Origin of the sequence: Streptomyces bluensis (genome assembly GCF_014650715.1) — a bacterium.
Taxonomy (GTDB): Bacteria; Actinomycetota; Actinomycetes; order Streptomycetales; family Streptomycetaceae; genus Streptomyces; species Streptomyces bluensis.
Map to the genome: position 1 here is coordinate 1 of NZ_BMVM01000026.1, position 57671 is coordinate 57671.

General features: G+C 69.8%; 50 protein-coding genes, 4 pseudogenes and 1 riboswitch (1 of these 55 running past the window's edge). Of the genes and pseudogenes, 19 read left to right on the forward strand and 35 right to left on the reverse strand.

Annotation, left to right across the window (positions count from 1 at the left end):
• A pseudogene (locus tag IE262_RS36090) lies at positions 1-282 on the forward strand (2-oxoacid:ferredoxin oxidoreductase subunit beta); the annotation flags it as partial.
• Between the two features lie 59 nt (positions 283-341).
• On the opposite strand, the gene IE262_RS36095 reads toward IE262_RS36090, so the two are convergent.
• The 3 genes from IE262_RS36095 to IE262_RS36105 form a co-directional block, all read right to left on the reverse strand.
• Positions 342-599: a hypothetical protein gene (locus tag IE262_RS36095; RefSeq protein ID WP_131572262.1), complete on the reverse strand. Its 258-nt coding sequence runs from the start codon at positions 597-599 to the stop codon at positions 342-344.
• A gap of 305 nt (positions 600-904) precedes the next feature.
• Entirely contained in the window at positions 905-1534 is a 630-nt protein-coding gene (locus tag IE262_RS39970; protein WP_229877858.1) for a DUF6082 family protein, read from the reverse strand.
• A 301-nt stretch (positions 1535-1835) separates the two neighbouring features.
• Complete coding sequence (locus tag IE262_RS36105) at positions 1836-2237, reverse strand: winged helix-turn-helix transcriptional regulator (RefSeq protein WP_189879706.1); 402 nt, start codon at positions 2235-2237, stop codon at positions 1836-1838.
• A 92-nt stretch (positions 2238-2329) separates the two neighbouring features.
• On the opposite strand from IE262_RS36105, the gene IE262_RS36110 reads away from it, so the two are divergent.
• The 3 genes from IE262_RS36110 to IE262_RS36120 all read left to right on the forward strand — a co-directional run bounded on the left by IE262_RS36110 (position 2330) and on the right by IE262_RS36120 (position 5684).
• Positions 2330-3184: an SDR family oxidoreductase gene (locus tag IE262_RS36110; protein ID WP_189879708.1), complete on the forward strand. Its 855-nt coding sequence runs from the start codon at positions 2330-2332 to the stop codon at positions 3182-3184.
• A 183-nt stretch (positions 3185-3367) separates the two neighbouring features.
• Positions 3368-4495 carry an EamA family transporter RarD gene (rarD, locus tag IE262_RS36115; protein ID WP_229877859.1) on the forward strand — a complete coding sequence of 376 codons (1128 nt, stop codon included), beginning with the start codon at positions 3368-3370 and terminating at the stop codon, positions 4493-4495.
• Positions 4496-4736: 241 nt separating this feature from the next.
• Positions 4737-5684 (forward strand): M28 family metallopeptidase, encoded by a 948-nt coding sequence (locus tag IE262_RS36120; RefSeq protein WP_189879710.1) that lies wholly within the window; start codon positions 4737-4739, stop codon positions 5682-5684.
• A gap of 27 nt (positions 5685-5711) precedes the next feature.
• Here the strand turns inward: IE262_RS36120 and IE262_RS36125 are convergent, their stop codons facing one another.
• A complete protein-coding gene (locus tag IE262_RS36125) occupies positions 5712-6728 on the reverse strand; it encodes a tetratricopeptide repeat protein (protein ID WP_189879712.1) in 1017 nt (338 codons plus the stop codon).
• 378 nt (positions 6729-7106) lie between these two features.
• Between IE262_RS36125 and IE262_RS36130 the strand changes: the two genes are divergently transcribed.
• The gene (locus IE262_RS36130; protein ID WP_229877860.1) at positions 7107-7739 is read left to right on the forward strand and encodes a DUF6668 family protein; all 633 of its coding nucleotides are present in this window, start codon (positions 7107-7109) and stop codon (positions 7737-7739) included.
• Between the two features lie 20 nt (positions 7740-7759).
• On the opposite strand, the gene IE262_RS36135 is transcribed toward IE262_RS36130, so the two are convergent.
• From IE262_RS36135 to IE262_RS36150, 4 genes are all read right to left on the reverse strand, one after another.
• Positions 7760-8749 carry an ABC transporter permease gene (locus IE262_RS36135; RefSeq protein ID WP_229877862.1) on the reverse strand — a complete coding sequence of 330 codons (990 nt, stop codon included), beginning with the start codon at positions 8747-8749 and terminating at the stop codon, positions 7760-7762.
• Positions 8736-9674, reverse strand: a complete 939-nt coding sequence (locus IE262_RS36140; protein WP_134034043.1) for an ABC transporter ATP-binding protein — start codon at positions 9672-9674, stop codon at positions 8736-8738. The genes IE262_RS36135 and IE262_RS36140 overlap by 14 nt, the downstream gene beginning before the upstream one ends.
• Positions 9675-9785: 111 nt before the next feature.
• On the reverse strand, positions 9786-11084 hold the full coding sequence (locus IE262_RS36145) for a LolA family protein (protein ID WP_189879767.1): 1299 nt from the start codon (positions 11082-11084) through the stop codon (positions 9786-9788).
• A 775-nt stretch (positions 11085-11859) separates the two neighbouring features.
• The gene (locus IE262_RS36150) at positions 11860-12870 is read right to left on the reverse strand and encodes a polyprenyl synthetase family protein (RefSeq protein WP_189879715.1); all 1011 of its coding nucleotides are present in this window, start codon (positions 12868-12870) and stop codon (positions 11860-11862) included.
• A gap of 1004 nt (positions 12871-13874) precedes the next feature.
• Positions 13875-14048: riboswitch (cyclic di-AMP (ydaO/yuaA leader) on the forward strand.
• 5 nt (positions 14049-14053) lie between these two features.
• Between IE262_RS36150 and IE262_RS36155 the strand changes: the two genes are divergently transcribed.
• Positions 14054-14926 carry a LysM peptidoglycan-binding domain-containing protein gene (locus tag IE262_RS36155; RefSeq protein ID WP_189879717.1) on the forward strand — a complete coding sequence of 291 codons (873 nt, stop codon included), beginning with the start codon at positions 14054-14056 and terminating at the stop codon, positions 14924-14926.
• Positions 14927-15209: 283 nt separating this feature from the next.
• Here IE262_RS36155 and IE262_RS36160 read toward each other — a convergent pair.
• Positions 15210-16010: pseudogene (locus IE262_RS36160) on the reverse strand (HAD family hydrolase); the annotation flags it as partial.
• A 332-nt stretch (positions 16011-16342) separates the two neighbouring features.
• Here IE262_RS36160 and fahA point away from each other — a divergent pair.
• Positions 16343-17578: a fumarylacetoacetase gene (fahA, locus tag IE262_RS36165; protein ID WP_189879718.1), complete on the forward strand. Its 1236-nt coding sequence runs from the start codon at positions 16343-16345 to the stop codon at positions 17576-17578.
• 52 nt (positions 17579-17630) lie between these two features.
• Here the strand turns inward: fahA and IE262_RS36170 are convergent, their stop codons facing one another.
• The 16 genes from IE262_RS36170 to IE262_RS36245 form a co-directional block, all read right to left on the reverse strand.
• Positions 17631-18089 carry an NUDIX domain-containing protein gene (locus tag IE262_RS36170; RefSeq protein ID WP_189879719.1) on the reverse strand — a complete coding sequence of 153 codons (459 nt, stop codon included), beginning with the start codon at positions 18087-18089 and terminating at the stop codon, positions 17631-17633.
• A complete protein-coding gene (gene recQ / locus IE262_RS36175) occupies positions 18089-20131 on the reverse strand; it encodes a DNA helicase RecQ (protein ID WP_229877863.1) in 2043 nt (680 codons plus the stop codon). The genes IE262_RS36170 and recQ overlap by 1 nt, the downstream gene beginning before the upstream one ends.
• Positions 20132-20321: 190 nt before the next feature.
• Entirely contained in the window at positions 20322-21971 is a 1650-nt protein-coding gene (gene nuoN, locus IE262_RS36180; protein WP_134034025.1) for an NADH-quinone oxidoreductase subunit NuoN, read from the reverse strand.
• Entirely contained in the window at positions 21968-23539 is a 1572-nt protein-coding gene (locus tag IE262_RS36185) for an NADH-quinone oxidoreductase subunit M (RefSeq protein ID WP_134034022.1), read from the reverse strand. Before IE262_RS36185 ends, nuoN begins: the two co-directional genes overlap by 4 nt.
• A 5-nt stretch (positions 23540-23544) precedes the next feature.
• Entirely contained in the window at positions 23545-25515 is a 1971-nt protein-coding gene (gene nuoL, locus IE262_RS36190; protein WP_189879720.1) for an NADH-quinone oxidoreductase subunit L, read from the reverse strand.
• Positions 25516-25530: 15 nt separating this feature from the next.
• Positions 25531-25830 carry an NADH-quinone oxidoreductase subunit NuoK gene (gene nuoK, locus IE262_RS36195; protein WP_067240510.1) on the reverse strand — a complete coding sequence of 100 codons (300 nt, stop codon included), beginning with the start codon at positions 25828-25830 and terminating at the stop codon, positions 25531-25533.
• Positions 25827-26660 (reverse strand): NADH-quinone oxidoreductase subunit J, encoded by an 834-nt coding sequence (locus tag IE262_RS36200; RefSeq protein ID WP_189879721.1) that lies wholly within the window; start codon positions 26658-26660, stop codon positions 25827-25829. Before IE262_RS36200 ends, nuoK begins: the two co-directional genes overlap by 4 nt.
• Entirely contained in the window at positions 26657-27298 is a 642-nt protein-coding gene (gene nuoI, locus IE262_RS36205) for an NADH-quinone oxidoreductase subunit NuoI (protein ID WP_134034013.1), read from the reverse strand. Before nuoI ends, IE262_RS36200 begins: the two co-directional genes overlap by 4 nt.
• Entirely contained in the window at positions 27291-28652 is a 1362-nt protein-coding gene (gene nuoH, locus IE262_RS36210; protein WP_189879722.1) for an NADH-quinone oxidoreductase subunit NuoH, read from the reverse strand. Before nuoH ends, nuoI begins: the two co-directional genes overlap by 8 nt.
• Positions 28649-31153: an NADH-quinone oxidoreductase subunit G gene (locus tag IE262_RS36215; RefSeq protein WP_189879723.1), complete on the reverse strand. Its 2505-nt coding sequence runs from the start codon at positions 31151-31153 to the stop codon at positions 28649-28651. The genes nuoH and IE262_RS36215 overlap by 4 nt, the downstream gene beginning before the upstream one ends.
• Positions 31150-32502 (reverse strand): NADH-quinone oxidoreductase subunit NuoF, encoded by a 1353-nt coding sequence (gene nuoF, locus IE262_RS36220; RefSeq protein ID WP_189879725.1) that lies wholly within the window; start codon positions 32500-32502, stop codon positions 31150-31152. Before nuoF ends, IE262_RS36215 begins: the two co-directional genes overlap by 4 nt.
• Positions 32499-33344, reverse strand: a complete 846-nt coding sequence (nuoE, locus tag IE262_RS36225) for an NADH-quinone oxidoreductase subunit NuoE (RefSeq protein WP_189879771.1) — start codon at positions 33342-33344, stop codon at positions 32499-32501. Before nuoE ends, nuoF begins: the two co-directional genes overlap by 4 nt.
• A 29-nt stretch (positions 33345-33373) precedes the next feature.
• Positions 33374-34711, reverse strand: coding sequence for an NADH-quinone oxidoreductase subunit D (locus tag IE262_RS36230; protein WP_134034000.1), 1338 nt, complete (start codon positions 34709-34711; stop codon positions 33374-33376).
• Positions 34708-35457 (reverse strand): NADH-quinone oxidoreductase subunit C, encoded by a 750-nt coding sequence (locus IE262_RS36235; RefSeq protein ID WP_189879726.1) that lies wholly within the window; start codon positions 35455-35457, stop codon positions 34708-34710. The genes IE262_RS36230 and IE262_RS36235 overlap by 4 nt, the downstream gene beginning before the upstream one ends.
• A complete protein-coding gene (locus tag IE262_RS36240; protein WP_003998928.1) occupies positions 35454-36008 on the reverse strand; it encodes a NuoB/complex I 20 kDa subunit family protein in 555 nt (184 codons plus the stop codon). The genes IE262_RS36235 and IE262_RS36240 overlap by 4 nt, the downstream gene beginning before the upstream one ends.
• A 14-nt stretch (positions 36009-36022) precedes the next feature.
• The gene (locus tag IE262_RS36245; RefSeq protein WP_007383963.1) at positions 36023-36382 is read right to left on the reverse strand and encodes an NADH-quinone oxidoreductase subunit A; all 360 of its coding nucleotides are present in this window, start codon (positions 36380-36382) and stop codon (positions 36023-36025) included.
• Positions 36383-37098: 716 nt separating this feature from the next.
• Between IE262_RS36245 and IE262_RS36250 the strand changes: the two genes are divergently transcribed.
• On the forward strand, positions 37099-37938 hold the full coding sequence (locus tag IE262_RS36250) for a C40 family peptidase (protein WP_134033994.1): 840 nt from the start codon (positions 37099-37101) through the stop codon (positions 37936-37938).
• Between the two features lie 143 nt (positions 37939-38081).
• On the opposite strand, the gene IE262_RS36255 is transcribed toward IE262_RS36250, so the two are convergent.
• Positions 38082-39926, reverse strand: a complete 1845-nt coding sequence (locus tag IE262_RS36255) for a hydroxysqualene dehydroxylase (RefSeq protein ID WP_189879727.1) — start codon at positions 39924-39926, stop codon at positions 38082-38084.
• Positions 39927-40160: 234 nt separating this feature from the next.
• Entirely contained in the window at positions 40161-41471 is a 1311-nt protein-coding gene (locus IE262_RS36260; RefSeq protein WP_189879728.1) for a geranylgeranyl reductase family protein, read from the reverse strand.
• A 163-nt stretch (positions 41472-41634) separates the two neighbouring features.
• On the opposite strand from IE262_RS36260, the gene IE262_RS36265 reads away from it, so the two are divergent.
• Positions 41635-42141, forward strand: coding sequence for a GNAT family N-acetyltransferase (locus IE262_RS36265; protein ID WP_134033985.1), 507 nt, complete (start codon positions 41635-41637; stop codon positions 42139-42141).
• Positions 42142-42273: 132 nt separating this feature from the next.
• Positions 42274-42579 carry a PASTA domain-containing protein gene (locus IE262_RS36270; RefSeq protein ID WP_229877867.1) on the forward strand — a complete coding sequence of 102 codons (306 nt, stop codon included), beginning with the start codon at positions 42274-42276 and terminating at the stop codon, positions 42577-42579.
• 36 nt (positions 42580-42615) lie between these two features.
• On the opposite strand, the gene IE262_RS36275 is transcribed toward IE262_RS36270, so the two are convergent.
• On the reverse strand, positions 42616-43311 hold the full coding sequence (locus IE262_RS36275) for a demethylmenaquinone methyltransferase (RefSeq protein ID WP_134033978.1): 696 nt from the start codon (positions 43309-43311) through the stop codon (positions 42616-42618).
• A gap of 312 nt (positions 43312-43623) precedes the next feature.
• Here IE262_RS36275 and IE262_RS36280 point away from each other — a divergent pair, with 312 nt between their 5' ends.
• Positions 43624-44679 (forward strand): chitinase, encoded by a 1056-nt coding sequence (locus IE262_RS36280; protein ID WP_189879729.1) that lies wholly within the window; start codon positions 43624-43626, stop codon positions 44677-44679.
• Positions 44680-44692: 13 nt separating this feature from the next.
• Here IE262_RS36280 and IE262_RS36285 read toward each other — a convergent pair whose 3' ends face one another.
• The 4 genes from IE262_RS36285 to IE262_RS36300 form a co-directional block, all read right to left on the reverse strand.
• Positions 44693-45142 (reverse strand): imidazolonepropionase-like domain-containing protein, encoded by a 450-nt coding sequence (locus IE262_RS36285; RefSeq protein WP_189879730.1) that lies wholly within the window; start codon positions 45140-45142, stop codon positions 44693-44695.
• Between the two features lie 67 nt (positions 45143-45209).
• Positions 45210-46439, reverse strand: coding sequence for a cyclic dehypoxanthinyl futalosine synthase (gene mqnC, locus IE262_RS36290; RefSeq protein WP_189879731.1), 1230 nt, complete (start codon positions 46437-46439; stop codon positions 45210-45212).
• A gap of 140 nt (positions 46440-46579) precedes the next feature.
• Positions 46580-47431, reverse strand: coding sequence for a prepilin peptidase (locus IE262_RS36295; protein WP_189879773.1), 852 nt, complete (start codon positions 47429-47431; stop codon positions 46580-46582).
• 196 nt (positions 47432-47627) lie between these two features.
• Complete coding sequence (locus IE262_RS36300) at positions 47628-48476, reverse strand: menaquinone biosynthetic enzyme MqnA/MqnD family protein (protein ID WP_134033969.1); 849 nt, start codon at positions 48474-48476, stop codon at positions 47628-47630.
• A 385-nt stretch (positions 48477-48861) separates the two neighbouring features.
• Here IE262_RS36300 and IE262_RS36305 point away from each other — a divergent pair, with 385 nt between their 5' ends.
• The 4 genes from IE262_RS36305 to IE262_RS36320 all read left to right on the forward strand — a co-directional run bounded on the left by IE262_RS36305 (position 48862) and on the right by IE262_RS36320 (position 51928).
• Positions 48862-49065, forward strand: a complete 204-nt coding sequence (locus IE262_RS36305; protein ID WP_067282429.1) for a cold-shock protein — start codon at positions 48862-48864, stop codon at positions 49063-49065.
• Positions 49066-49866: 801 nt separating this feature from the next.
• On the forward strand, positions 49867-50019 hold the full coding sequence (locus tag IE262_RS36310) for a hypothetical protein (RefSeq protein WP_189879733.1): 153 nt from the start codon (positions 49867-49869) through the stop codon (positions 50017-50019).
• A gap of 160 nt (positions 50020-50179) precedes the next feature.
• The gene (locus tag IE262_RS36315) at positions 50180-50611 is read left to right on the forward strand and encodes an SRPBCC family protein (RefSeq protein WP_189879734.1); all 432 of its coding nucleotides are present in this window, start codon (positions 50180-50182) and stop codon (positions 50609-50611) included.
• Between the two features lie 66 nt (positions 50612-50677).
• Positions 50678-51928 (forward strand): T6SS phospholipase effector Tle1-like catalytic domain-containing protein, encoded by a 1251-nt coding sequence (locus IE262_RS36320; RefSeq protein ID WP_189879735.1) that lies wholly within the window; start codon positions 50678-50680, stop codon positions 51926-51928.
• Positions 51929-51938: 10 nt separating this feature from the next.
• Here the strand turns inward: IE262_RS36320 and IE262_RS36325 are convergent, their stop codons facing one another.
• Both IE262_RS36325 and IE262_RS36330 read right to left on the reverse strand, forming a co-directional pair.
• Positions 51939-53618, reverse strand: a complete 1680-nt coding sequence (locus tag IE262_RS36325) for a DUF6055 domain-containing protein (RefSeq protein WP_189879736.1) — start codon at positions 53616-53618, stop codon at positions 51939-51941.
• 253 nt (positions 53619-53871) lie between these two features.
• On the reverse strand, positions 53872-55038 hold the full coding sequence (locus tag IE262_RS36330) for an MFS transporter (RefSeq protein WP_189879737.1): 1167 nt from the start codon (positions 55036-55038) through the stop codon (positions 53872-53874).
• Positions 55039-55150: 112 nt separating this feature from the next.
• Here IE262_RS36330 and IE262_RS36335 point away from each other — a divergent pair, with 112 nt between their 5' ends.
• From IE262_RS36335 to IE262_RS36350, 4 genes and pseudogenes are all read left to right on the forward strand, one after another.
• Positions 55151-56116, forward strand: coding sequence for an ArsR family transcriptional regulator (locus IE262_RS36335; protein ID WP_189879738.1), 966 nt, complete (start codon positions 55151-55153; stop codon positions 56114-56116).
• Between the two features lie 37 nt (positions 56117-56153).
• Positions 56154-56681: a glutathione peroxidase gene (locus IE262_RS36340; RefSeq protein ID WP_189879740.1), complete on the forward strand. Its 528-nt coding sequence runs from the start codon at positions 56154-56156 to the stop codon at positions 56679-56681.
• A gap of 33 nt (positions 56682-56714) precedes the next feature.
• Positions 56715-56921, forward strand: a pseudogene (locus tag IE262_RS39975) (MerR family DNA-binding transcriptional regulator); the annotation flags it as partial.
• A 335-nt stretch (positions 56922-57256) separates the two neighbouring features.
• Positions 57257-57532: pseudogene (locus tag IE262_RS36350) on the forward strand (GyrI-like domain-containing protein); the annotation flags it as partial.
• A 59-nt stretch (positions 57533-57591) separates the two neighbouring features.
• Here IE262_RS36350 and IE262_RS36355 read toward each other — a convergent pair.
• Positions 57592-57671, reverse strand: the 3' portion of a protein-coding gene (locus IE262_RS36355; RefSeq protein WP_189879775.1) for an ADP-ribosylglycohydrolase family protein. It continues 1036 nt past the right edge of the window; 80 of the gene's 1116 nt are visible here — the last part of the coding sequence; its start codon lies beyond the right edge, outside the window; it ends in the stop codon at positions 57592-57594.

Below are 57671 nucleotides of genomic sequence, written 5' to 3' on the forward strand. Positions count from 1 at the left end.
ACCACCGGCGACCTCACCATCACCACCGTGACACCCGACAACGAGCCCCACCTCCTCGTCCACGACGCACACACCACCTCCCCCACCACCGCCTTCGCCCTCTCCCGCCTCGCCGACCCCGACACCCTCCACCACACCCCCATCGGCGTCCTCCGCTCCGTCACCCGACCCGTCTACGACCACCAGATGTCCGACCAACTGGACACCGCGATCGAACAGAACGGCAAGGGAGACCTCACCGCACTGCTGACTGGCGGAGACACCTGGACAGTCGTCGGCTGACGGTCAGAAGCCGTCTTCGAGGGCCTGGGGCGATGTACGGCCCCCAGGCCCTCCGTGCGTCATGCGTCAGGGATGTCCCGCTTGGCTCGGATGAGGGTCTCGCGGGTGATGACGACGATGCGCTCGTAGTCGGCCCTGGCCGCGTCAGAGGGGAGGTGGGGGTCCAGGGCGGCGGTGGCTTCGGTTCCGATGACGGCGAAGTTGCCGTCGGTGAGTTCAAAAAGGTCCGGGCAGGACTCGCCTGTCAGGCTCCCCCGCTGTCGGGGAGAGTCACCGAGTCGGCGGGTGATGCGGGCGGACGAGAGCTCATTGCGCAACGGTGCGGTCCCCTCTCGCTCGGGGCGATGAAACCCCGGGTTTGGGGGTGGCGCCCCATAACGACTGACGCACCCCCGGGGTCACGGTGACCCCGGAAAAATTCATGACCCGACTCGTTCCTCCCCAACCCTTCCCCTCTCCACAACCGCTCCGGGCGGACGGCGTATCGAAGCAGGGTCAGGAGTGGCGCTGGTCCTGGCGCTCGGATGCATGGCCAGGCACGTTCTCGGGCATGGGCGCGGACTCGGACGTGTTCCCGGGCATGGGCGCAGGATCGGACGTGTTCCGGGGCATGGGCGCGGGATCAGGCGCGTTCCGGGGGCATGGGCGCAGGATCAGGCGCATTCCCGGGCATGGGCGCAGGATCAGGCGCGGGGCCGACCACCCACCACTCGTCCGGGTCGTCGGCCAGTTCTTCCATGATGGTGTCGACGGCTTTGCCGACCCGGGCCTCCAGGGAGTCCGCGGGGAGGCTCCTGCGGTGCTCGACCGTGCGCTCCCAGTACTCCGCGAAGACCTCGTTGCGGGACAGCATGCGCAGGTGTCCGAGTAGTTCGTTCCAGTCGACGTAGCCGACGCGGTGGGCGAGCAGGATCGTGCCGTACTCGCGGTTGGCGAACATCATCTGACGGCGTTTGGGGTCGGAGATCCCGTTCAGGGTGGACAGGGCGGCGGCGAGCGAGGGGTCGTCGATCGCGCGGTCCAGCTGTTCCGTGACGAGGCGGTGCTGCTGGATCAGGTTCGTGCGGTGGATCTCCTCCGCCATGTGCTTGATGCCCTCGGCGATGAACGTGAGCTGGGCGAGGAGTTCCAGCGTGAGCTCCTCCTGACGCCGGCGGCGGTTGCCGCGCGCCGTGAACGGCGCCCGCACCAGACCGAGAGCCGCCACCACCGCGGACCCGATCCGCCGCGCAGCCGGAGTCAGTGTGGCCATGTCAAGCGTCTCCCCGGACGGTAGCCGTACTTCCCGGCCGGTGGCATGGGCGGGCCGGCGCACGGTGGGCGAAACCACCCCTCCCCCCAGCGTGCACGGCGGTTCGATCGGACGTGAGAGGCAAGAGGGGGGCGCACGGATGGACATGGCCTGAACATCGACGGGCACCCTGACCCATGTGTGCCCCGCGGGCGCCGTCCACACCCGCTCGCCCCGGAGCCGGGACAGCCGGGCCGGCCCGGCCTTACTCAGCGCCTCACACAGAGCCTTACTCGGCGCCTTCAGCGCCTTCAGCGCTTGCTCAGACCCGCCCCTTCGCCGCGTCGTAGGCCTCCCGCGCCTTCTGCACCTCCCCCATCCGCTCATGCGTCCACAGGGCCAGTGAGCGGACCTGCTCCGCGGCCTCGCGGCCCAGGTCGGTCAGGGAGTAGTCGACTCTCGGCGGGATCACCGGCCTGGCGTCGCGGTGGACCAGGCCGTCGCGTTCGAGGGTCTGGAGCGTCTGGGTCAGCATCTTCTCGCTGACCCTGCCGATCGCCCGGCGCAGCTCACTGAAGCGGTACGGCCGGTCCAGGAGTTCGATGAGGACCAGGACGCCCCAGCGGCTGGTGATGTGTTCCAGGACGAGGCGGTGCGGGCACATCGCCTCGCCCGAGACGTACTTGCCGGCGGGCGGGCTGGCCGTGAAGGCACTTACGGACATGCCAGTACCTTACTTCAAAGTGGGTACTTTCGCAGAGTTAGTGCACCTCCTAGGGTTAGCGACAGAGCCACCCATCTAGGAGTTGTCTGATCATGAGCATCGTCGTCACCGGCGCCAGCGGGAACCTCGGCCGTTTCGTCATCGAGGGCCTGCTGGAGAAGATCCCGGCCGAGCAGATCACCGCCGTCGTGCGCAGCGAGGAGAAGGGCGCCGATTTCGCGGCCCGCGGGGTGAGGATCGCCGTCGCCGACTACAACACCCCCGAAACCTTCGACGGCCTCTTCTCCGCCGGTGACAAGGTGCTCCTCATCTCCGGCAGCGAGGTCGGCAAGGACCGCGTCGGGCAGCACAAGGTCGTCATCGACGCCGCCAAGGCCGCCGGCGTCGCACTCCTCGCCTACACCAGCGCCCCGGGCGCCCTGAAGGCCGCCCTCGCCGACGACCACCGCGGCACCGAGCAGGCGCTCCTGGAGTCGGGTCTGCCGTACGTGCTGCTGCGCAACGGCTGGTACAACGAGGTCTACACCGAGCAGCTCGCCTCGGTGCTGGAACACGGCGCCGTCGTCCAGGCCGCGGGCGAGGGCAGGGTCGCCTCCGCCTCGCGTGCCGACTACGCGGCCGCCGCCGTCGCCGTACTGACCGGTGAGGGACACGAGAACAAGACGTACGAGCTGAGCGGCGACACCGCGTACAGCTTCGCCGAGTACGCGGCTGAGATCGCCAAGCAGTCCGGCAAGGACATCGTCTACAACGCCGTCCCCGCCGACGTCTACGAGGGCATCCTGACCGGCGCCGGGCTGCCGGAGGCGTTCGCCCGGATCCTGGTCGGCGTCGACGCCTCCGTGGAGAAGGGCGAGCTGGCGGGCACCAGTGGTGACCTGTCCCGGCTGACCGGCCGGCCCACGACGCCGATCGCCGACTCGATCGCGGCCGCGCTGAAGAGCTGAGGCCCGGCCCGCCCCTGAGCACCTCCCCAGACCCCTCGGGCCATCGGGCCCCCAGGCCCAAGGCCCCGGGCCCCCGCCCCCGTCCGTCATGACCGTATAGCGATACGGGTATGACAGGCGGGGCGGTCGGCGTTACCTTCGTCGGGGCTGCGCCGATGCGGCCCTACGAGTGAGGAGGGGCCGTTGACCGGGCAGTCAAGGCGTGAGCATCGAATAGGCCTGCTGAACGGGTTCGCCGCGTACGGCATGTGGGGTGTCGTCCCCCTTTTCTGGCCCCTGCTGAAGCCCGCCGGGGCGATCGAGATCCTCGCCCACCGGATGGCCTGGTCCCTCCTCCTCGTCGGTGCCGCGCTGCTGGTTCTGCGGCGCTGGTCCTGGGCCGGTGAGCTGTTGCGCCAGCCCCGCAGGCTGGGGCTCGTCGCCGTGGCCGCGGCAGTCATCACCCTCAACTGGGGCGTCTACATCTGGGCCGTGAACGCCGGCCAGGTGGTCGAGGCGTCCCTCGGCTACTTCATCAACCCGCTGGTCACCATCGCCCTCGGCGTACTCCTGCTGAAGGAGCGGCTGCGGCCGGTGCAGTGGGTGGCGGTCGGCGTCGGCTTCGCCGCCGTCCTCGTCCTCACGATCGGGTACGGCCGACCGCCGTGGGTCTCCCTCTGCCTGGCCTTCTCCTTCGCCACGTACGGCCTGGTGAAGAAGAAGGTCAACCTCGGCGGCGTCGAGTCGCTGGCCGCCGAGACCGCGATCCAGTTCCTGCCCGCGCTGGGCTATCTGCTGTGGCTGGGCTCCCGGGGCGACTCCACGTTCGCGGCCCAGGGCGTGGGGCACGCGGCGCTGCTGGCCTCCACCGGGGTCGTCACCGCGCTGCCGCTGGTCTGCTTCGGCGCGGCGGCGATCCGGGTGCCGTTGTCCACGCTGGGGCTCCTGCAGTACCTGGCGCCCGTGTTCCAGTTCCTGCTCGGCGTCCTCTACTTCCGCGAGGCCATGCCGCCCGAGCGCTGGGCGGGCTTCGCGCTGGTGTGGCTGGCGCTGTCGCTGCTGACCTGGGACGCGCTGCGCACCGCGCGCCGGGCGGCCCGCACGCTCAGGAGCGAGATCAGCGCGCCGAGCGCCACGATGGCGATGGGGACGAGGACGGGGACGGGGACGATGAGCGTGGCGCGGAACGCCGAGGGCTCCGCCGCCGCGTCGGCTACCGTCGGCGAGTCCGTGTCGGGTGCCGTAACCGGTGCCGGATCCGGAACCGGAACCGGTCACGTATCTGGTCCTGCATCCGGTCCTGCATCCGGTCCGGCGGAGGCCAAGCCGTAGCGCGGTGGAAGCAGGCGGAAGCGGCGTGCCGAGTTCCACGGCTGTGCACGGATTTCCGATAACCGGATGGAACCCTCCTCGCTGTTCGGTATACGAACACTCCTGACTGAATAGCACTCTTGACGCTCGGTCAGTCACAGCAGCACCATCCGAGGCACCCATTCACTGTGGATTCACCATGGGTCCGCCATGAACCCCGTGACGGCCCTTGAATCCCTACGGAATTCGGAGCCCCCCACTCATGAAGCTCTCCGTTCCCGGGCGTACCACGGCAGCTGCCGTCGTCGCGGCCGTCACGCTGCTCACCACCGGGTCGATAGCCGGGGCGGCCCCCGCCCCCGAGGCGGCGGCCGCCGCACCCGACCTGCCCGTGGCGAACGTCAAGGCCCATCTCACGCAGTTCCAGTCCATCGCCACCGCGAACGGCGGCAACAGAGCGCACGGGCGCGCCGGCTTCAAGGCGTCCCTCGACTACGTGAAGGCCAAGCTGGACGCGGCCGGGTTCACCACCACCGTCCAGCAGTTCACCTCCGGTGGTCTCACCGGCTACAACCTGATCGCCGACTGGCCGGGCGGTGACACCAACCAGGTGATCATGGCGGGATCCCACCTGGACGGCGTCACCTCGGGCCCCGGCATCAACGACAACGGCTCGGGCTCGGCGGCCGTCCTGGAGGCGGCGCTCACCGTCGCGCGAACCAACTACCAGCCCACGAAGCACCTCCGGTTCGCCTGGTGGGGGGCGGAGGAGCGCGGCCTGGTCGGCTCGAACCACTACGTCAGCAACCTCTCCTCCGCGAACCGCGACCGCATCAGCGGCTACCTGAACTTCGACATGATCGGCTCGCCGAACCCGGGCTACTTCGTGTACGACGACGACCCGACGATCGAGAAGACGTTCAAGGACTACTTCGCGGGCATCGGCGTCGCCACGGAGATCGAGACAGAGGGCGACGGCCGCTCCGACCACGCCCCCTTCAAGAGCGCGGGCGTCCCCGTCGGCGGCCTGTTCACGGGCGCGAGCCGCACCAAGTCCGCCGCGCAGGCCGCCAAGTGGGGCGGTACGGCCGGTCAGTCCTTCGACCGCTGCTACCACTCCTCGTGCGACACGACCTCCAACATCAACGACACGGCGCTGGACCGGAACGGGGACGCGCTGGCGTACGCGGTGTGGGAGCTGTCGTCATAGCACTTGTACGTCCCTGGGGCCCGTCCGTCAGCACTGTGTGCCGGTGGCCGGCTCCGGGGACGGGCTCGCCTGGGCGCGGGCCGCGAGACGGCCCATGCGGGTACGCGCCGACTCAAGTTGTTCGATGTCGTCGGCGGCGGGGCCGGCTTCGGCCGTGAGCTCGGTCCATACGTCGATCAGATCGCGGCCCAGGCGCAGGCCCTGGTGCGGGTCGCGAACGGCGCGCCAGGCGGCGGCCGCGCTCTGGATGTCGCCGTACGCGGCGCGGGCGTCGTGCCGACGGTGGCGGAGCCGGGCGAGGTCCAGGGAGAGCTGGAAGGACCCGTGCATGTCTCCGGCCAAGTAGGCGATGTACGCGGACAGTTCGCGCAGCCACTGGGCCTCCGGGTGCTCCGGGCCCAGGGTCGCGGAGGCCTGGGCGGTGGTAATCCCGGCCAGTTCGGCGGCCTCGTCGATCCGGCCCGACTGCACGGCCTCGTTGATCCGTCGGATGGGCTCCGCGAAGGGCGAGGGCTCCGCCTCGTCGGCCTCCGGGGCACCCATCACGACCTCGGCGATCCCGAACTCCCTTACGGGCGCGGGCCTGGGCGCGGCATCGTCGTCCTCGGGAGCGGTGCGGGGAGTGGAGTCAGGCTCCTGCGGGGGAGCGAACGTGGGGGCCGGGCCGAACTCTCCGGTCGGCGGAGAGACCGTACCGGCGGGAGCGACTGGGGCGTCCGGCGCCGGCTGCCCCTCCCTCATCGGCTCGTCCACGAAGCAACTGGAGCCGTCCACGGAGATCTGGAGGGGAACGGCGAAGCCGATGCGCTCGTCGTGCACGGTAGCGAGGACGGAGTGGCCCGTCGCGAGGGCGATGCGGTGGAGGTAGTCGAGGACGGCGTTCTGGAGGGGCTCGCCGGGGAGGGCTGCCACCGGCATCCCGCCCACCGACGCGCCGTCACCGGACGCCGGCACCCGTACGTCGATCGGGAGCATCCCAGACCTCGGCTCCGGATACTCCGTCCGCTGGAATTCCCGCTTCTGGTCGCGGCTGAGTCGAGACATGGTTCCTCACTCGGGTCAGAAGAAGGGACATCGGAAGAAGGGACATCAGGAGCAGAGACGTCAGGAGCAGAGACGTCAGGAGCAGAGACGTCAGGAGCAGAGACGTCAGGAGCACAGACAACAGGGGCAGAGACAACAGGGGCAGACACATCAAGGGGCAGAGACATCAGCAGGAGAGTCCCGCATCGGTGCGGAGCCGCACCCGGAGAAGCCACGAATGCCGTAGCCCCGCCCCGACGAGTCTCTCCGATCACCCCCACTGACCGCGTCACCGCCGCGTCACAGGCTCGTCCCAGGAACGGACACCCCGCTTCCGGGACCGCCCGTGCACCCACGAAGATCGGTAACGGACGAGGAGGAGCGGACGAGGAGAGGGCAATGCAGGGGCAACGAGAACAGCGGGCACCGAGCGGGCCGGAGATCTGGATACGCGGTCCGGTCGCCGCGCCGGAGCGGTGGCAGCCGGAGCCTGAGCCGAATCCTGAGCCGAAGCGGGAGACGGAAACGGAGACGGAAACCAAGCCGGGGTCGAACGTCCAACTGCCCGTGAACCCTGAGCGTTTCACCGCGAATCCGCAGTATTTCACCGCGAGTCCCCGGCGGTTCGCCTGGGTCGCCACGCACGGCGGAGCGGGCACCACCACGCTGGCGACGGTGTTCGGCGGCCATGACGCCGGGCGCGCCTGGCCCCGCCCCGAGCACGGCGAACCCGAGTCGGTTCTGCTGGTCGCGCGGACGCACTCCACGGGGCTCGACGCCATCTCGTACACCCTCGACACCTTCCGGCGCGGCGACGCACCGCCGGGGCTCGACCTCAACGCCGTCGTCCTGGTCGCCGACGCGCCCGGCCGCCTGCCCCGCCAACTGGCCCAGCACGTCAAGCTGATCAGCTCCGTCATCGACGTCTACCACGTCCCCTGGATGCCCGCCTGGCGCATCGGCGACCTCACCGTCCCGCTGCCACGGGAGAGCGCGGACCTGGCCCGCCTCACCGCGGGAACCGCGAACTGACCGCCACCCCGGCGGAGCACTTACGCGGTGATGTCCTTCGCCGTGAACCGCGCCCACGCCGCCGATCCGAACACGGCCGCGTACAGGCACTGTAGGCCCAGGTTGCGCTGCACATCGTCCCAGTAGACCGGGTCGCGCATCAGGTCGGCGAACGACAGCCAGTAGTGGGAGAAGAAGTAGGGCTGGAGGGCGTCGAGCTGCGGGATCTGGTCGAGGATCTGCACGGTGATCAGCAGGCCGACCGTGGTGGCCATCGCCGCGATGCCGCTGTTCGTCAGAGTCGACACGAACAGGCCCAGGGCGGCCACACCGATCAGGGACGCGGCCACCACCAGGGCGATGAGCAGGGCGCGGCCCAGCCCCTCGGCGAAGCTGATGCGTGTGCCCGAGATGGTCGTCAGCTCGCCGAGCGGGAAGAGCAGGGCGCCCACCGCGAGCGCCGACGCCGCCACCACCAGCGTGGCGACCAGGCAGAACGTCATCGTCGTCGCGTACTTGGTGAGCAGGAGTCGAGTGCGGCCCGCTGGTGCCACGAGCAGATAGCGCAGCGTCCCCGCGTTGGCCTCGCCCGCGATGGCGTCCCCGGCGATCACTCCGATCGCCATCGGGAGGAAGAAGGGAAGGGTCGCGGCCAGCGCCGTGAACACCAGGAACAGACCGTTGTTGGTGATCTGGGTGATGAAGGCCGGGCCCGCGCCGCCCCCGCCACCGGCCGACGAGCCGCCGCTGGTCTCGATCTTCACGGCCACGCCGACCAGGACGGGGACGCCCGCGAGTACGGCGAGCAGCGCGATCGTGCGCCAGCGGCGGAAGGTGGTGACGAGTTCACTGCGGAAGAGCCCGAGCGTCCACAGTGGACCCGGCTTGCGAAGGCCCGTCGCCCCCGGATCCGACCACCCTGCCAACTCAGCCCCCGCCGACTGAGCCCCCGTCGGCTCAGCTCCCGCCCGATCAGATCCCGCCGTATCAGATCCCGTCCGCTCAGCTCCCGTTCCCTCAGCCCGCGACATCGAAGCCCTCCCCCGTCAGCGCCACGAACGCGTCCTCCAGGGAGGCCCGCTCGACGACGAAACCGCGTACGCGGACCCCGGCCGTCACCAGCGCCGCGTTCACCTCGGCGAGGTCACGGTCCGGGGGCTCGGCCGTCACCCGCTCCTCCGTCACCACGACATCGCCGACCCCCTGTTCCTTGAGCACCCGGGCCGCGTCCCCGGCGTCCGGCGTGGTCACGACGAGCCGCCCGCGCGCCCCGGCCGCCAGATCGGCCACCGCGCCCTGGGTGATCAGCCGCCCCTGGGCCATCACGGCCGCATGCGTGCACACCTGCTCGATCTCGTCGAGGAGGTGGGAGGAGAGGAAGACGGTGGTTCCGTCGGACGCCAACTCCCGCACCAGGGAGCGGATCTCCCGCATCCCCTGCGGGTCGAGCCCGTTCGTCGGCTCGTCGAGGACGAGCAGCCTGCGCGGCTGGAGCAGAGCCGACGCCAGCCCCAATCGCTGCTTCATGCCCAGCGAGTACGCCTTCGCCTTCTTGCCCGCGGCCGCCGCCAGCCCCACCCGGTCCAGCGCGGCCGCGACCCGCGTACGCCGGGTACGCGGGTCGGCGGTGGGATCGGCGGCGTCGTACCGCAGCAGGTTGTCCCGCCCGGTGAGGAATCCGTACAGGGCGGGCCCCTCGATGAGGGCGCCCACCTGCGGCAGTACGGTGCGGGCGGCGCCCGGCATGGGCCGGCCGAGCACCCGGGCGGTGCCCGACGTCGGCTCGATCAAGCCCATCAGCATGCGGATGGTGGTGGTCTTACCGGAGCCGTTGGGCCCGAGGAAGCCGAAGACGCTGCCACTGGGAACCGTGAGTTCCAGGTGGTCCACGGCCACCTGGCCGCCGCGGAAGGTTTTGGTCAGCCCCTCGGTATGAATGGCTGCTGCGTCCGTCATGGCTCCCTCGGATACGGCCGACGTGCGGCCGGCGTTCGGCCGGCGTTCGGCCGGCGTTCGGCCGGTGGGCTGGGGCGGTGCGAATGCCGCCCCGGCCCGCCGGCCAGGTTCTCACTTCGCCGCGTTGGCCGCCTTCACCAGCGCGTCCTTGGTGACGGCTCCGGCGTACGCCTTGCCGTCATCCGTGATCAGGACGTTGATCAGCCGGGTCTTGAAGACCGTACCGGAGCCGAACTTGCCGCTGACCTTGTCGCCGAGGGAGTTCAGGAACCCGTCGACGGCGCCGTTACCGGCGTTGTCTGCCGACGGTACGCCCTTGCCGCCCATGTCGAACTCGGCGATGGTGCTCCAGCCCTCGCCGATGGTCTTCGGGCCGCCGCCCTCCAGCCCCTTGCCGCGGTCCTCACCGGACCGTGCCGGCTTCTCCTGCTTCGCGTGCTTCCCCTGGTCCTTCAGCTTGTCCCCTTCGGTGACCTTCGCGCCCTTGGGCGGCGTGAAGTCGAAGGTGGAGGCGCTCGGCTTGGCGAAGTCGACCTGGGTGAAGCCCGCGTCGACGACGGCCGCGCCCCCGCTCGCCGGGGTGAGCGTGAACTTCAGCGGCAGGCCGGTCTTCGCGTCCACCGCGATGGAGACGGCGCCGACCGTGGAGCCGGACTCCTTCGGCTTGATGAGCAGCTTGTACGCGTCCCGGCCGGCGACCTGGGCGGTGCCGTCGACGGTCACGGACGTGGTGTCGTTGACCGCCTTCAGGGCCTCCTCAGCCAGCTTCTGGGGCGTGGCGGGGGCGTCCTCGGGCAGGCCCTTGCCGGACTCCTGGCCCTTCTCCTGGCCCTTCTTCTGGTCCTTCTCCTCGTCGTGCTTCCGCTCCTTGCCGTCCGCGGCCCCGGTCGTGTGGAAGACCTCGTTCGACTTGCTGTCGTACGCCCACATCTCGTCGCCGTTGCGGATGACGCTGTACTCGGAGGTCTTGTCCAGCAGCGAAAGCTTCTGCTTGTCAGGGCCGTCGGCCGCGACGCGCACCGTGTGCGTGCCGGAGGCGAGTTCCAGCAGCTTGGAGGAGGGCTCGGCGGTTGAGCCGCCGTCACTGCCGGAAGGCTTCCCGGCCCCGCCCGATCCGAGGCTGCTCTCCAGCCCGCCCAGGTCCGGCAGCCCCAGATCGGTGCTGATCTTCACGGTGCCGGACACCTGCTGTACGTCCGACGCGGCGATCTTCTCGATGAGTTCCTGTGCGCTGATCTTGGGCAGGTCGGGGTCACCCGAGCCGGCGAACGCCGGGACGAGCCCGATCGTCGCGGCCGCCACCCCCACCACCGTGACCGGGACGACGTACCGTGCCGCCTTGCGGCGCCCGGCGCGCACGTCCTCGGCCTCGCCGGCCTTCGCGCTGTCGTCGGTTTCGTACGGTGCCATGTCTGCCTTACCTCCGTAGTAGGCGGCGGCCTGCTCCTCGTCCTGCGCGCCGAGTCGTGCGCGCAGCGACGTCCTCACGCTTGTCGTCGTCCACCCCGAGCCGCCATTCTCACCCGAATCGGTGAGGAGTGGTGCGTTCCATCTGACCAAATCGGCAATCGAGAAGCGTCAGACCCCGGAATCAACTCTGTGTACTGCTGTGGGATGACACAGGGAGGCGGCGCCTCCCCCGACCCGTAGGGGTCGAGGGGGCGAACGCCGCCTGGCTGGTACCCGTTCATCCGGACTTCACCGCGCAGCAGCCGCGGAATCCCAGCGACACCGGCCCGAGAGGGTGACGCGCGTCATACGACTTCTGGATCACCGCGGAGGACGAGGCTGGTCAGGCCGGTGCGGGGGCTGGGGGAGCCGGGGGGCGGGAGTGGCGGACCGAGGGCTGGGGGCTGCGACCGGGGGCCTGGAGGGCCGGGGGTCGGAGAGCCGGGAGGCCCGGAGAACCGGGAGAACTGGAAGGCCGGAAGGCAAGGAGGTCCAGGGAGCCGGAAGGCCGGAAGGCCAGGGAGCCGGGTGATCCGGAATGCCAGGAGGCCCAGGGCCGCGGAGGCCGGGAGGCACGGAGACCGGGAGACCGGGTCCGGGAGGCACGGAGACCGGGAGACCGGGGGCCTGGAAACCCCGAGGCCTGGAGACCGCGGGCCGCGAAACCGGAGGCCCGGGGGCCTGGGAGGCCCAGGGGCCCGGAGCCCCGGGAGCGGTCGCGCCCGTTCCGGGGGGCCTAACCCGCCCGATGCACCACCGCATCGCACAGCTCGACCAGCGCCGCCTTCGCTTCGCACTCCCGCAACGGGGCCAGCGTCGCCCGCGCCTCCTCCGCGTACCGCACGGTGTCCCGCCTGGCGGTCTCCAGCGCGGGGTGCTCCCGCAGCCGGGCCAGCGCCTCTTCGTACCGCGCGTCATCGCTCAGGTCGGAGTCGAGCAGCTCGCACAGCGCGATGTCCTCGGCGAGCCCGAGCCGCTCGGCCCGCTCCCGCAGCCGCAGCACCGGCATCGTGGGGATGCCCTCACGCAGATCGGTGCCCGGCGTCTTGCCGGACTCGTGCGAGTCGGAGGCGATGTCCAGCACGTCGTCGGCCAGCTGGAACGCCACGCCCAGCCGCTCCCCGTACTGGGTCAGCACGTCCACGACCGTCTCGTCGGCGCCGGACATCATCGCACCGAACCGTCCGGACACGGCCACCAGCGACCCCGTCTTGCCGCCGAGGACGTCGAGGTAGTGCGCGATCGGGTCCCGTCCGTCCCGCGGCCCGGCGGTCTCCAGGATCTGCCCGGTGACCAGCCGTTCGAAGGCCTCGGCCTGGATGCGGACCGCCTCGGGCCCGAGGTCGGCCAGGATGTGGGAGGCGCGCGCGAACAGGAAGTCGCCGGTCAGGACCGCGATGGAGTTCCCCCAGCGGGCGTTCGCGCTGGGCACGCTCCGGCGTACGTCGGCCTCGTCCATCACGTCGTCGTGGTACAGGGTGGCCAGGTGCGTCAGCTCGACCACCACCGCCGACGGGACGACCCCCGGGGCGTACGGGTCCCCGAACTGCGCGGCGAGCATCACGAGCAATGGCCGGAAACGCTTGCCGCCCGCCCGCAGCAGATGCTGGGCGGCCTCCTGGATAAAGGGGACCTCGCTCTTGGTGGCTTCGAGCAGCCCTTCCTCGACAGCCGCCAATCCGGCCTGGACATCGGCTTCCAGAGCCTGGTCCCGCACGCTCAGCCCGAACGGTCCGACGACGGTCACGAGGGGTCTCCTGTCTGCTGACGTCTGCTGACGGTCACACGGTCGGTCTCATGGTCAATGAACAGTTTGTCGATCTGTCGCTGCCATCACTCGTGTCAGCGTATCCGGTCACCTTTCGATCACCACGGGCGCCCACCGGCCCCCGGTCCCGACTTCGCTCGACCGGGAGGCGCCCCTTTTGTCCGGGCCGCTTCGGCACATCCGGTATGCCCCCCATCAGCAGGTGCGTACCGATCCATCCCGGCGGCCGACAGCTACCGCCACCCGAGACCACCGACGGCACCGGACCGGCGAGACTCCGAGATCACCCCGATGAGCCCGCCGGACTTGATCACCGCACCCCCACACCGCCACCCCCACCCCCACTGCCCTCAACCCACTCCCCACCCCTCACCCCGCGGACTCCGCAGCCACACCTCCACACGAGCCGACAGCCGACACCGCTCTCACGCCGGAGCGACTCGGGACGGCCACCACGCCCCGCACGCCGGGCGACCACTACGACAACGAAGCACACCGCACGCAAGGTTCCGGCCACTCGGCCGAGGCCGACCCCTCGCGCACTCCACGCAGTACTCCCCGTACTCCACGCCCGAAACACGGAGTTGATCCGCGAAATCCCGAACACCGAGCACACGGCCAGCACTTCACACCCGTCACGGAACGACAGACCCCGAACCAAGAACTGAACCAACACCCCGACCGACGAGCCAACCAACGGCCAACTTGTCCGAATTGCTTCCTTATCGGCGCTTCACCCGGTCCGTTCCGTGAATTGAGTCACGTCGGCTCGATATCACCCCTCGTCCGCCGCTCACTCGACTTCTCCTTTGCAGAAAGCAAGTTGAGCGTTACCTTCCGGAAATTTTGAGGCCAGTCTCCTCACAAATAGCCGATCAAGGGCGCTTCCATCACGCTTCCGGCCTTGTTCTCGACATGTGCTCTCGCATACGTTCACGGTCAATCCGGACGGAACGCCGAATCCTGCCACCGCCCGGATCCCCACTGACCAACCACTCACGCAGGCAGGAGCGGGGGACCCACGAAAGTCGCCGGTCCTCACGACGGACCGGCTTGGGGTGAAGCCGCGCACGGCACGCACGACGCGTCGCCGTGCCCGGCCGGGCACCTTTCCGCCCGAACCCGACAGCTCACCTCGCAGGCGCCGGAGAGGAACAGCGTCATGGCCTCACGAGGCAAGCACCGTCGCCGCCGAACCAACACGTTCACCCGAGGAGCCGTCGTCGCCGGCACCGGCACCGCGGCCCTCGCCCTCCCGCTCCTGAGCGCGACCATCGCGAGCGCCGCACAGCCGGCCGAGGCTCCCGCCGCCGCGCAGGCCGCCGCCCAGGCCGCCCCCCGGTCCGCGCAGTCCGCACCCCAGGTCAAGTCCCTCACGTACACCGTGGCCAAGGGCGACACGCTCTTCCGCATCGCGGACAAGCACAAGACCCAGGGCGGCTGGCGGAAGATCTACGACGAGAACCGCAAGACCATCGGCGACAACCCGGACCTGATCCACCCGGGCCTCGGCCTGAAGCTCACGACGAAGAACGCGAGCACGGAGAGCAAGCAGAGCAAGCCAAGCGCAGAGAGCAAGCAGAGCGAGCCGAGCACTACGAGCGGGCCGGCCGACCAGACGTCCACGACCGCCGAGAACTCCACCGGGCCCTCCGGATCCGCCGGGTCCACCGGATCCGCCAACGACGTCACTCCGGCCTCCGACACGACGTACACGAACGACCTCGACGGGTGGATCCGCGAGGCGCTGGACGTCATGGCCAAGAACGGGATACCCGGGTCGTACGACGGCATTCACCGCAACATCATGCGGGAGTCCTCCGGCAACCCCCAGGCCATCAACAACTGGGACTCCAACGCCGCGAAGGGCACCCCCTCCAAGGGTCTCCTCCAGGTCATCGACCCGACCTTCGCCGCGTACCACGTGGCCGGCACGCCGAACGACCCGTACGACCCGGTCGCGAACATCGTGGCAGCGTGCAACTACGCCGCCGATCGCTACGGCTCGATCGACAACGTCAACGGACCGTACTGACCCGCACCGGTCCGTACCGGTCCATACCGGTCCGTACCGACCCGCACTGATCCGTACCGATCCATACTGTTTCGCCGGACACCTACCGGCCGGGCCGAGCGGGCGATGAGCCCCGCCGGCCCGGCCCGCCCGGCACCGGTACAGACACCGTTCCGGGCACCGTTCCCGGCACCGTTCCCGGCATCGCTCCGGGCACCGTTCCCGGCATCGCTCCGGACGCCGCTCCGGACGCCGCTCCGGGCACCGTTCCGGGCGCCGGATACGCCGCGGCCCCGTCGCGCGGAAACAGCCGCTCCAGCACCACCGCGATCCCGTCCTCCTCGTTGGACAACGTCACCTCGTCGGCGACGGCCTTGAGCTCGGGGTGGGCGTTGGCCATGGCGACCCCGTGCGCGGCCCAGTCGAACATGGGGATGTCGTTCGGCATGTCCCCGAACGCGATGGTGTCGGCCGGGCCCAGCCCGAGGTGCCGGGCGGCCAGGGCGAGGCCGGTCGCCTTGGTGATCCCGCATGGCTGGAGTTCGACGGTGCCGGGCCCCGACATGGTGACGGTCGCGAGGGACCCGACAGCTCCGCGGGCCACCGCCGCCAACTCGTCGTCGGACAGGGACGAATGACGCAGCAGCACCTTGCTGATGGGCTCGCACCACAGGTCGTCGCGCCGCTGGACCCGTACGGCGGGAAGGGTCGGATGCGGCATCAGGTACCCCGGCTCGATGAGGGTGAGCCCGTCCACGCCGTCCTGGTCGACGGCCGCGTACACCTGCCCCACCTCGGCCTCGATCTTGCCGAGCGCGGTCGCGGCCAGCTCCCGGTCCAGGGTCACCGACCACAGCAGCCGGTCCGCGCCGGCGTCGTACAACTGCGCGCCCTGCCCGCACACCGCGAGCCCCTCGCTCCCGAGGTCCTCCAGCAGGGAGCGCACGCGGGGCGCGGGGCGTCCCGTCACCACCAGATGTCGCGCGCCCGCGGCCACGGCTCTGGCCAGCGCCGCACGCGACCTGTCGGAGAGCGTGTCGTCGCCACGGAGCAGGGTTCCGTCCAGGTCAGTGGCGATCAGGGCATATGCGGTGCGCGGGTTCATGATCAGAGAATACGGATCGCCGAGGCCGCCCTGTCCGGCGTGAACCGGACGACATGCGTGGACCGTTCGGCCATCACGGGGTCCCCCTCCGCCCGCACGGCGTCGCACCCTCGCCCGTGGGCGGCCGCCAGATGCCTGACCAGCCGTGGCGACGCGCACAAGCGTCCCGCCCCGAGGAAGCCAGGCCGGATTTTCCAGCTCCGACCTCCCCGCATCCGGACATTACCAACTCTTTAGACATTGGCGACCACTGCCCGCTCAGGTCACTCCCCCGTAACGTGTGCCGCAACGAAACGGCCGGACGTAGCGCACGGAAAGCGAGGCACACCCCCATGCCCCCCTTCGACGTCCCCGAGGGCGACCCCTTCGGCCCGCACAACCTTCCGTACGGCGTTTTCTCCCGGCCCGGCTCCGAGTCCCGAACCGTCGGCGTCCGCCTGGGCGACCACGTCCTCGACGCGGGAGCCGCGGCACGAGCCCTTTCCTCCCCCTACGCCGCCGTCCTCTCCCAACCCACCCTCAACCCGCTCCTCGCAGCGGGCCGCACCACGTGGTCGGATGTCCGCCGAGCCCTCACCGCCTGGCTGACCGTCCCGTCCCACCAGGAGACGATCGCCCCCCACCTCCATCCCCTCACCTCTGTCACCCTCCACCTTCCCTTCGAGGTCGCGGACTACGTCGACTTCTACGCCTCCGAGAACCACGCCCGGAACGTCGGCCAGATCTTCCGCCCCGACGCCGTGGACTCGCTGACCCCCAACTGGAAGCACATGCCGATCGGTTACCACGGCCGGTCCGGCACCGTCGTCGTCTCGGGCACCGAGGTGGTGCGCCCCGCGGGCCAGCGCAAGCCCCCCACCGACCCCGCCCCCGTCTTCGGCCCCTCCACCCGCCTGGACATCGAGGCCGAGGTCGGCTTCCTGGTGGGAACGCCCTCGCCCATGGGCACCGCGGTCCCCCTCTCCTCCTTCCGGGACCACGTCTTCGGCCTGTGTCTCCTGAACGACTGGTCGGCGCGGGATGTCCAGGCCTGGGAGTACGTGCCCCTCGGCCCGTTCCTCGGCAAGTCCTTCGCCACGTCCGTCTCGGCATGGATCACCCCGCTCGACGCCCTGGAGGAGGCCCGCGTGGCTCCGCCCGAGCGGACGCACAACCTGCTGCCCTACCTGGACGACACCGCCGAGGAACCCAGCGGCTACGACCTCCGCGTCTCCGTGGCGATCAACGGCCACGTCGTCTCCGAGCCGCCGTTCTCGACCATGTACTGGACGGCCGCGCAGCAGTTGACCCACATGACGGTGAACGGCGCGTCCCTGCGCACGGGCGACCTGTACGGCTCCGGAACGGTCAGCGGCCCCTCGGAACGCGAGCGCGGCTCCCTCCTGGAACTCACCTGGAACGGCCGCGACCCCCTCGAACTCCCCGACGGCAAGCGCACCTTCCTGGAGGACGGCGACGAGGTCACCCTCACGGCCTGGGCCCCGGGACCCGATGGCACGCGCGTGGGACTGGGCGAGGTGAGGGGCCGGGTCGTACCGAATCCCTCCGGGGGTGTGTCCGGTCGGTAGCGTCTGCCGGGTGCTGCCCGTGGCCAAGACCTGTGGCCGAGAGCCGTCGAGATCACCGTGGCCTTCGGAGGTGACGCTGAGCCGAACCGGGCGGCGGTTTCCCGGGCAGCACCCGCTCGAAGAACTCCCGGTCCTCCGCGAAGGTCGGCTCCAGTGCCAGGAACTCCTCCACCGTGACCCACCGCGCGTCGCTCACCTCGCCCGGTTGCATGACGACCTCCCCCTCCGCCTCTCCCACGTCCGCTGTCCACCAGTGCAGCCGGAACTGCCGGTCGTCCGTCTCCGACTCCCACACCTTCGCCAGCGGGGTCACTTCCAGTCCCACCTCCTCGCGGACCTCCCGGACCACTGCCTCCGCCTGGCTCTCCCTCGGCTCGACCTTCCCGCTGAGCGGCGCCCAGTAGCCCGACCGCCGGGCCCGCGGTCCGCGCTCTATGACGAGCACGCGATCCCCGCGCCGCAGCACGGCGACGATGGCGTCCCGCTGCCCCGGCTCGTCCCGCAGGTCCATCACGAGTCCTCTACGCCCAGCGAGCCCTCGGAGGACGAAGGCTCGTTCGGGGCCTCGCCCAGGGCGGCGAGCACCGCCAGCACCCCTTCCCCGTACGTCGCCAGCTTCTTCTCGCCGACCCCGCCGATACCGCCCAGCTGGTCCACCGACGTCGGCCGCACCGTGGCGATCTCGCGGAGCGTGGCGTCGTGGAAGATGACGTAGGCCGGGACGCCCTGCTCGCGCGCCTGCTCGGCACGCCAGGCGCGCAGCGCCTCGAAGACCGGGAGCAGTTCCTCGGGCAGCTCGGCCACCGCGGCCTTCGCCTTGCGCTCGCCCCGGCCGGAGGACGACGAGCCCCCCGAGGCAGCCCCGGAGGCCACCGTCTTCTTCGGCTCCTTCCGCAGCGGCACCTCCCGCTCCCGCCGCAGCACGGACCCGCTGCCCTCGGTCAGCACCAGCGTCCCGTACTCGCCCTCCACCGCGAGCAGCCCCTGCGCGAGCAACTGCCGTACCACACCCCGCCATTCGCCCTCGCTCAGCTCCTCGCCGATCCCGAAGACGGACAGCTGGTCGTGGTCGAACTGGATGACCTTGGCCGTCCTGCGCCCCAGCAGGATGTCGATGATCTGCACGGCCCCGAACTTCTGCCCGCGCTCCCGCTGCAACCGCACCACCGTGGACAGCAGCTTCTGCGCGGCGACGGTGCCGTCCCAGGTCTCCGGAGGGCTCAGACACGTGTCGCAGTTGCCGCAGCCTCCAGAGGCCGGCTCCTGCCCGAAGTAGGCGAGCAACTGCCCCCGCCGGCACTGGACCGTCTCGCACAGCGCCAGCATGGAGTCCAGGTGGGCGGCGGCCCGGCGGCGGAACGCCTCGTCGCCCTCGCCGGTCTGGATCAGCTTCCGCTGCTGGACGACGTCCTGGAGCCCGTACGCCATCCATGCCGTGGACGGCAGCCCGTCACGGCCCGCACGGCCCGTCTCCTGGTAGTAGCCCTCCACGGACTTCGGCAGGTCGAGGTGCGCGACGAACCGTACGTCCGGCTTGTCGATGCCCATGCCGAAGGCGATGGTCGCCACGACGACCAGGCCCTCCTCACGCAGGAACCGTGCCTGGTGGGCCGCGCGCGTGCCGGCGTCGAGACCGGCGTGGTACGGCACGGCCTCGATGCCGTTCCGGCTCAGGAACTCGGCCGTCTTCTCCACCGAGTTCCGCGACAGGCAGTACACGATGCCCGCGTCGCCCGCGTGCTCCTGTGTGAGGAAGGACAGCAGCTGCTTCTTGGGGTCGGCCTTGGGGACGATCCGGTACTGGATGTTGGGCCGGTCGAAGCTGGCCTCGAAGTGGCGGGCCCTCGGCATGACCAGCCGCTCGGTGATCTCCCGGTGCGTGGCGCGTGTGGCCGTCGCGGTCAGCGCGATACGGGGGACGTCCGGCCAGCGCTCGCCCAGCAGCGACAGCGCCAGGTAGTCGGGCCGGAAGTCGTGGCCCCACTGCGACACGCAGTGCGCCTCGTCGATCGCGAACACCGAGATCTTGCCCCGCGACAGCAGGTCCCCCGTCGTGTCGAGCCGCAGTCGCTCCGGAGCCAGATACAGCAGGTCCAGCTCGCCGGCCAGGAACTCCGCCTCGACCGTGCGCCGCTCGTCGAAGTCCTGCGTGGAGTTGATGAACCCGGCGCGCACGCCCAGCGCCCGCAGCGCGTCCACCTGGTCCTGCATCAGGGCGATCAGCGGGGAGACGACCACGCCCGTGCCTGGCCTGACCAGCGCCGGAATCTGGTAGCAGAGTGACTTGCCGCCGCCGGTCGGCATGAGCACGACGGCGTCGCCACCCGCCACCACGTGCTCGATGACGGCTTCCTGCTCACCGCGGAAGGCCTCGTATCCGAAGACCCGGTCCAGCACGGCCAGCGCCTCGCTGTGGGCCGGCCGCCCCGTCCCCGCAGCGGGCCGCGCCGCTCCACCGGCTGCCGGCCCGGGCACCCCGCCGACCGCCGGTCCCACTGCCTCCGTCGGCCCGTCCACGTCCGCCATCACTCCCGTCCCACCCATCCCAGTCATCACCCATCCCCCGTGTATCGTCCGCGCCGTCCGCGAAGCCCGCGCCACCCGCGTCGTCTGTGTTTCCTCCAGCACTTGCCACGATAGGGGCCCGCACCGACAGCCTCAGAGTTATCCACAGGGCAAACGACGGGACCCGGCCCCCCTGAGGAGACCGGGTCCCACCCGTGCCGCGTCGCTCAGTGGAGCGTCACCGCACGAACACTCCCGCCTGTCCCGCCAGGTCCAGGAAGTACTGCGGCGCCACACCGAGCACAAGCGTGACCGCCACGCCCACCCCGATCGCTGTCATGGTCAGCGGCGACGGCACGGCGACCGTCGGCCCTTCGGGGCGCGGCTGGCTGAAGAACATCAGCACGATCACGCGGATGTAGAAGAACGCCGCGATGGCCGACGAGATCACACCGATCACGACGATCGCTCCCGCCCCGCTCTCGGCCGCCGCCTTGAACACGGCGAACTTCCCGGCGAACCCGGAGGTCAGCGGGATGCCCGCGAAGGCCAGCAGGAACACCGCGAACACGGCCGCCACCAGCGGAGACCTGCGTCCGAGCCCGGCCCACTTGGACAGGTGGGTGGCCTCGCCGCCCGCGTCCCGTACGAGGGTGACCACCGCAAAGGCGCCGATCGTCACGAACGAGTACGCGCCCAGGTAGAACAGCACCGATGAGACGCCGTCTGGCGAGGTCGCGATGACACCCGCGAGGATGAATCCGGCGTGCGCGATCGACGAGTACGCCAGCAGCCGCTTGATGTCGGTCTGGGTGATCGCGACGATGGCACCGCCCAGCATGGTGACGATCGCGACGGCCCACATGACCGGCCGCCAGTCCCAGCGCAGACCGGGCAGGACGACGTACAGGAGCCTGAGCAGGGCGCCGAAGGCCGCCACCTTCGTCGCCGCCGCCATGAAGCCCGTCACCGGGGTCGGCGCGCCCTGGTAGACGTCCGGCGTCCACATGTGGAACGGCACCGCGCCCACCTTGAACAGCAGGCCCATGACCAGCATCGCGCCACCGACGAGCAGCAGCGCGTCGTTGCCCATGGTGGCGGCGAGCGCCGGGCTGACGTTCTGGACGGTGCCGTCGACGACCTGGGCGATCGTCGCGTACGACACCGAGCCCGCGTATCCGTACAGCAGCGCGATACCGAACAGGGTGAACGCGGAGGCGAAGGCGCCCAGCAGGAAGTACTTGACGGCGGCTTCCTGCGACATGAGCCGCTTGCGGCGGGCCACGGCGCACAGCAGGTACAGCGGCAGCGAGAAGACTTCGAGGGCGATGAACAGGGTCAGCAGGTCGTTCGCCGCCGGGAAGATCAGCATGCCGCCGATCGCGAAGAGCAGCAGCGGGAACACCTCGGTGGTGGCGAACCCGGCCTTCACCGCGGCCTTCTCGCTGTCGCTGCCCGGCACGGACGCGGCCTGTGCGGCGAACGAGTCGACGCGTTTGCCGTGCGCCGCCGGGTCCAGCCGCCGCTCGGCGAAGGTGAACACGCCGAGCAGTCCGGCCAGCAGGATCGTGCCCTGCAGGAACAGGGCCGGTCCGTCGACGGCGATGGCGCCCATCGCCGCGATGCCGGCCTTCGTGGTGGCGTATCCGCCCGCGGCGAGCCCGACGACCGCCGCGAAGGAGGCCGCGAGTGCGACGATCGCCACGAACACCTGGGCGTAGTAGCGGGACCTGCGCGGCACGAAGGCCTCGATCAGCACCCCGAGGATCGCCGCCCCGATGACGATCAGGGTGGGCGACAACTGCCCGTACTCGATCTTCGGCGCCTGGATCTTCTCGATCGGATCGGCTGCCATTGTCCACAGGCTGTGGACGGCTGATGCGCTCACTTGGCCGCCTCCACCTCGGGCTGGGGGTCCTTCTTATGGACGTCGGACATGGTCTGCTTCACCGCCGGGTTGACGATGTCGGTGACCGGCTTCGGGTAGACGCCCAGGAAGATCAGCAGCACGACCAGCGGGGCGACCACCACGAGTTCCCGCACCCTGAGGTCGGGCATGTGTTTGACCTCGGCCTTCACCGGGCCCGTCATCGTCCTCTGGTAGAGGACGAGGGTGTAGAGGGCGGCGAGGACGATGCCGAAGGTGGCGATGATCCCGACCACCGGGTAGCGCGAGAACGTGCCGACCAGGACCAGGAACTCGCTGACGAACGGTGCGAGCCCGGGCAGGGAGAGGGTCGCGAGGCCGCCGATCAGGAAGGTGCCGGCGAGCACCGGAGCGACCTTCTGCACGCCGCCGTAGTCGGCGATGAGCCGCGACCCGCGCCGCGAGATCAGGAAGCCCGCCACGAGCATGAGCGCGGCGGTCGAGATCCCGTGGTTGACCATGTAGAGCGTGGCGCCCGACTGCCCCTGGCTGGTCATCGCGAAGATGCCCATGATGATGAAGCCGAAGTGCGAGATCGACGCGTACGCCACCAGGCGCTTGATGTCGCGCTGGCCGACAGCGAGCAGTGCTCCGTAGATGATGCTGATGAGGGCGAGGACGAGGATGGCGGGCGTCGCCCACTTGCTCGCCTCCGGGAACAGCTGGAGGCAGAAGCGCAGCATCGCGAAGGTGCCCACCTTGTCGACGACCGCCGTGATCAGGACGGCGACCGGGGCGGTGGCCTCCCCCATGGCGTTCGGCAGCCAGGTGTGCAGCGGCCACAGGGGCGCCTTCACCGCGAACGCGAAGAAGAAGCCGAGGAACAGCCACCGCTCCGTGCTGGTCGCCATGTTCAGCGAACCGTTGGCGCGGGCCTCGGCGATCTCCGTGAGCGAGAAGTTCCCCGCGACCACGTACAGGCCGATGACCGCGGCCAGCATGATGAGGCCGCCGACCAGGTTGTAGAGGAGGAACTTCACGGCCGCGTACGACCGTTGCGTCGCGGCCGTCTCCTCTCCGTGCTCGTGGGCACGGTCCCCGAAGCCGCCGATGAGGAAGTACATCGGGATGAGCATGGCTTCGAAGAAGATGTAGAAGAGGAAGACGTCGGTGGCCTCGAAGGAGATGATCACCATCGCCTCGACGGCCAGGATCAGGGCGAAGAAGCCCTGTGTCGGCCGCCACCGCTTGCTGCCCGTCTCCAGCGGGTCGGCGTCGTGCCAGCCCGCGAGGATGATGAACGGGATCAGCACGGCCGTGAGCGCGATCAGCGCCACCGCGATGCCGTCCACGCCCAGCTCGTACCGCACCCCGAACTCCGGGATCCAGGCGTGGGACTCAGTGAGTTGGTAGCGGGCGCCGTCCGGGTCGAAGCGCACGAGCACGGTCACGGCGAGCGCGAGTGTGGCCAGCGAGACCACCAGCGCCAGCCATTTGGCGGCGGTGCGCTTGGCGGCCGGTACGGCGGCCGTGGCGATCGCCCCGAGGGCCGGGAGCACCGCCGTCGCTGTCAGCAGAGGAAAGGACATCGGTATCAGACCGCCCTCATCAGCAGGGTCGCGGCGATGAGGACCGCCGCACCGCCGAACATCGAGACCGCGTACGACCGCGCGAAGCCGTTCTGCAGCCTGCGCAGCCGTCCGGAAAGGCCGCCCATCGTGGCTGCCGTGCCGTTGACGACGCCGTCGACCAGCGTGTGGTCGACGTACACCAGGGAGCGCGTGAGGTGTTCGCCGCCGCGGACCAGGACGACGTGGTTGAAGTCGTCCTGGAGGAGGTCGCGCCGGGCGGCCCGGGTGAGCAGCGATCCGCGCGGGGCGACGACCGGGACGGGACGGCGCCCGTACTGGGCGTAGGCGAAGCCGACGCCGACGACCATCACGGCCACGGTGGAGAGCGTGACCGTCAGCGCGCTGACCGGCGGGTGGCCGTGCTCGAAGCCGGTGACCGGCTCCAGCCACTTCACGAACCGCTCGCCGATGCCGAAGAACGCGCCCGCGAAGACCGAGCCGACGGCCAGCACGATCATGGGGATCGTCATGACCTTGGGAGATTCGTGCGGGTGCGGTTCGGCGTGCGCGCCGCGAGTCTCGGCGGCGGGCTCCACGCTGGGCTCGGCCGGGGACGGTGTGGGGGCGTGGCGCCAGCGTTCTTCTCCGAAGAACGTCATCAGCATCACCCGCGTCATGTAGAACGCCGTGATGGCCGCGCCCAGCAGGGCCGCGCCGCCGAGGATCCAGCCCTCGGCGCCGCCCTTGGCGAACGCCGCCTCGATGATCTTGTCCTTGGAGAAGAAGCCGGACAGGCCGGGGAAGCCGATGATCGCGAGGTAGCCGAGGCCGAACGTCACGAAGGTGATCGGCATGTACTTCCGCAGGCCGCCGTACTTGCGCATGTCCACCTCGTCGTTCATGCCGTGCATGACCGATCCGGCGCCGAGGAACAGCCCGGCCTTGAAGAAGCCGTGCGTCACCAGATGCATGATCGCGAAGGCGTAGCCGATGGGGCCGAGGCCCGCGGCCAGCACCATGTAGCCGATCTGCGACATGGTCGACCCGGCGAGAGCCTTCTTGATGTCGTCCTTCGCGCAACCGACGATCGCACCGAAGAGGAGCGTGACCGCGCCGACCACGGTGACGGCCAGCTGTGCGTCGGGCGCCGCGTTGAAGATGTCCCCGGAGCGGACGATCAGATAGACACCCGCGGTCACCATGGTCGCGGCGTGGATGAGGGCCGAGACCGGGGTCGGGCCCTCCATCGCGTCGCCGAGCCAGGACTGCAGCGGCACCTGGGCGGACTTTCCGCAGGCGGCGAGCAGCAGCATCAGGCCGATGGCGGTGAGCTTGCCCTCGCTGCCCGGCGCGTCAGCGCCTGATGTCAGAGCACCGGTGGCCTGAAAGACCGGCCCGAAGGCGAAGGTCCCGAAGGTGGTGAACATCAGCATGATGGCGATGGACAGACCCATGTCGCCGACACGGTTGACCAGGAAGGCCTTCTTCGCGGCGGTCGCGGCGCTGGGCTTGTGCTGCCAGAAGCCGATCAGCAGGTACGAGGCGAGACCCACGCCTTCCCAGCCGACGTACAGCAGCAGGTAGTTGTCGGCGACGACGAGCAGCAGCATCGCCGCGAGGAACAGGTTGAGATAACCGAAGAAGCGGCGTCGGCGCTCGTCGTGCTCCATGTACCCGATCGAGTACAGATGGATGAGGGAGCCGACTCCCGTGATGAGCAGGACGAACGTCATCGACAGCTGGTCGAGTTGGAAGCCGACGTTCGCCTGGAAGCCCTCGACCGGGATCCAGCTGAACAGGTGCTGCATCAGGGTCCGGTTTTCGGGGCTCTTGCCCAGCATGTCGGCGAAGAGGACGACGCCGAGCACAAAGGAGACGGCCGCGAGAGCCGTGCCGATCCAGTGACCGACGGCGTCGAGGCGCCGGCCGCCGCACAACAGGACGGCCGCTCCGAGCAGGGGCGCCGCCACCAGCAGCGCAATCAGGTTCTCCACGATTCTTCCGACCCCTTACAGCTTCATCAGGCTGGCGTCGTCGACCGAGGCCGAGTGGCGGGCACGGAACACCGACACGATGATCGCGAGTCCGACCACGACCTCCGCCGCGGCGACGACCATCGTGAAGAAGGCGATGATCTGGCCGTCGAGGTTGCCGTGCATCCGGGAGAAGGCGACGAACGCGAGGTTGCAGGCGTTGAGCATCAGCTCCACGCACATGAACACCACGATCGCGTTCCGCCTGATGAGCACTCCGGTGGCGCCGATCGTGAACAACAGGGCAGCGAGATACAGGTAGTTGACGGGATTCACTTCGAGGCCTCCCCGCTGTTCGAGCCCCCGCTGTTCGAGCGCTCCAGGCGGTCCTCAGCGCGCTGCTCCAGTGCCTTGAGGTCATTGAGCGCCTCGGTCGACACGTCACGGATCTGACCGCGGTCCCGCAGCGTCTTGCTGACGGTGAGCTCGGACGGGGTGCCGTCCGGGAGGAGGCCCGCGATGTCCACCGCGTTGTGCCGTGCGTACACGCCGGGCGCCGGCAGCGGCGGGACGTGCTTGCCCTCGCGGACGCGCTGCTCGGCCAGCTCGCGCTGGGTCTTGGCGCGCTCGGTGCGCTCGCGGTGGGTGAGCACCATGGCGCCCACCGCGGCCGTGATGAGCAGGGCGCCGGTGAGCTCGAAGGCGAAGACGTACTTCGTGAAGATGAGCGCGGCGAGGCCTTGCACGTTGCCGTTCGCGTTCGCCTGGCCCAGGCCGTTGAACTCCTTCAGCGAGGCGTTGCCGATGCCCGCGGTCAGCAGGATGCCGAAGCCGAGGCCACACAGAAGAGCCAGCCAACGCTGGCCCTTGATGGTCTCTTTCAAGGAGTCCGCCGCGGTGACGCCGACCAGCATCACCACGAACAGGAACAGCATCATGATCGCGCCGGTGTAGACGACGATCTGCACGATGCCCAGGAAGTAGGCGCCGTTGGCGAGGTAGAACACCGCCAGGACGATCATGGTGCCGGCGAGGCAGAGCGCGCTGTGCACGGCCTTCTTCATGAAGACGGTGCACAGGGCGCCGATCACGGCGATCGTGCCGAGCACCCAGAACTGGAACGCCTCACCGGTGGAGGTGGTGTAGGCGGCGAGCTGTGCGGTCATCGGCCGATCACCTTCTTCGACGCCGGCTCGTCCTCACCGAAGGTGGAGGCCCCTTCCTGCGGGACCTCGCCCTTGGAGAGGGCGACCTGACGCTCCGTACCGGGCGCGGCCTCGGTGACGAGTCCCCGGTAGTAGTCCTGCTCGTCCATGCCGGGGTAGATCGCGTGTGGCGTGTCGACCATGTCCTCTTCGAGGCCGGCGAGCAGCTGCTCCTTGGTGTAGATGAGGTTGGCGCGACTGGAGTCGGCCAGCTCGAACTCGTTGGTCATCGTCAGCGCGCGCGTGGGGCATGCCTCGATGCACAGGCCGCAGAGGATGCAGCGGGCGTAGTTGATCTGGTAGACGCGGCCGTACCGCTCGCCCGGCGAGTAGCGCTCCTCGTCCGTGTTGTCCGCGCCCTCCACGTAGATCGCGTCGGCGGGACAGGCCCAGGCGCACAGCTCGCAGCCGATGCACTTCTCCAGGCCGTCCGGATGGCGGTTGAGCTGGTGCCGGCCGTGGAACCGCGGTGCGGTGGTCTTCTGCTGCTCCGGATACTGCTCGGTCAGCCGCTTCTTGAACATGGCCTTGAAGGTCACGCCGAAGCCGGCGACGGGGTTCTGGAAACCCGGCTTGGTCTCCTTCGGCTCATCAGCCATCGGACGCCTCCTTTCCACTCGAAGATCCGTCACTGTCAGTATCGGATCCGCCACTGACAATCAGCTCCCGCTCGCGGCGTGGGCGCCTGCGCGGCACCGGCGGCAGGGTCTGTCCGGGCAGGGGCGGTACGGGGAACCCGCCGGCCATGGGGTCGAACGCGGCGGGTTCGGCCGGCTTGTCCTGCACCTCCTTGCGGTCGCGGAACATGTCCGCGACGAACGAGAGCAGCAGCAGGACGAGGACGGCTCCGCCGACGTACAGCGCGATCTCGGAGAAGTCGTAGTTCTCGTTGCGCAGGGTCCGCACGGTCGCGACCAGCATCAGCCAGACCACGGAGACCGGGATGAGGACCTTCCAGCCCAGTTTCATCAGCTGGTCGTAGCGGACGCGCGGGAGCGTGCCGCGCAGCCAGATGAAGAAGAACAGCAGCAGCTGCACCTTCACCACGAACCAGAGCATCGGCCACCAGCCGTGGTTGGCGCCCTCCCAGAAGGTGCTGATCGGCCACGGTGCCCGCCAGCCGCCGAGGAAGAGCGTCACGGACACGGCCGAGACGGTCACCATGTTCACGTACTCGGCGAGCATGAACATCGCGAACTTGATGGACGAGTACTCGGTGTTGAAGCCGCCGACCAGGTCGCCCTCGGACTCCGGCATGTCGAAGGGGGCGCGGTTGGTCTCGCCGACCATGGTCACGATGTAGATCAGGAACGAGACCGGCAGCAGGATGACGAACCAGCGGTCCTGCTGGGCCTCGACGATCGCCGACGTCGACATCGACCCCGAGTAGAGGAACACGGAGGCGAAGGCGGCGCCCATGGCGATCTCGTACGAGATCATCTGCGCGCACGAGCGCAGACCCCCGAGCAGGGGGTACGTGGAGCCGGAGCTCCAGCCCGCCAGCACGATCCCGTAGATGCCCACCGAGGCGACCGCGAGGATGTAGAGCATCGCGATCGGCAGGTCGGTGAGCTGCATCGTGGTGCGCTGGCCGAAGATCGAGATCTCGTTGCCCGCCGGCCCGAAGGGGATCACCGCGATCGCCATGAAGGCCGGGATGGCCGCGACGATCGGCGCGAGGATGTACACCACCTTGTCCGCGCGTTTGACGATGACGTCTTCCTTGAGCATCAGCTTGATGCCGTCGGCGAGCGACTGGAGCATGCCCCAGGGGCCGTGCCGGTTGGGACCGATGCGCAGCTGCATCCAGGCGACGACCTTGCGCTCCCACACGATGGAGAAGAGCACGGTCACCATCAGGAAGGCGAAGCAGAACACCGCCTTGATGACGACCAGCCACCACGGATCGCGGCCGAACATGGAGAGGTCCTCCACGGCGAGGTACGCCGTCACGCCTCCACCTCCTTCGGGTCCTCGGGGGCGAGGGTCGCCGGGCCGATGCGGACGAGTGCGCCGGGCAGCGCCCCGGTGTCGGAGGCGACGCCTGTTCCGGCGGAGTTCAGCGGGAGCCAGACCACACGGTCGGGCATCTCGGTGATCTGCAACGGGAGTTCGACGGCCCCGGCGGGGCCGCTGACCGCGAGGAGGTCACCGTCCTTGACGCCCGCCTCGGCGGCCGTGGCGGCCGACACGCGCGCGCGTGCGGCGTGCCGGGTTCCGGCGAGGGCCTCGTCGCCGTCCTGGAGGCGGCCCTGGTCGAGCAGCAGCCGGTGTCCGGCCAGGACGGCCTCTCCGGCGGCCGGCCGCGGCAGCTGGCCGCCGATCGCCAGTGGGTCGCCGGCCCGCGGCCCGTCCCACGCCCCGAGGCGGTCGATCTCCGCGCGTGTGGTGCGCAGATCGGGCAGCCCCAGGTGGACGTCCATGGCGTCGGCCAGCATCTGGAGCACACGCCCGTCGGTGGGCGCGAGGCGGCGCGTCATCTGGTCGGGCTTGAGGGCGGCCTCGAAGGGGCGTACCCGGCCCTCCCAGTTGACGAAGGTGCCCGCCTTCTCGGCGACGGCTGCGACGGGGAGGACCACGTCCGCGCGCCCGGTGACCTCACTGGGTCGCAGTTCCAGCGACACCAGGAAGCCCACGGAGGCAAGTGCCTCACGCGCGCGTGCCGGGTCGGGAAGGTCGGCGACCTCCACGCCCGCCACCACCAGTGCGCCCAGCTCGCCGCTCGCGGCGGCCTCGATGATCTGGCCGGTGTCCCGGCCGTGACGAAGCGGGAGTTCGGCGACGCCCCAGGCGGAGGCGACCTCGACCCGCGCGCGTGAGTCGGTGGCCGGGCGCCCGCCCGGCAGCAGCGACGGCACCGCGCCCGCCTCGACAGCGCCGCGCTCCCCGGCCCGGCGCGGGATCCACACCAGCTGGGCACCGGTCGCGGTCGCGGCCCGTACGGCGGCGGTGAACCCGCCGGCCACCGCGGCCAGCCGCTCACCGACGACGATCACCGCGCCCTCGGCGCGCAGCGCCTCGGCGGCCTTCGCCCCGCCCTCCTCCAGGCCGACCTGGCTCGCGAGCGCGTCCAGCCACTCGGTCTCGGTGCCGGGCGCGGCCGGCAGCAGCGTGCCGCCGGCCTTCTCCAGGCCGCGGGTCCCGTGCGTGGCCAGCGAGAACACCTTCTGCCCGTGCCCCCGCCAGGCCTTCCGCAGCCGCAGGAAGACGCCGGGCGCCTCCTCCTCTGCCTCGAACCCGACGAGCAGCACCGCGGGCGCCTTCTCCAGCGAGGTGTACGTGACGCCCGTACCGTCGAGGTCGCGTCCACGTCCCGCCACCCGGGCTGCCAGGAAGTCGGCCTCCTCGCCGCTGTGCACGCGCGCGCGGAAGTCGATGTCGTTCGTGTCGAGCGCCACGCGCGCGAACTTGCTGTACGCGTACGCGTCCTCGACGGTCAGACGGCCGCCGGTCAGGACACCGGCACGGCCTCGCGCGGCCGACAGCCCCTGGGCGGCGGCCGCCAGGGCCTCCGGCCAGGAAGCGGGCTCCAGCTCACCCGAATCGCCGCGCACGAGCGGCGTCGTCAGCCGGTCCGGCCGCTGCGCGTACCGGAACGCGAACCGCCCCTTGTCGCAGATCCACTCCTCGTTGACCTCGGGGTCCTGAGCGGCGAGCCGCCGCATGACCTTGCCGCGCCGGTGGTCCGTACGCGTCGCGCAGCCGCCGGAGCAGTGCTCGCACACGGACGGCGAGGACACCAGGTCGAAGGGGCGGGAGCGGAAGCGGTACGCCGCCGAGGTCAGCGCGCCCACCGGGCAGATCTGGATGGTGTTCCCGGAGAAGTACGACTCGAAGGGGTCGCCCTCACCGGTACCGACCTGCTGGAGCGCGCCGCGCTCGATCAGCTCGATCATCGGGTCGCCCGCGATCTGGTTGGAGAACCGGGTGCAGCGGGCGCACAGCACGCACCGCTCCCGGTCGAGCAGCACCTGTGTGGAGATCGCCACGGGCTTCTCGTAGGTGCGCTTCTTTCCTTCGAAGCGGGACTCGGCGTGGCCGTGCGACATGGCCTGGTTCTGCAGGGGGCACTCGCCGCCCTTGTCGCAGACGGGGCAGTCCAGCGGGTGGTTGATGAGCAGGAGCTCCATCACACCCTTCTGGGCCTTCTCGGCGACGGGCGAGGTGAGGTGGGTCTTGACGACCATCCCGTCGGTGCAGGTGATCGTGCAGGACGCCATGGGCTTGCGCTGGCCCTCGACCTCGACGATGCACTGGCGGCAGGCGCCGGCCGGGTCGAGGAGCGGGTGGTCGCAGAACCGTGGGATCTCGATGCCGAGTTGCTCGGCGGCCCGGATGACCAGGGTGCCCTTGGGCACGCTGATCTCGACGCCGTCGATCGTCAGCGAGACGAGGTCCTCCGGCGGGACCGCCGCTTCTCCGCCCCCGGACGGAGCGTTGGTGGTCACCGTCATGCGTTCACCTCCATGCGCTTGTCGGCCCAGGCCGTGGACTTGGCCGGGTCGAAGGGGCAGCCCCGGCCCGTGATGTGCTCCTCGTACTCCTCGCGGAAGTACTTGAGGGAGGAGAAGATCGGCGAGGCGGCGCCGTCGCCGAGGGCGCAGAAGGACTTGCCGTTGATGTTGTCGGCGATGTCGTTCAGCTTGTCGAGGTCGGACATGACGCCCTTGCCGGCCTCGATGTCGCGCAGCAACTGCACGAGCCAGTACGTCCCTTCGCGGCAGGGCGTGCACTTGCCGCAGGACTCGTGGGCGTAGAACTCGGTCCAGCGGGTGACGGCCCGCACGACGCAGGTGGTCTCGTCGAAGCACTGCAGGGCCTTGGTGCCGAGCATGGACCCGGCGGCGCCGACGCCCTCGTAGTCGAGGGGCACGTCGAGGTGCTCGTCGGTGAACATCGGCGTGGAGGAGCCGCCCGGCGTCCAGAACTTCAGCCGGTGCCCGGGCCGCATGCCGCCGCTCATGTCGAGGAGCTGGCGGAGCGTGATGCCGAGCGGGGCCTCGTACTGACCGGGGCGGGCGACGTGGCCGCTGAGCGAGTAGAGCGTGAAGCCCGGTGACTTCTCGCTGCCCATCGACCTGAACCAGTCCTTGCCGTTTTTCAGAATCGCGGGAACCGACGCGATCGACTCGACGTTGTTCACAACAGTCGGGCACGCGTAGAGGCCCGCGACAGCGGGAAAGGGGGGACGGAGCCGCGGTTGACCACGGCGGCCTTCGAGCGAGTCCAGCAGTGCGGTCTCCTCACCGCAGATGTACGCGCCCGCGCCCGCGTGCACGGTGATGTCGAGGTCGAGTCCGCTGCCCAGGATGTTCTCGCCGAGGTAGCCCGCCGCGTAGGCCTCACGCACGGCCTCGTGCAACCGCCGCAGAACGGGGACGACTTCACCACGCAGATAGATGAAGGCATGCGACGACCTGATGGCATAACAAGCGATGACCATGCCCTCGATGAGGCTATGCGGGTTCGCGAAGAGGAGCGGAATGTCCTTGCACGTTCCCGGCTCCGATTCGTCGGCGTTGACAACTAGATAGTGTGGCTTTCCATCGCCCTGGGGAATGAACTGCCATTTCATTCCCGTCGGGAATCCCGCACCTCCGCGCCCGCGCAGACCGGAGTCCTTGACGTACGCGATCACGTCGTCCGGTGACATGGCGAACGCCTTGCGGAGCCCCTCGTACCCCTCGTGCCTTCGGTAGACATCCAGCGTCCAGGACTTGTCCTCGTCCCAGAAGGCCGACAGCACGGGTGCGAGCAGCTTCTCCGGGCTGTGGTCCTTGATCTCGGCTGCCAACGTCATCACTCCCCCTCCTCGGCGACAGGACCCGCCGGGTGGGCAGGGTCGGAGGCCGATGTGTCCTGTGGCGCGTCGTGCGAGCTGAGGTGCTCGGCGGCCGGCGGCTCGTGGGGCGCCGCGTCCCGAGGTGCCCTGTCCTGCGGCTCGTCGTGGGGTCCGCCGTCCCGCGGATGCACCACGCGCGCGGCGGCCTCGCCCTTGGCCAGGCGCAGGCCGATCAGGGAGGCGGGTCCCGCGCTGCCGCTCGCCTCGACGGCCCCGTCCCGCTCGTCGGGGAACCCCGCCAGGATCCGGGCGGTCTCCTTGAACGTGCACAGGGGGGCGCCTCGGGTGGGCTCGACCCGCGCTCCCGCACGCAGGTCGTCGACGAGTTGCCGCGCGCTGTCCACGGTCTGGTTGTCGAAGAACTCCCAGTTGACCATCACGACCGGCGCGAAGTCGCAGGCCGCGTTGCACTCGATGTGCTCCAGGGTGACCTTGCCGTCGTCGGTGGTCTCGCCGTTGCCGACGCCCAGGTGGTCCTGGAGCGCCTCGAAGATGGCGTCGCCGCCCATCACCGCGCACAGGGTGTTGGTGCAGACGCCCACCTGGTAGTCACCGGAGGGCTTGCGCCGGTACATGGTGTAGAAGGTGGCGACCGCGGTGACCTCGGCCGTGGTCAGGCCGAGCACGTCGGCGCAGAACTGCATGCCGGTGCGGGTGACGTGGCCCTCCTCCGACTGCACGAGGTGCAGCAACGGCAGCAGGGCCGAGCGGGAGTCCGGGTAGCGGGCGACGATCTCCGCCGCGTCCCGCTCCAGCCGGGCCCGGACGTCGTCCGGGTAGTCGGGCGCGGGCAGCTGGGGCATGCCCAGGCTGACGCCCTCGGGGGTGGTGGTCACCGGTCGACGCCTCCCATCACGGGGTCGATGGACGCGACGGCGACGATGACGTCGGCGACCTGGCCGCCCTCGCACATCGCCGCCATGGCCTGCAGGTTGGTGAAGGACGGGTCCCGGAAGTGGACCCGGAAGGGGCGGGTGCCTCCGTCGGACACGACGTGCACCCCGAGCTCTCCCTTGGGTGACTCGACCGCCGCGTACGCCTGTCCCGGCGGGACGCGGAAGCCCTCGGTCACCAGCTTGAAGTGGTGGATCAGGGCCTCCATGGAGCTGCCCATGATCTTCTTGATGTGGTCCAGGGAGTTGCCCAGTCCGTCCGGTCCCAGGGCGAGCTGGGCGGGCCAGGCGATCTTCTTGTCGGAGACCATGACGGGGCCGGGCTCCAGCCGGTCGAGGCACTGCTCGACGATCCGCAGCGACTGGCGCATCTCCTCCAGGCGGATCAGGAAGCGCCCGTAGGAGTCGCAGCTGTCGGCGGTCGGGACGTCGAAGTCGTACGTCTCGTAGCCGCAGTACGGCTGGGTCTTGCGCAGGTCGTGCGGCAGGCCCGCCGAGCGGAGGATCGGGCCGGTGGCGCCGAGGGCCATGCAGCCGGCCAGGTCGAGGTAGCCGACATCCTGCATGCGGGCCTTGAAGATGGGGTTCCCGGTGGCGAGCTTGTCGTACTCGGGAAGGTTCTTCTTCATCTTCTTCACGAACTCGCGGATCTGGTCCACCGCACCCGGCGGCAGGTCCTGGGCGAGTCCTCCGGGCCGGATGTACGCGTGGTTCATGCGCAGGCCGGTGATCAGCTCGTAGATGTCGAGGATGAGTTCACGGTCCCGGAACCCGTAGATCATGATCGTGGTGGCGCCCAGCTCCATGCCGCCGGTGGCGATGCACACCAGGTGGGAGGAGAGGCGGTTCAGCTCCATCAGGAGCACGCGGATGATCGAGGCGCGGTCCGGGACCTGGTCCTCGATGCCAAGGAGCTTCTCGACGGCGAGGCAGTACGCCGTCTCGTTGAAGAACGGCGTGAGGTAGTCCATGCGGGTCACGAAGGTCGTGCCCTGCGTCCACGTCCGGTACTCAAGGTTCTTCTCGATGCCGGTGTGGAGGTAGCCGATGCCGCAGCGGGCCTCGGTGACGGTCTCGCCCTCGATCTCCAGGATGAGCCGGAGCACACCGTGGGTGGACGGGTGCTGTGGGCCCATGTTGACGATCAGGCGCTCGTCGTCGGCCTTGGCCGCGGTCTCGACGACCTCGTCCCAGTCACCGCCGGTGACCGTGTAGACGGTGCCTTCGGTCGTCTCGCGCGCCGAAGCGGCGGAGGCCGATGCGTGCGAGGTGCTCATGAGTACGACCTCCGCTGGTCCGGAGCCGGGATCTGGGCGCCCTTGTACTCGACGGGGATGCCGCCGAGGGGGTAGTCCTTGCGCTGCGGGAAGCCCTGCCAGTCGTCCGGCATCATGATCCGCGTCAGCGCCGGGTGACCGTCGAAGACGATGCCGAAGAAGTCGTACGTCTCGCGCTCGTGCCAGTCGTTGGTCGGGTAGACGGAGACGAGCGACGGGATGTGCGGATCGGCGTCGGGGGCGGAGACTTCCACGCGGATCAGCCGGTTGTGGGTGATCGAGCGCAGGTGGTAGACGGCGTGCAGCTCGCGGCCCTTGTCTCCCGGGTAGTGGACTCCGCTGACCCCGGTGCACAGCTCGAAGCGGAGGGCCGGGTCGTCGCGGAGGGTCTGGGCGACGCGGAGCAGGTACTCGCGTTCGACGTGGAACGTGAGCTCGTCGCGGTCGACGACGGTCTTGTCGATGACGTTCTCGGGGACGAGTCCCTGTTCCTCCAAGGCGCCCTCAAGTTCGTCGGCGACCTCGTCGAACCAGCCGCCGTAGGGGCGGGTGGCCGGGCCGGGCAGCCGGATGGAGCGGACCAGGCCGCCGTAGCCGGAGGTGTCGCCGCCGTTGTTGGCGCCGAACATGCCGCGCTGGACGCGGATCTCCTCACCGCCCTCGCCGCGCTGGCCGGGGAGGTTGGAGGCGCCGAGGTCCTTCTCGGGGTTGACCCCGTTGGCGCTGGTGCCGTTCGCGTCACTCATCGCAGCAGCCCCTTCATCTCGATGGTGGGGAGCGCCTTGAGCGCGGCCTCCTCGGCCTCGCGGGCCGCCTCCTCGGCGTTCACACCGAGCTTGGACGTCTGGATCTTCTGGTGGAGCTTGAGGATCGCGTCCATCAGCATCTCGGGCCGTGGCGGGCAGCCCGGGAGATAGATGTCGACCGGGACGATGTGGTCGACGCCCTGGACGATGGCGTAGTTGTTGAACATGCCGCCCGATGACGCGCAGACCCCCATGGAGATCACCCACTTGGGGTTCGGCATCTGGTCGTAGACCTGCCGCAGCACCGGCGCCATCTTCTGGCTGACCCGGCCGGCGACGATCATGAGGTCTGCCTGGCGGGGTGAGCCGCGGAAGACCTCCATGCCGAAACGGGCCAGGTCGTAGCGTCCCGCGCCCGTGGTCATCATCTCGATGGCGCAGCAGGCGAGGCCGAAGGTGGCGGGGAAGACGGACGCCTTGCGCACCCAGCCCGCGGCCTGCTCGACGGTGGTCAGCAGGAAGCCGCTCGGCAGCTTTTCTTCGAGTCCCATGATTGAAAGGCCCCTCAGTCCCATTCCAGGCCGCCGCGCCGCCATACGTACGCGTAGGCGACGAAGACGGTGAGCACGAAGAGCAGCATCTCCACGAGCCCGAAAACACCCAGGGCGTCGAAGGTGACGGCCCACGGGTAGAGGAAGACGATCTCGATGTCGAAGACGATGAAGAGCATCGCCGTCAGGTAGTACTTGATGGGGAAACGCCCGCCGCCGGCCGGCGTGGGGGTCGGCTCGATACCGCACTCGTAGGCCTCTAGCTTGGCCCGGTTGTAGCGCTTCGGACCGATCAGCGTGGCCATGACCACGGAGAAGATCGCAAAACCTGCCCCGAGGGCTCCCAGTACGAGGATGGGCGCATACGCGTTCACCGCTCCTCGCTCCTCTCAGTCGGCACTGACTGCTGGCGGTTGCGTCGGAGTTATCACGTGCCTCACCAGTCCCCTGAGCCCCGCCTGTCCCGGCGAAGATCGCGAACATGTGAAGCAGGTCACAAGCCCAACTGCCCCGCATCTTATGCCCGCCGGTCTGTGATCTGCGACACGGGGGTAAGCAAGGACTTTGTGATCTTCACCACCTGACGAACGATCATGAAGTCGGATGAGCAGTGATCTTCACACCCGAAGCGTCAGAGCGATCACCAGAAGTGACATTTTCGATCGTAACCCCTGGTCACGCAGTGCGTCTCCATATCAAGAGGCTTCCTTTGCATGCAAATTGGCCCTGGACATCGCAGCTTGATAGAGGGGCGCGTTCACACCCGAGGGACCGGCGGCGAGCGAATGTGGACGCGTGCACGCATTCACGAGCTCCCGCGACCCGAATTCACCTGCACGTGGCGCGGGCGTCACGATCACCACCTCGTGACCTGCGTCACATTCACCAGGGGCGCCAAGGAGCCAGGCTTGGCCACGTGCCGCAACCGGTGGTAGGCGGAGAGCAATTCGGGCGTATCGACGAAAACACGTGATCACAGGCTTGAGCGATGGTGTCCGCATTGCCCGTTACGGCGTCAATAAGGAGCGGCGCCCACCGGATTTCAGGGGCGGATTGAACAACTGTGGCGGACCACACGTTTCTTGAAGGTATGGAGGAGCCCCTGGTACCGCTTGTACCCATGTCCCACACCGCTCACATACGCAGCCACCGGAAGCCCCGCCGCAGCGCCTCGACGATGGCGATGCGTGCCGGAGTCGCCGGCGGCATCCTCGGCAGCGTGGCAGTGGCCGGTGCGTCCGCGTCGGCGTACGCCGCGGAGCCCGTGACCCAGACGATCGAACTGCCCACGCTCACGGCCGACGTGGCCTCTCAGGTCGCGCAGTCCGCGGACGTCATGCAGCAGACCGCCGCGAACTACGAGTTGCAGGCCGAGCGTGACGCTGCCACGGCCAAGGCCGCCAAGCAGGCCGCGGCGGACCTCAAGGAAGCGAAGGCGGAGGCCAAGAAGAAGGCCGAGGCCGAGCGGCGGGCAGCCGCCGAGCGGGCCACGCGCGCCGCCGAGCGGACCGCCCTGACGTCGAAGTCGGCCTCGGCCTCGGCCTCGACGTCGACCTCGGCGTCCACCCCGGCCAGCGGCAGTGTCGCGACGGTCATCAGCTTCCTCAAGGCGCAGCTGGGCGACGCCTACGTCCTGGGCGCCTCGGGCCCCAACGCGTGGGACTGTTCCTCCCTGATGCAGGCCGCGTACAAGCAGGTCGGCGTGGACCTCCCCCGGGTCTCGCAGGACCAGTCGACGGTCGGCACCGAGGTCTCGCTGTCCAACCTTCAGGTCGGCGACATCCTGTACTGGGGTGCGAAGGGCTCGGCGTACCACGTGGGCACCTACATCGGGAACGGCCAGTACCTCGACGCGGCCAACCCCTCCAAGGGCGTCGTGATCCAGGACCTGTCCGGCTACCCGGCGACGGGTGCGGTGCGGGTTCTCTGATCCACCCGTCGTGCGAACACCTCGTAACAGCTCGTAACACCTCGTACAGGGTGAGGGCTGCCGCCTCGGGGGCGGCGGCCCTCGCGCTGTGGGAGTCATGACGTGGGAGCCGTGCCGTGGGCATCGTGCCGCGGCAACGCCCCTCAGCCCAGGTCGAAGGTGTTCGGCAGGCCGAGCCGGTAGCGCAGTTCGTCGGTGCGCTTGAGGGGTTCCATCTCCGGGGGCCGGTACAGCTCCCAGATCTCGCACCGTTCGGCATCCGAGCGGTCCGCGTCCAGCAGCGCGTTGACGGCCCGGCGCGCCGACTCGTTGGCGCCCTCCATGCTGGCCAGGTCGACATCGGTGCGGACGTAGTCGCCGGCGAGGAAGAAGTTCGGTACGGCCGTGCGCGCCGTGGGCCGGTTGTAGAGCGTTCCCGTCGGGTGGATGAGGAGTTGCTCCCGGTTCTGCGGGCCGGGGCCGCCGAGACCGGTCACCGCGGGGTCCATGAACCAGCCGAGGCGGTCGTCGTCGGTGAGCGTGGTCCTGCCGGAGTCGTTCAGGGCGTCCTTCAGCTGTGCCCAGCACTCGGCGACCACTTCCTCCTTCGTACACTCCCGGGCCGTCTTGCCGTACAGGATCCCCGGTTTGTCCCACTCCGAGATGATCGCGGAGAGACAGTCGCGGGTGCGCCCGTCGCCGTAGTCCGCCGGGAAGTCCCGTACGTCCCAGAACTGGGCCTGCCCGATGCCGGTGACCGACCAGGGTGAGTCGAGGCAGTTGATGTGGCCGTGGACGACCGGGGTGGGGGTGCGCAGATAGAACATCACGCCGACCATCCAGTCCGCCTCCAGCGCGTCGCACCGGGCGAGCTGCGGGTCGGCGGCGCGCAGGGCCGGGCCCCAGGTGGTGCGGGCGTGCTCGACGGGCAGGGCGCAGACGTAGTGGTCGGCCGTGATGGTGCGTTCGGTGCCCTCGTCCCGGTCCAGCACGCGTACGCCGGTGACGCGGCCGTCGGCGTACAGCACCTCCCGTACCTGCGTGTTCGTGACGAACTCGACGCCAAGGGAGCGGAGATGGCCGGCCCAGGGATCGATCCAGGCCTCGCTGGTGGGGGCGTTGAGGACGCGGTCGATGTCGGCGTCGCCGTCCATGCCACGGCCGAGCAGGCCCCACAGCAGCAGCGCCTCGATGATGACGCGGCCGACGGTACGTGTGGAGGCCACCTCGGCGCGGGTGGCGACGAGGTTGCGGGTCTGGCCGATGCCGAGGACGGCCCGGTACTCCTCGCTCATCTGTCCCGCGCGGATGAACTCCCACCAGCTGGTCTTCTCCCACTCGTCCTCACGGCGGGCGTCACAGCTGGTGAGATGGACGAGGAGACGGTTCGCGAAGTACGCGGCCTCGTGAGCGGGCAGGCGGGTGCCCAGGTCGAGGACCGACAGGATCTGGTCGCGGATCCAGGACGGGGTGATGTCGCCGGGCGCGGGCGGGGTGGTGGCGCGGCGCAGCGGGAAGTGCAGGTCGGGGCGGCCTCCGGCACGGGCGAAGAGGGCCTCGGTGCCGCTGCGGAGGTTGCCGCGGACGCCGTCGGCGTTGCCGGGGAAGGGGATGCGGCGCATGGTGTCCGGCAGGTTCCGGTAGAAGCCGGGGAAGAAGCGGAAACCGTGCTCGCCGGGAAGGGGCCGGCGGCCGCCCTCGCCGGTTCCCGGCACGTCCATCGAGCGGGCCTTGCCGCCGAGGACGTCGTAGTACTCGTAGACGGTGACGGCGTAGCCGCGTTCCGCGAGTTCATGGGCGGCGCTGAGGCCGGAGACTCCGCCGCCGAGGACGGCGACGCGTTTGGCCGCGGCGCGTTCGGCGGGAGCTGCGGCCGCCGGGCCCGCCTGCCACACGGCGAGGGAGCCCGTGGCAGTGCCGGCGGTGGCCGCGGCTCCGGCGCCTGCGAGGAAGCGCCTACGGGTGGGAGCGGAGGGCTCCGGTGGTCGGTCCGTGCGCTCTGTTGTCATGGATAGGGAAGGTAGGGAGACGCCCGGCCGAACGGAAGGTCACCGCAGCGTCACCCACAGCATCCTCACAGCAGCGAGAACAACCGGCCCCACGCACGGCCACCGGGCGAGCGCCCTCCGGCCGTGCGTAGGGCCGGTGTTCGGAGTCCTGGCGGCGACCGAGGGGGCGCCGCCGCCGTGCTCAGGCCTTCGGGGCCACCTTGGTAAGACCGCGTTGGAGGTGGTCCCGCATGATCAAGCCTTCGGTGCCACCTTGCTCAGGCCGTTGATGATGCGGTCCATCGCGTCGCCGCCCGTCGGGTCGGTGAGGTTGGCCAGCAGCTTCAGCGTGAACTTCATCAGCAGGGGGTGGGTGAGGCCGCGCTCGGTCGCCAGTTTCATGACCTTCGGGTTGCCGATGAGCTTCACGAAGGCACGGCCCAGCGTGTAGTAGCCGCCGTAGGTGTCCTTCAGGATGCGGGGGTAGCTCCGCAGGGCGAGTTCGCGCTGGCCGGGGGTCGACCGGGCGTGGGCCTGGACGATGACGTCCGCGGCGATCTGGCCGGACTCCATGGCGTAGGCGATGCCCTCGCCGTTGAAGGGGTTGACGAGGCCGCCCGCGTCGCCGACCAGCAGCAGGCCCTTGGTGTAGTGGGGCTGGCGGTTGAAGGCCATGGGGAGGGCGGCGCCGCGGATCGGGCCGGTCATGTTGTCCGGGGTGTAGCCCCACTCCTCGGGCATCGACGCGCACCATGCCTTGAGGACCTCGCGCCAGTCCAGTTCCTTGAAGGAGGCCGAGGTGTTCAGGACGCCCAGGCCGACGTTCGACGTGCCGTCGCCCATGCCGAAGATCCAGCCGTAGCCGGGGAGCAGACGGTCCTCTCCGGGACCGCGGCGGTCCCACAGCTCCAGCCAGGACTCCAGGTAGTCGTCGTCGTGGCGCGGCGAGGTGAAGTACGTGCGGACCGCGACACCCATGGGGCGGTCCTCGCGGCGGTGCAGGCCCATCGCGAGGGACAGGCGGGTGGAGTTGCCGTCGGCGGCCACGACCAGCGGCGCGTGGAACGTGACGTCCCGTTTCTCCTTCGAACCCGACTCGGCGTCGCCGAGCTTGGCGTGGACGCCCGTGATGCGGCCCGTGCGGTCGTCGATGACCGGGGCGCCGACGTTGCAGCGCTCGTAGAGTCGCGCGCCCGCCTTCTGGGCCTGCCGGGCCAGTTGCTCGTCGAAATCGTCGCGCTTGCGGACCAGGCCGTAGTCCGGGTACGCGGCGAGATCCGGCCAGTCGAGCTGGAGGCGGACGCCGCCGCCGATGATGCGCAGCCCCTTGTTGCGGAGCCAGCCGGCCTCCTCGGAGATGTCGATGCCCATCGACACCAGTTGCTTCGTCGCACGGGGCGTCAGACCGTCGCCGCACACCTTCTCGCGCGGGAAGGCGGTCTTCTCCAGCAGCAGGACATCCAGTCCGGCCTTGGCCAGGTAGTACGCGGTGGTGGAACCGGCTGGTCCGGCCCCGACGACGATCACATCGGCGGTGTGTTCGGTAAGGGGCTGGGGCTCGGTCACGGCGGTTTCTCCCCGAGTCTCGAAATCAGCGTGCCGCAGTCCGAGGCCGCGAAGACCCGGAACGGGACCGGGACCGCGAAGACTCGAAAACAGGGTGCTGACGGGCACTGGACATGGGCAGTCTATTCAGCGGTACCGATCACCTGGCTGAAGGGCTGCCCCTGTGAACAGAGCTCCCGACGTACGGTTGCGTGTCCCCACGGACGAGGACGCCATCGCCTGGCACCGGATCTTCGACGACCCCGAGGTCATGGAGTTCCACGGGGGCAGGTCCGCCGAGCTGTCCGTCTACGAGGAGCTCACCGCCCGCCAGCGCCGCCACGACGCCGAGTACGGCTTCTGCTTCTGGACCATGCTCGACGCGGACGACCAGGTCATCGGCTTCACGGGCGCCCAGCCGTGGCCGCACGAGAGCTTCGGCCCGGTGGGCGAGATCGAGATCGGCTGGCGGCTCGCACGAACCCACTGGGGCCAGGGATACGTCACCGCGGCCGCCCGGGAGACCCTCGACCGCGTGCGCCGGGCGGGCGTCCCCACCGTCGTCGCCATGGTCCACTCCGAGAACAAGCGCTCCATCGCCGTGACCCAGCGCCTGGGCATGGAGCTGGAGGAGCTCTTCACCACGCCCACGACGAAGGCCGTCGGACACCAATACCGACTCAACCTGTAACTCAAAGTAGCCAACCGCTACGAATTTGGTTACAGATAGACACCAACCGCTTCCGGCGGACACCCCCTCGCGGTTACCCTGCCAGTACCGCTGGGGGTGACATCTGTGCGCATAACGCCCAAGACACCTGAAGTGCGCGTGCCGCGACTCGTCGGCCTGATGGCCGTGGACGCGCGTGAGACAGCCCAGGCACGTGGTGTGCTGCTCGCCGCGCCCGACCGCCCCGACTTCCATCTCGCCGTCGTCGACTACGTCGTACGGCAGTATCCGCAGCCCGGGACGGAGGTTCCTCGCGGGGCCGTGGTCACCGTGTGGTTCGACTTCGGGGAGGGCGAGGGGGGCGGGGGCGTGCGTGAGCCCCGGCGGGGCGGGCCGCCACCCGGTGGCCTGCAGCGGGAGTTGGACGCACCGGGGGATCCGTTCCCGGTGCTCCGGTAGGGCCGCGCAGACTTCGGTAGCGCCACGCGGCCGCTGTCACGCCTGCTTGAATCCCCTGTGCAACGCCACGACCCCACCCGTCAGGTTCCGCCACGCCACCTTCCCCCAGCCCGCCTCGCCCAGGCGCCCGGCGAGCGCCCGCTGGTCCGGCCAGGCGCGGATGGACTCGGCGAGGTACACGTACGCGTCGGGGCTGGACGACACCGCCCGCGCCGCCGGAGGCAGCGCACGCATCAGGTACTCGGTGTAGACGGTGCGGAACGGCGCCCATGTGGGGTGCGAGAACTCGCAGATCACCACCCGGCCGCCGGGCTTGGTCACCCGGTACATCTCGCGCAGCGCGGCGTCCGTGTCCTGGACGTTCCGCAGCCCGAACGAGATCGTCACCGCGTCGAAGGTGTCGTCCTTGAAGGGAAGTTTCGTCGCGTCGCCTGCTGTGAAGGGCAGCCAGGAGTGCCGCTGCTTGCCGACACGGAGCATCCCGAGCGAGAAGTCGCACGGCACGACGTAGGCGCCCGTCCGCGCGAACGGCAGCGACGAGGTGGCGGTGCCGGCGGCGAGGTCCAGCACCTTCTGCGCGGGCCGCGCGTCGACGGCCCTGGCGACCTCCTTGCGCCACAGCCGGGCCTGCCCGAGGGACAGCACGTCGTTGGTCAGGTCGTACCGTTCCGCCACGTCGTCGAACATCGAGGCGACTTCGTGCGGCTGCTTGTCCAGGGATGCGCGGGTCACAGGGCCATTCTGGCAGTACGGGCCGGACGCACCCACGCCCGGCCCACCCGCGGGCTCCCGCGCGCTACGGCGACAGCCGCGGTCTCTTCTTTTCTCGATGGCTTATTCGGATTGCATGTCCCGAGATATCAGGCAGGTTTTATCTACGCCCCATACCTCCTGAACCTCCCTTCTGAACCTCCTGAACTTCCTGAACCGCCTGCACTTCGATGATCTTTATGAAGCACAGCCGCATGTGATTCGTATCCATCGGAAGAGCTTTCTGTTTCCGTCGTGAGACAGAAACCACGAACGACCATGAGAGCGGGTCATATGCCGACACGGAGTTTCCTGAAGCCTGTCGCCGGACTCTTCTGCCTGGTGGCGCTGGCCTGTGCAGGCTGCTCCCCGGGGCCGGGTTCAGACACGGACACGGACGCGGGTGCGGATGCGCATACGGATACGGATACGGATCCGAACCCGAGCAGTACCGGGCCCGCCGGGGAGTCGGCGACGGGGTACGCGCCCTATGTGAGCGCCACGACCGCGTCCGGACTGGACTCGGCGGGGTCGGCGTCGGCGTACAACCTGGCGTTCGTGCTCGCGGACGGCGGTGACTGCACGCCGATGTGGGACGGGGCGAAGTCGATCGGCGACGTGGCGGTCAAGTCCCGCATCGCGGCGCTGACGGACTCGGGGGCGACGGTACGGGTGTCCTTCGGCGGGGCGGCGGGCACGGAGCTGGCCAGGTCCTGCGACAGCGCGTCGGAGCTGGCCAAGGCGTACGGGGAGGCGCTCGACGCGGCCGGGGCGAGTGAGGCCGACTTCGACATCGAGGGGGACGCGTTGAAGGACTCCGGCTCGGTCGACCTGCGCTCCAAGGCGATAGCCCTGCTCCAGAAGGACCGCCCGGACCTGTCCGTGTCCTTCACCCTGCCCGTCATGCCCTCCGGTCTCGGTGACGACAGCGTGGCGCTGCTGGAGTCGGCGAACGACAACTCCGTCGAGGTCTCCACGGTCAACATCATGACCATGAACTACGGCAGTTCGTACGACGGCGACATGGGCGACTACGCGGAGCAGTCCGCCGAGGCGACCCACGACCAGCTCGCCGACATCTTCGGCCTCTCGGACTCCGCGGCGTGGCGGGGTATGGCCCTCACGTCGATGATCGGGCAGAACGACGTCGACGAGGAGACGTTCACGCTCGACGACGGGGCTCAGGTGCGGGAGTTCGCCGAGGAGAAGGGCATCGCCTGGGTGTCCATGTGGGCTGCCTTCCGTGATCGCCAGTGCGCGGGCGACGACTCGTCGTCGGGTGCCGCGCGCAGCGACTGCAGCGGCGTCGAGCAGGAGGAGGGGGCGTTCGCGCAGACGCTCTCGGGCTGAGGCCCGGGGAACGTCAGCGGCGTCTGTGGACCAGGCGGCCCGCGCACACCGTGGCGACGCACGCCCCCTTCCCGTCGAGCACCGCGAGATCCGCACGGGCCCCCGGCACCAGGGCCACGGGACGGACACCCGGCAGCACCACCACGTCGTTCCGCACGGCCGCCGCCCGCAGTTCGGGCGCGTCGGCGTACTCCGCCAGGACCGCGACCGCGCCCGACTTGAGCACCGCGTGGACGCGTTCACGCGGTGTGGGGGCGTCCGGAAGCGGGCCCTCGTGGATGCGGGCGGGACCGAGGGCACCGGGCCAGCGGCGCACGCGGGCGCCCGGGAACCGCTCCTGGACCTCCGCCAGTGTCCCCACGGCGGCGACCCGGTCGCCCTCCACGGCCACGGCACCGTCCTTGACGGGCTCCGGGTCGTCCCAGGCGCGGCGCACCTCGTCCGCGGCGTGAATCGTCAGCACGCGTCCCCCAGTCGGCCCCTCAGCCGACCCCTCAGCCGACCCATCGCTTGCACGCTCGGTTGGACCCTCAGTTGGACGCCAGCAGCTTCAGCTCGGGGTGGGCCGTGCCGCCCTCGATCGCCGTCGACGAGATGTGCGAGGCCACCCGCTCGTCGACCGGGTCGTTCGCCGGGTCGTCGTGGACGACGATGTGCTCGTAGGTGGTGGTGCGCTGGGCGGGGACCCGGTCGGCCTTGCGGATCAGGTCGATGATCTCCTGCCGGTTGGAGCGGTGCTTGGCGCCGGCCGACGACACCACGTTCTCCTCCAGCATGATCGAGCCGAGGTCGTCCGCACCGTAGTGCAGGGAGAGTTGACCGATCTCCTTGCCCGTCGTCAGCCAGGAGCCCTGGATGTGGGCGATGTTGTCCATGAAGATCCGCGCGATGGCGATCATCCGCAGGTACTCGAACAGCGTGGCCTGCGTACGGCCCTTGAGGTGGTTGTTCTCCGGCTGGTACGTGTACGGGATGAAGGCCCGGAAGCCGCCCGTCCGGTCCTGCACGTCACGGATCATCCGCAGGTGCTCGATGCGCTCGGCGTTCGTCTCGCCGGTACCCATGAGCATCGTGGAGGTGGACTCCACGCCGAGGTTGTGCGCGGTCTCCATGATCTCCAGCCAGCGCTCGCCGCTCTCCTTCAGCGGGGCGATGGCCTTGCGGGGCCGGGCGGGCAGCAACTCGGCGCCGGCGCCCGCGAAGGAGTCCAGACCGGCCGCGTGGATGCGCTGGATGGCCTCCTCCACGCTCACCTTCGAGATGCGGGCCATGTGCTCGACCTCGGACGCGCCCAGGGAGTGGATGACCAGCTGCGGGAACTCCTTCTTGATGGCGGCGAAGTGCTTCTCGTAGTACTCGACGCCGTAGTCCGGGTGGTGCCCGCCCTGGAACATGATCTGCGTGCCGCCGAGTTCGACCGTCTCGGCGCAGCGGCGCAGGATGTCGTCCAGGTCCCGGGTCCAGCCCTTGGCCGTGTCCTTCGGCGCGGCGTAGAACGCGCAGAACTTGCACGCCGTCACGCAGACGTTCGTGTAGTTGATGTTCCGCTCGATGATGTACGTCGCGATGTGCTCGACACCCGCGTACTTCCGCCGCCGTACGGCGTCCGCGGCGGCGCCCAGCGCGTGCAGCGGCGCGTCGCGGTAGAGGACGAGCGCCTCCTCGGGAGTGATCCGCCCACCCGCGGCGGCACGGTCGAGGACGGCTGTGACATCACAAGACGTGACATCACACGACGTCAGGTCGGCCTTCTCGGTCACCGGGCGTCCCTTTCGTAGAGCCTCGCAAGGGTGCGGACAGACCGGACCAGCCTACGCCAGGGGCCGGAATCACCCGACGCCAGGCTGTGGACGACCGACCGCGACCGATCACGACCGGCACCCCCGCGCCGGGCCGCCCGTCAGGCCGCGTACGCCTCCAGCAGCACCCCCGCGAACGCCCCCGCGATCATGTACGGTCCCAGCGCGACCGGCGCCCTGCGCTCGGCGCGCCGCAGCAGGACGAGCGCCGTCACATGCACGCTCCCGAAGACGGACCCGGCGAACGTGCCCAGAAACAGCGCCCCCCACCCGTACCAGCCGAGCACCGCCCCGAGCCCGAGCGCCAGCTTCACATCGCCGAAGCCGAGGGCGATCGGCCTGATGAGGAAGAAGAGGAAGTAGAACCCGCCGAGCGCGAGGGCCCCGAACAGCGCCGTGCGCCATTCCCCGGCGTGTTCCGGCAGCAGCGAGGCCGCCCCCAGCAGCACGAGCGCCGTGCCGGCGAGCGGCAGTGTCAGCGGGTCCGGCAGCCGCTGCACACGCAGGTCCACCAGAGTGAGCAGCACGCCCACGGGCGCCAGCAGCAGCCAGACGGCCAGCTCGGGCCGCGTACCGGTGGCCAGCGCGAGGGCCGTGCACACGAGGGCGGTCACCAGCGCGACGACGGGCGTGCTCGGACCGTACGACGCGCCTGCGTCAGCGCTGCCCACAGGCCCCGTCTGTCCCACAGGCCCCGTCTGTCCCGCAGGCCCCGAGTGCCCCACAGGCCCCACATGCCCCGCGTCGGCGGGAACGGCCGCCCCGCACGACCCGCACCGGGCGCGTCCGAGCCAGCCGCGCGCCGGGCCACTGATCGGATGCCCGGCCGGGCAGGCGTCCCGCCATGCGTCCTCCGGTTCGACCGACAGCCGGTACACGGCTCGCGGCACCAGCACACCGACGGCCGCCCCCCATACGGCGGCGGCGACGGCCACCCAGAGGTCGAGATCCACGCGATCCACGCGCTCAGACTATGGGGATCGGAGTGCGTTGAACACGTGGTCCTTGGTGGTCTGCTTCTTGGTGTTCTGCTTCAGCTTCTTGGTGGTCTGCTTCAGCACCGCCGACGCACCGCAATGCGCCCGCCCTCCCCCACCCCGAATTCGCGAAGAATTCAGTTGCCCTTACTGCGAATGCAACGAGACCCCGTTACGGCGTCAGCAGTTCGACCCGCACGTCCGACGGGAAGCCCGTCGTCGGGCCCACGCGTCGCGCGAACTCACTCACCGCCTCCAGTTGCGGGTCGCCGAAACGGAAGTCGAGCGTGGTGAAGTACCGCTCCAGGACCTCCTCGTCGAAGGCCTCCCAGCGGGCCGCGTGTTCCGCGACCTTTCCGACCTCGTCGAGGGAGAGGTCACGCGACGCCAGGAACGCCTCGTGCACTTGCCGGGTGACGACGGGCTCGCGCTCCAGGTAGTCGCGCCGGGCCGCCCAGACCGCGAAGACGAACGGCAGGCCCGTCCACTCCTTCCACAGGGAGCCCAGGTCGTGCACGTCGAGCCCGAACTTCGGCCCCTCGTGCAGGTTGGCCCGCAGGGCCGCGTCGCCGATGAGTACGGCGGCCTCGGCCTCCTGCATCATCAGCGGGAGGTCGGGCGGGCAGGTGTAGTAGGACGGGCGGACCCCGACCTGCTCGGCGAGCAGCAACTGCGCGAGCCGTACGGATGTGCGTGAGGTCGAACCGAGCGCGACCCGGGCGCCGTCCAGCTGGTCCAGGGGCACCTGGGAGACGATCACGCAGGACATCACCGGGCCGTCGCAGCCGACCGCGATGTCGGGGAACGCGATCAGTTCGTCCGTGTGCTTGAGGAACTCGACGAGCGTGATGGGCCCGATGTCGAGATCGCCCCGCACCAGCCTCTCGCTGAGCTTCTCCGGCGTGTCCTTCGTCAGCTCGAAGTCGAGGAGCGTTCCGGTCCGCGCGAGCCCCCAGTACAGGGGCAGGCAGTTCAGGAACTGGATGTGGCCGACGCGCGGCCGGGTGCGAGAATTGTCCACATCGCGAGGCTAGCCCTCATGGGGTACGGTGCAGCCTTCAGGGTGGCGGTTCCCCGGCGTCATACAAGCCACGACAAGCCGCGCACAAGCCATCCACAAGGCCCCCAAGTCGGGCAATACCGGTCTCCCTCGCCACATGGGCACCGTCAACCTCACTTTCGGTGGCCTTCAAACATTCGGGTGACGTGATCTTGCCCTCTATTGCTTTCGGCTGCCTGCGTGCTAGGCTCGCCGCAAGTTGCAGTTTGGTTTCCTTGCAGTACAGAGCCTGCGGAGCATGTGACCGCGGGCTCTCGTCGTTTTCAGACGTATGCAGTTGTGCAGCACTTGTTTTCACACTTGCAGGTTCTGGAGCAGGGCAACCCTTTGGGCCCAAGGAGGGCTTATGGCTACCGGAACCGTGAAGTGGTTCAACGCCGAAAAGGGCTTTGGCTTCATCGCCCAGGAAGGCGGAGGCCCCGACGTCTTCGTCCACTACTCCGCGATCAACGCGTCGGGTTTCCGTTCCCTTGAGGAGAACCAGGCGGTTTCCTTCGACGTGACCCAGGGTCCGAAGGGCCCGCAGGCGGAGAACGTCACCCCCATGTGAGCCTCCCGCTTCACCAGCCCTGCGCCGTGAGCCCAGCGCCATGAACGCAGTGCTGTGAGCCGGGTGCTCTGATCCGGACCTGAGAGCAGTACCCAAGGAGCCCCGCGCCATCCGGCAGCGGGGCTCCTGCCTTTTCCGCCCGCGCCCCGCGGGAGCCTCACACGTACCGCATGACCAGGACGAACGTCGTCCCAGGCACCATCGCCAGGTGCTCCACCCTGCCCGGGAGGCGCGGCTCGGACGCGCGGAGGGGGCCGCCTGCCTGCCCCGAACAGCCCATGGGCGGGGGCAGTGGTGTTCCCGGGTCGGGGAGGGGCCGAACTCGGAGCTGATCCGGTACGCGCCCGGCCGGGTGGCCGCCGGCCGGGTGAAATCGCCGTCCCGCGGCAGAACGCGGGGGCGCTGGTGGTGCGGACCGCGGCGGCGGGCGCCGAGACTCGCCACCAGCCATTCGGCGGTACGGGGCAGACCTGAGCGCGGCAGCCCAGCCGACGTCCGCCGCGCCACACCCTTCAGCTGCTTCTTGTCAGCTGTTTCTTGTCAGCTGCCTCTTGTCAGTTACTTCTTGGCGGCCTCGCAGGCCTGGGGCCGACCACATAGCCCCGCGAAAGTAAGGCCGGGGAGGGCGCAAGCGGCGGGACCGTGTCGAGCCAACCACGTGGCGGACGACGAACTCCCCGGCCCGCGCGGTCGCCCGAGTACCCCACCCGCACGTGGTGGGCGTCCACGACCTGGTCGAGTCCGAGGACCGGCCCCAGTCAGGTCGTCCGGTCCACGACCGGCCGGCAGCGGGTGGCCGGGGTGTCCGTCCAGCGGGGAGACCAGGTCACGAAGCTGACCCCCCGGCCGGCCGGGAGCGGCGCCCTGCACCTGCGGATCAACGACGCCGAGACCTGCGACCACGACAACAGGGGCTCGCTGACCGTGCAGGTGAGCGTCGCCCACCAGCCGTGACGGGCCGCCGCCGTCCGAGGACATGCCTCACCGGAAAGCGCACACTGGAAGGAGACCGGAAGTAGACAACCGGAAGTAGAAGGCCATGCACCATGAAGGCCACGCGCGAAGGCCATGCGCCGCGAAGGCCAAGCGTCATGAGCGACCGCGGAGGTGAGCCATGAGCACCCTCGAAGAACACGTCGACGTCGGAGTTCCACTCGACAAGGCCTGGGACAGCCTTCACCGGACGGAGAACTACCCACGCTTCCTGGAAGGGGTCCGTGACGCCCGTACGGAAGCGGAGGGGCGGGCGCGTCTGGACGTCGAGGCCGGCGGACGGGCCCGCGAGGTCGAGGCCGAGGTGTCCGACCGCGTGCGGGAACGTGTGATGAAGTGGCAGACCAGGGGCGCCCCCGATCTCGCGGGTTCCTTCTCGTTGCAGCCGATCGACCAGAACCACACCCGGGTCCAGGCACGGCTCGAATACGACCCCGGCACGGTCAGGGAGGCCTTCGGGGGACCGAGGGGCTTCGCCCAGGCGAACGCGATCGAGCGGCTCGTCCGCAGCGATCTGGAGCACTTCAAGGAGTACGTGGAACACGGGCGGTGAGCGGCAGCGAGGCCATCTCCGCCTGGGCAATGGCCAGTTGCGGGACGCGATGCGATCATGCATGTCATGGCCAAGCGTCTGATCGTCTGCTGCGACGGAACGTGGAACCTCGCCGACCAGCCCAGCAAGACCAACGTCACCAAAGTCGCCCTCTCCGTGCGTCCACGGTCCGCCGCCGGGGTGGAGCAGCGCGTGTACTACCACAGCGGGGTCGGCACACGTCGCTGGGAACGGCTGCGGGGAGGGGCGTTCGGACTGGGCCTGTCGCGGAACGTCATCGCCGTCTACCGCTTCCTCGTCCACAACTACGAGCCCGGTGACGAGCTGTACCTGTTCGGCTTCAGCCGGGGCGCGTTCACCGCGCGCAGCCTGGCGGGACTCATACGCAACTCCGGGATCCTGCGCCGCGAGAACGCCGACCGGATCAAGGAGGCGTGGGCCCTGTACCGGGACCGGGTCGAGAAGCCGAACGGTGCGGCCTCCACCCTGTTCCGCCGGGCGTTCGCGCACGAGCCGGAGATCCACTTCATCGGGGTCTGGGACACGGTGGGCGCCCTGGGCATCCCGGTTCCGGGACCTCGGTGGCTCAAGCCGGTCGTGAACCTGGTCAACCGCCGCTGGGCGTTCCACGACACCGAACTGAGCAGCCATGTGAAGGGTGCCTTCCACGCGCTGGCCATAGACGAGCAGCGCACGGCGTTCCGGCCGACGCTGTGGACCCGGCCGCCCGGCACCACCGACAGCGAGCACGAACTGAGGCAGGTGTGGTTCGCCGGGGTGCACAGCGACGTCGGCGGCGGCTACCCGGAGACGTCCCTCTCCGACATCGCCCTGCTGTGGATGCTCCATCACGCCCGCAGATACGGGCTGGAGTTCAACACCGCGGCCCTGAACCCGACCGGGCCGCGCGAGATGCGTCCGGACCGGAGCATCGAGTTCAGGGTGCGGCCCCTCGTCATGGGCGAGCTGCACGACTCGCGGACGGGACTGTACCGACTGGCCGGGCCGCTGCACCGGCCCATAGGGCGCACGGCGGACGGCGGCGGCCCCGACGGGAGCCAGTACCTGGCCGTCACCGCCAGAGACCGCCACGACGGGGACCCGGCCTACCGGCCGCCGGAGCTCGACCGGTATCTCGACCGGGATCGCGACCGGGATCGCGACCGGGATCGCGACGACCCGGCGGGCATACGACTCGAACCGGTGTCCCTGGACGTCCGCGCCGCGGACCTGACGAGCGTCGCCCGGTCCGTCCTGCCGTCGCCCGACGGAGCGGGCCGGACGACGGCAGGGCGGAAGAAGCCGGACAACGCCTGACGGAGCGACCCTAGATCGTGATCTCCAGCTCAGCGTCCGTGAACGTGCCGTGCGGCGGGTTGATGTCGGTCTCCCCTCCCCTGCCGTCGCAGCCGCGGTCGGGGTTGAACATCAGGTACGTGCCGGACGAGCACGAGATCCACATCTCGGCGTCGCCGCCGATCACGAGGCTGCCCGACAGGTTCGCGCCGCCCTGCACGATCGCGTTGTCCTTGACGACCACGTTGCCGCCGACCGTGGCCCCGGAGTTGACCCACGACAGGCCCTCGATGCGGGCGTTTCCGGTGACCGTCGAGTTGCCGAAGACCGCGGCGCGCGGGCCGACGTAGACCGTGGAGGCGACGTTGGCGCGGTTGTCGACCCAGCCGCCGCCGTTGGCGTGCCAGTGGCCGCCGCCGGTCGCGGCCGGCTTCTGGTAGCCGGGTTCGTAGCCGGAGGGCGTGGCGCCGCTGACGCGGAACTCGTACGGGTAGCGGTAGTTCTTCGGATAGCCGTCGAGGAAGGCGTAGCGGTGGACCGTGGACGGAGTGCCGGTCACCACCAGATAGACGTCCTTCTCGCCCGGCTGGGTCTGGAAGCTGATCTGGCCGTCCGCGCTGCTGGAGACCGATCCGTAGCGGGGGGTGCCGTTCCGCACGGCCACGAAGCCGTACGACCATCCCGATCCCGCGGCCGCGTTCACATGCCCCTTGAAGTGCAGCTTGATCAGGGCGCCGTCACTCGACGGCACCAGCTTGATCTTGTTGTAGGCGTAGTCGGAGGGCGCGAGGGCGTCGGGGATCGCGTAGTGGCCGGCCGACTGGTTCACCGCGTTCACGGGGACGCCGTTGTAGGCGTTGATGAAGCCCGCGCCGTACACGTTGTTGATGAACGGCATGATGTGGCTGCGGTTGGAGTAGTCGTAGGTGACCTGGCGTTGCGCGTACTCGGCCACCCGGGCATTGAGCTGGGCCTGTGTCAGGTTGTTGATGCGGCGGTACGCCTCCAGGGGGTGCTCGTTGTTCCTCGCCTGGTTCCAGAGGTCGTTGAACGTCTTGATGCCGCCGTACTTGTCGACCAGGTACTGGACGAGCATCCAGTTGCCGTAGTGGTGGCGGCTGGAGGAGTACGCCAGGTTCTCGGTGCGCAGGAACCGGGTCAGGTCGCCCGCGCCGCCGTCCGGGTAGACCTGCATCGCCATGAACTCGGCGCTCGTCTCCCAGAAGGTGCCCGCGGACGGGTCGGTGAAGCCCAGGCCGCCGCCCTTGCCGAGGAACGTGTAGTTCTGGAAGACATGGCCCAGTTCGTGGGCCAGGCCCCAGGAGCCGGGTGCCGCCGCGGCCGGTGCGATGTTGATGACGCCGACGCGGCCGTCGGCCGAGCCGCCGGTGGCCCAGGCGTCGAGGGCGGTGCGGTTCCAGGTCCGGGTGATGATCACGTCGATCTTGTGCTGGGCCAGCAGGCCCGTCTCCGGCGTGAACTTCATCGTGTTCACGTAGGAGGAGTACAGGTTCTCCAGCTGGGCGAGGATGTTGTCCGGGTCGAAGCGGTACTCGGCGGGGGCGTTCCTCGGGTCGGTGCCCGACTTCTCGCCCCACAGGAGGATGAAGTTCGCCGACTCCTTGGTGCGGTTCTGCGCCCACGGGACCTCGCCCGTCGAGGCCCAGCTGGGCGGGATGTAGACGCTCTTCGCCGCTGCGGTCCGAGCCACCGCGGTCCGAGCCGCTGCCGGTTGAGCCGCTGCCGGTTGAGCGGCTGCCGCTGCCGTTGCCGGGGGCGCGACGGCCAGGGCCGCGCCCAGGGCCCAGAGTGCCAGCACGACGCATATTCGTTGTGCCCATGTCAATAAGCTGCGTGGAGCGGCCGTCATGTGGGGGGCCTCCATTCGACGAATGGGTTCGGCTCCGCGTTCCCGGGCGGAGCCGCGTCATGGTGCCATGGGAGCGCTCCCAAAGCCAGTGCGGTCACGTCGGGAGCCGACGGGAGGGCGCCGCCGCGAGCATCAGCGTCACCGCGACCGACGCCCCCGCCAGCACGGCCATCGCCGCCGCCGGAGACGTGACCTGGGCCACGGCTCCCGCCAGGGCCGCGCTCACGCCCTGCAGGGTGAGCACGCCCGAGGAGTGCAGGCCCAGGGCGTGGCCGGTGAGGTGGGGCGGGGTGAGGGAGAGGAGCCGTTCCTGCTGGAGCAGGCTCGCGGCGAAGCCCACGGAGGCCAGGGCCACGCAGGCCGCCGCCACGGCGAGCGGCGGGCGCACGGCGAAGAGCAGGTACGGGGCGGCCAGGAGGAGCAGGAACGGGGTGATCAGGCGAGGGCGCACGGCGGGCGGGAGGAAGCGGCCCACCGTCACGTCCCCGGCCAGCATCCCGGCCGCCGCGCAGGCGAAGAGCAGGCCCGCGCGGTCGGGTGCGTACGACACGAACAGGGACTCGCAGCCCACGACCAGCCCGTTGGGCACCCACAGGCCCAGATAGGCCGTGCGGCGCGGGGCGTGCGACCACAGCTCGGCGTTCGTCCGCCACGTCCGGGAGACCGACGGGCGGCCGGAGGCCCTGGGGGCGCGGCGGGACAGCCCGAGGAGCGAGACGAGGGCCGCGGCCGCGTACAGCACCGCCCCCAGCAGCAGCGTGCTGGCCGGGGACAGCACCGCCACCAGGACGCCGCCCGTCGCGTACCCGGTGATCTGCATGCCCCCGTGCATCATGTTGAAGACCGAACGGCCCAGCAGATAACCGTCCTTGGGCAGGATCTCGCTCAGCAGACCCCAGCGGACTCCCCCGCCCAGCGACGCGATCAGCCCCTGCGCGAGGATCACGGCGAAGACCGCCCCCAGCGGCAGGCCCGGCACCGCCAGCAGCGCCGTAGCGGCCGCGAAGGCCGCCGCGGTGCCCGCCAGCGTCGCCCTCGGCGGGAGACGGTCGGCTCCCGAGAGCAGCGTCGTCGCGCCGACCACCTGGGCCAGTGACGGGCCGAACATGCTCAGGGCCGACAGCAGCGGGGATTCCGTCGCCTCGTACACCAGCGTGCCCAGGGCCAGACCGCTCACGGTGGAGGCCGCCACCTGGAGGGCCGAGGAGAGAAAGAGCGGGGTGAACTCACGGGTGCGGAACAGATGTTGGTAGCTGTGCATGGACGGAGGATCGGGCGGCCGCGCGGCCGGTGGTTAATGTTTCGCACAGCGGCGAAACCTCGGCAAGAGGGACACAAGAGGGATCAAGAGAGAGGGCGGGGGGAGGGGCGGCATGGGCTGGTGGCAGGTCAACGCCGACACCCTCGCCGGCAGCCGGTTCGTCGTGTCACCGCTCGCCGAGACCTTCGCGAGCCTGAAGGTGCTGCACGCGGGAGAGGGGGCGCACCCCGGCGAGCTGGCGTGGCTCACCGAGCATCTGCCCGCGTACCGGCGGCGGCTGTCCCGCGACCCCGTCACCGCGCTGCTCGTACGCTCCGGGCTCGGACGCGCGTGGATCGCCGACTTCCTCACACCCACCCCGGGGGAGGCCGCCGGCTTCGCGGAGGAGGTCGCCCGGGTGCGCGACGCCGCCCCCGCCACGGCTCGCGACGACCTGACCGTCTCCCGCCCCGGCCCCCTCCCCGCCCTCCTCCGGCGCGACGACCTCCCCCAACGCGCCGCCGACCTCCTGGAGTTCGTGTGGGAGGAGACCGTACTGCCGGACTGGGAACGCCGCCGCCGTGTCCTGGAAGCCGATGTTCTCGCCCGGACCGCCCAGTTGGGCCAGGGCGGGTGGGCCGCCGTACTCGACGCGCTGGGGCCGGGCACGCGATGGCTCGGCGGGGACCGGCTCCAGGTCAATCCGCACGCGAACCCGCCGCGCGAGATCTCCGGGGCCGAGCTGCTCTTCGTGCCCGTCACTCCGCAGCGGCACGGCTGGGTCTCCTGGGACGAGGGCGAGCGGTACGCCGTCGTCTATCCGTGCGCGGGCGTGCTCACCGACGGACCGGTCACCTCCGTGCCCGCCGGCCTCGGCGCGCTCCTCGGTGACGCACGGGCCCGCATCCTCGTCCTGCTGGACTCCCCCATGAGTACGACCCAGTTGGTGGCCCTGACCGGGCAGGGGCTCGGGTCCGTCGGACGGCATCTGCGGGTGCTGCTCGACGCGCGGCTGGTGCGCAGGCGGCGGGCGGGGCGGTCCGTGCTGTACTACCGCTCCGCGGCGGGTGAGGTACTCGTCACGGCACAGCGGGGTTGAGGGGCCGGGGTCCGCCTGCCGGAGTTAGCATCCGCTCATGACTGCTGACAACACCGCCGGCAACACCGCTGGGACCGGGGACTCCGTGCTCGACGCAGAGATCGGGGCGCTGCGCGGCGGCCCCGCTGACCTCGGGCAGTACCGGGGCAAGGCCGTCCTCGTCGTGAACGTGGCCTCCAAGTGCGGGCTGACACCGCAGTACGCCGGCCTGGAGCGGCTGCACGAGCGGTACGCCGACCAGGGCTTCACCGTGCTCGGCGTGCCGTGCAACCAGTTCCTCGGGCAGGAGCCGGGGTCGTCGGAGGAGATCGCGGAGTTCTGCTCGGCGACGTACGGCGTGACCTTCCCGATGACCGAGAAGGTCGAGGTGAACGGCGAGGGGCGGCACCCGCTGTACGCGGGACTCGTGGACCACGCCGACGCCGAGGGCCACACCGGTGACATCCGGTGGAACTTCGAGAAGTTCCTCATCGGCCGGGACGGCGCGGTCGTCGCCCGTTTCTCGCCGCAGACCGAGCCGGAGGCGGCGGAGGTCGTGGCGGCGGTGGAGCGGGCCATCGGCTGAAACGGTACGCCGCCCTCGTTCCCGTTGATGCCGTTGACCTTGCCCCTGGGGCAAGGGGCAGCGTCCCTGTCGCCGGGCGGCGGTCGCCCGGCGACGGAGGATGGCGTGGACACGGAGAACCTGCTGACCATCGGCGCGTTCGCCGCGCGGACCCGGCTGTCGGCGAAGGCCCTGCGGCTGTACGACCGGCTGGGGCTGCTCACGCCGGCGTACGTCGACGACGTGAGCGGCTACCGCTACCGGACACTTGCCCTGCTCCACCCTTCAGGGTGGAGGTGTAGGGCATCCTCGCCCTTGCGGCCCGTAGGGGCGCAGCACCACTGCTAAAGTCGCTTTGTCCGACAACGTAGTTGGCGGACCTACCGCCGGACGGGCGGGAAGTCAGGCCTGTGGAGGCCTTGTAAGACCACCCTCGGGTGGCAGGGGCCCGCGAAGCAGGAACCCGAGGGAGCACTGCGCAGCGGTGCTGACCGGAATCACCTGCGTTCACGCAGGTGAGGGCGTCAATACCGCGCCGACCAGTCCGAACGTGCCCGCCTCGTGGCCCTGCTCCGGCGGCTCGACATGACGCTCGCGCGGATCGCCGAGATCGTCGGGCCTGGGCGGCCGGCCAGGGGCGGGCCTGGGAGACCCGGGCCCGCCGCGAGCCCGCCCGGCGGCTGGTCTGCACGCGCATCAGCAAGGCGCAGGTCGCCAATCCACAGATCCACGCCGTGTTCGAGGCGGTGGAGGCGTGGATCGCGCGGGAGGGACTGGAGGTCGCCGGGCCGTGCCGCGAGGTCTACTTCGCCGACTGGGACGCGGCGGGGCCCGAGGATCTGGTGTGCGACGTGGCGTTTCCCGTGAGGTGAGGCGAGGTGAGTGAGGGGTACGGCCCGACGGGGCCGGGAGAGACCCCGGGGAGTGCGCCTCAGGCCCTCGGGTACCGGACCAGCCACCCGGGAGACGCCTCGCCCGGACCGTGCAGCGCGGGCCCCTGAGTCATCTCCA

Coding starts and splice junctions, on each gene's coding strand:
- IE262_RS39970 (WP_229877858.1), bottom strand. CDS start 1,534: ATGGCCACACTGACTCCGGCTGCGCGGCGGATCGGGTCCGCGGTGGTG.
- IE262_RS36105 (WP_189879706.1), bottom strand. CDS start 2,237: ATGTCCGTAAGTGCCTTCACGGCCAGCCCGCCCGCCGGCAAGTACGTC.
- IE262_RS36110 (WP_189879708.1), top strand. CDS start 2,330: ATGAGCATCGTCGTCACCGGCGCCAGCGGGAACCTCGGCCGTTTCGTC.
- IE262_RS36120 (WP_189879710.1), top strand. CDS start 4,737: ATGAAGCTCTCCGTTCCCGGGCGTACCACGGCAGCTGCCGTCGTCGCG.
- IE262_RS36125 (WP_189879712.1), bottom strand. CDS start 6,728: ATGTCTCGACTCAGCCGCGACCAGAAGCGGGAATTCCAGCGGACGGAG.
- IE262_RS36130 (WP_229877860.1), top strand. CDS start 7,107: ATGCAGGGGCAACGAGAACAGCGGGCACCGAGCGGGCCGGAGATCTGG.
- IE262_RS36135 (WP_229877862.1), bottom strand. CDS start 8,749: ATGTCGCGGGCTGAGGGAACGGGAGCTGAGCGGACGGGATCTGATACG.
- IE262_RS36140 (WP_134034043.1), bottom strand. CDS start 9,674: ATGACGGACGCAGCAGCCATTCATACCGAGGGGCTGACCAAAACCTTC.
- IE262_RS36145 (WP_189879767.1), bottom strand. CDS start 11,084: ATGGCACCGTACGAAACCGACGACAGCGCGAAGGCCGGCGAGGCCGAG.
- IE262_RS36155 (WP_189879717.1), top strand. CDS start 14,054: ATGGCCTCACGAGGCAAGCACCGTCGCCGCCGAACCAACACGTTCACC.
- fahA (WP_189879718.1), top strand. CDS start 16,343: ATGCCCCCCTTCGACGTCCCCGAGGGCGACCCCTTCGGCCCGCACAAC.
- IE262_RS36170 (WP_189879719.1), bottom strand. CDS start 18,089: ATGGACCTGCGGGACGAGCCGGGGCAGCGGGACGCCATCGTCGCCGTG.
- recQ (WP_229877863.1), bottom strand. CDS start 20,131: ATGACTGGGATGGGTGGGACGGGAGTGATGGCGGACGTGGACGGGCCG.
- IE262_RS36185 (WP_134034022.1), bottom strand. CDS start 23,539: ATGTCCTTTCCTCTGCTGACAGCGACGGCGGTGCTCCCGGCCCTCGGG.
- IE262_RS36200 (WP_189879721.1), bottom strand. CDS start 26,660: ATGACCGCACAGCTCGCCGCCTACACCACCTCCACCGGTGAGGCGTTC.
- nuoI (WP_134034013.1), bottom strand. CDS start 27,298: ATGGCTGATGAGCCGAAGGAGACCAAGCCGGGTTTCCAGAACCCCGTC.
- IE262_RS36215 (WP_189879723.1), bottom strand. CDS start 31,153: ATGACGGTGACCACCAACGCTCCGTCCGGGGGCGGAGAAGCGGCGGTC.
- nuoE (WP_189879771.1), bottom strand. CDS start 33,344: ATGCCCCAGCTGCCCGCGCCCGACTACCCGGACGACGTCCGGGCCCGG.
- IE262_RS36230 (WP_134034000.1), bottom strand. CDS start 34,711: ATGAGCACCTCGCACGCATCGGCCTCCGCCGCTTCGGCGCGCGAGACG.
- IE262_RS36235 (WP_189879726.1), bottom strand. CDS start 35,457: ATGAGTGACGCGAACGGCACCAGCGCCAACGGGGTCAACCCCGAGAAG.
- IE262_RS36240 (WP_003998928.1), bottom strand. CDS start 36,008: ATGGGACTCGAAGAAAAGCTGCCGAGCGGCTTCCTGCTGACCACCGTC.
- IE262_RS36250 (WP_134033994.1), top strand. CDS start 37,099: ATGGAGGAGCCCCTGGTACCGCTTGTACCCATGTCCCACACCGCTCAC.
- IE262_RS36255 (WP_189879727.1), bottom strand. CDS start 39,926: ATGACAACAGAGCGCACGGACCGACCACCGGAGCCCTCCGCTCCCACC.
- IE262_RS36280 (WP_189879729.1), top strand. CDS start 43,624: ATGCCGACACGGAGTTTCCTGAAGCCTGTCGCCGGACTCTTCTGCCTG.
- IE262_RS36305 (WP_067282429.1), top strand. CDS start 48,862: ATGGCTACCGGAACCGTGAAGTGGTTCAACGCCGAAAAGGGCTTTGGC.
- IE262_RS36315 (WP_189879734.1), top strand. CDS start 50,180: ATGAGCACCCTCGAAGAACACGTCGACGTCGGAGTTCCACTCGACAAG.
- IE262_RS36320 (WP_189879735.1), top strand. CDS start 50,678: ATGGCCAAGCGTCTGATCGTCTGCTGCGACGGAACGTGGAACCTCGCC.
- IE262_RS36330 (WP_189879737.1), bottom strand. CDS start 55,038: ATGCACAGCTACCAACATCTGTTCCGCACCCGTGAGTTCACCCCGCTC.
- IE262_RS36335 (WP_189879738.1), top strand. CDS start 55,151: ATGGGCTGGTGGCAGGTCAACGCCGACACCCTCGCCGGCAGCCGGTTC.
- IE262_RS36340 (WP_189879740.1), top strand. CDS start 56,154: ATGACTGCTGACAACACCGCCGGCAACACCGCTGGGACCGGGGACTCC.